At 67.0% G+C, this 55,468-nt stretch carries 56 protein-coding genes (2 of these 56 only partly in view); 31 read left to right on the forward strand and 25 right to left on the reverse strand.

The genetic code is table 11. The features are described from left to right. From BFL28_RS06380 to BFL28_RS06420, 9 genes are all read left to right on the forward strand, one after another. Positions 1-848, forward strand: the 3' portion of a protein-coding gene (locus BFL28_RS06380; protein WP_079246969.1) for an outer membrane protein assembly factor BamD. 16 nt of this gene lie to the left of the window's left edge; 848 of the gene's 864 nt are visible here — the last part of the coding sequence; the start codon falls outside the window, past its left edge; it ends in the stop codon at positions 846-848. A gap of 59 nt (positions 849-907) precedes the next feature. Beyond that, complete coding sequence (gene recN / locus BFL28_RS06385; RefSeq protein WP_069319751.1) at positions 908-2,569, forward strand: DNA repair protein RecN; 1,662 nt, start codon at positions 908-910, stop codon at positions 2,567-2,569. A gap of 46 nt (positions 2,570-2,615) precedes the next feature. Then, a complete protein-coding gene (locus BFL28_RS06390; RefSeq protein WP_069319752.1) occupies positions 2,616-4,364 on the forward strand; it encodes a DUF885 domain-containing protein in 1,749 nt (582 codons plus the stop codon). A 62-nt stretch (positions 4,365-4,426) separates the two neighbouring features. After that, on the forward strand, positions 4,427-5,170 hold the full coding sequence (locus tag BFL28_RS06395; RefSeq protein WP_069319753.1) for a hypothetical protein: 744 nt from the start codon (positions 4,427-4,429) through the stop codon (positions 5,168-5,170). A gap of 124 nt (positions 5,171-5,294) precedes the next feature. Next, on the forward strand, positions 5,295-5,675 hold the full coding sequence (gene crcB / locus BFL28_RS06400) for a fluoride efflux transporter CrcB (RefSeq protein WP_069319754.1): 381 nt from the start codon (positions 5,295-5,297) through the stop codon (positions 5,673-5,675). Beyond that, complete coding sequence (locus BFL28_RS06405) at positions 5,672-6,808, forward strand: RluA family pseudouridine synthase (RefSeq protein ID WP_069319755.1); 1,137 nt, start codon at positions 5,672-5,674, stop codon at positions 6,806-6,808. The genes crcB and BFL28_RS06405 overlap by 4 nt, the downstream gene beginning before the upstream one ends. Beyond that, on the forward strand, positions 6,805-7,464 hold the full coding sequence (locus tag BFL28_RS06410; RefSeq protein WP_069319756.1) for an HAD-IA family hydrolase: 660 nt from the start codon (positions 6,805-6,807) through the stop codon (positions 7,462-7,464). The genes BFL28_RS06405 and BFL28_RS06410 overlap by 4 nt, the downstream gene beginning before the upstream one ends. Continuing rightward, positions 7,461-7,676, forward strand: coding sequence for a hypothetical protein (locus tag BFL28_RS06415; protein ID WP_069319757.1), 216 nt, complete (start codon positions 7,461-7,463; stop codon positions 7,674-7,676). The genes BFL28_RS06410 and BFL28_RS06415 overlap by 4 nt, the downstream gene beginning before the upstream one ends. A gap of 3 nt (positions 7,677-7,679) precedes the next feature. Further along, positions 7,680-8,369, forward strand: coding sequence for an ATP12 family chaperone protein (locus tag BFL28_RS06420; protein ID WP_069319758.1), 690 nt, complete (start codon positions 7,680-7,682; stop codon positions 8,367-8,369). Here BFL28_RS06420 and BFL28_RS06425 read toward each other — a convergent pair. From BFL28_RS06425 to BFL28_RS06440, 4 genes are all read right to left on the reverse strand, one after another. Next, positions 8,364-8,933 carry a hypothetical protein gene (locus tag BFL28_RS06425; RefSeq protein WP_069319759.1) on the reverse strand — a complete coding sequence of 190 codons (570 nt, stop codon included), beginning with the start codon at positions 8,931-8,933 and terminating at the stop codon, positions 8,364-8,366. The two genes, BFL28_RS06420 and BFL28_RS06425, sit on opposite strands and share 6 nt — an antisense overlap. Positions 8,934-9,186: 253 nt before the next feature. Further along, positions 9,187-10,122 (reverse strand): L-threonylcarbamoyladenylate synthase, encoded by a 936-nt coding sequence (locus tag BFL28_RS06430; RefSeq protein WP_069319760.1) that lies wholly within the window; start codon positions 10,120-10,122, stop codon positions 9,187-9,189. A gap of 198 nt (positions 10,123-10,320) precedes the next feature. Continuing rightward, positions 10,321-10,677, reverse strand: a complete 357-nt coding sequence (locus tag BFL28_RS06435; protein ID WP_069319761.1) for a GntR family transcriptional regulator — start codon at positions 10,675-10,677, stop codon at positions 10,321-10,323. 74 nt (positions 10,678-10,751) lie between these two features. After that, positions 10,752-11,339, reverse strand: coding sequence for a nitroreductase family protein (locus BFL28_RS06440; protein ID WP_069319762.1), 588 nt, complete (start codon positions 11,337-11,339; stop codon positions 10,752-10,754). A gap of 260 nt (positions 11,340-11,599) precedes the next feature. On the opposite strand from BFL28_RS06440, the gene BFL28_RS06445 reads away from it, so the two are divergent. After that, positions 11,600-13,186, forward strand: a complete 1,587-nt coding sequence (locus BFL28_RS06445) for a peptide MFS transporter (protein ID WP_069319763.1) — start codon at positions 11,600-11,602, stop codon at positions 13,184-13,186. Here the strand turns inward: BFL28_RS06445 and BFL28_RS06450 are convergent, their stop codons facing one another. The 4 genes from BFL28_RS06450 to phhA all read right to left on the reverse strand — a co-directional run bounded on the left by BFL28_RS06450 (position 13,187) and on the right by phhA (position 17,190). Then, positions 13,187-13,597: a DUF1622 domain-containing protein gene (locus BFL28_RS06450; RefSeq protein WP_069319764.1), complete on the reverse strand. Its 411-nt coding sequence runs from the start codon at positions 13,595-13,597 to the stop codon at positions 13,187-13,189. A 42-nt stretch (positions 13,598-13,639) separates the two neighbouring features. After that, positions 13,640-14,077: a DUF3291 domain-containing protein gene (locus tag BFL28_RS06455; protein ID WP_069319765.1), complete on the reverse strand. Its 438-nt coding sequence runs from the start codon at positions 14,075-14,077 to the stop codon at positions 13,640-13,642. A 66-nt stretch (positions 14,078-14,143) separates the two neighbouring features. Further along, entirely contained in the window at positions 14,144-16,186 is a 2,043-nt protein-coding gene (locus tag BFL28_RS06460) for a M13 family metallopeptidase (protein ID WP_069319766.1), read from the reverse strand. Positions 16,187-16,290: 104 nt separating this feature from the next. Beyond that, positions 16,291-17,190 (reverse strand): phenylalanine 4-monooxygenase, encoded by a 900-nt coding sequence (gene phhA / locus BFL28_RS06465; RefSeq protein WP_069319841.1) that lies wholly within the window; start codon positions 17,188-17,190, stop codon positions 16,291-16,293. Positions 17,191-17,300: 110 nt separating this feature from the next. On the opposite strand from phhA, the gene BFL28_RS06470 reads away from it, so the two are divergent. Then, the gene (locus tag BFL28_RS06470; protein ID WP_241527236.1) at positions 17,301-18,011 is read left to right on the forward strand and encodes an esterase/lipase family protein; all 711 of its coding nucleotides are present in this window, start codon (positions 17,301-17,303) and stop codon (positions 18,009-18,011) included. A 96-nt stretch (positions 18,012-18,107) separates the two neighbouring features. Here the strand turns inward: BFL28_RS06470 and BFL28_RS06475 are convergent, their stop codons facing one another. Together BFL28_RS06475 and BFL28_RS06480 are read right to left on the reverse strand one after the other, a co-directional pair. After that, a complete protein-coding gene (locus BFL28_RS06475) occupies positions 18,108-18,389 on the reverse strand; it encodes a hypothetical protein (RefSeq protein WP_069319767.1) in 282 nt (93 codons plus the stop codon). Between the two features lie 19 nt (positions 18,390-18,408). Then, positions 18,409-19,464, reverse strand: coding sequence for a glycerophosphodiester phosphodiesterase (locus tag BFL28_RS06480; protein ID WP_069319768.1), 1,056 nt, complete (start codon positions 19,462-19,464; stop codon positions 18,409-18,411). A gap of 58 nt (positions 19,465-19,522) precedes the next feature. Between BFL28_RS06480 and BFL28_RS06485 the strand changes: the two genes are divergently transcribed. The 3 genes from BFL28_RS06485 to acs all read left to right on the forward strand — a co-directional run bounded on the left by BFL28_RS06485 (position 19,523) and on the right by acs (position 23,055). Next, a complete protein-coding gene (locus BFL28_RS06485; RefSeq protein WP_069319842.1) occupies positions 19,523-20,443 on the forward strand; it encodes an XdhC family protein in 921 nt (306 codons plus the stop codon). A 2-nt stretch (positions 20,444-20,445) separates the two neighbouring features. Continuing rightward, positions 20,446-21,042, forward strand: a complete 597-nt coding sequence (locus BFL28_RS06490; protein WP_069319769.1) for a nucleotidyltransferase family protein — start codon at positions 20,446-20,448, stop codon at positions 21,040-21,042. 75 nt (positions 21,043-21,117) lie between these two features. Beyond that, entirely contained in the window at positions 21,118-23,055 is a 1,938-nt protein-coding gene (gene acs, locus BFL28_RS06495; protein WP_069319770.1) for an acetate--CoA ligase, read from the forward strand. A gap of 89 nt (positions 23,056-23,144) precedes the next feature. Here acs and BFL28_RS06500 read toward each other — a convergent pair whose 3' ends face one another. Further along, positions 23,145-24,452 carry a hemolysin family protein gene (locus tag BFL28_RS06500; protein ID WP_069319771.1) on the reverse strand — a complete coding sequence of 436 codons (1,308 nt, stop codon included), beginning with the start codon at positions 24,450-24,452 and terminating at the stop codon, positions 23,145-23,147. Positions 24,453-24,582: 130 nt separating this feature from the next. Between BFL28_RS06500 and BFL28_RS06505 the strand changes: the two genes are divergently transcribed. Then, complete coding sequence (locus tag BFL28_RS06505; RefSeq protein ID WP_069319772.1) at positions 24,583-25,260, forward strand: YiaD family glycine zipper/OmpA-like lipoprotein; 678 nt, start codon at positions 24,583-24,585, stop codon at positions 25,258-25,260. Positions 25,261-25,273: 13 nt separating this feature from the next. On the opposite strand, the gene BFL28_RS06510 is transcribed toward BFL28_RS06505, so the two are convergent. Further along, a complete protein-coding gene (locus tag BFL28_RS06510) occupies positions 25,274-25,723 on the reverse strand; it encodes a nucleoside deaminase (protein ID WP_069319773.1) in 450 nt (149 codons plus the stop codon). Between the two features lie 51 nt (positions 25,724-25,774). Further along, positions 25,775-26,050, reverse strand: coding sequence for a hypothetical protein (locus BFL28_RS06515; protein ID WP_069319774.1), 276 nt, complete (start codon positions 26,048-26,050; stop codon positions 25,775-25,777). Between the two features lie 156 nt (positions 26,051-26,206). Between BFL28_RS06515 and rpmB the strand changes: the two genes are divergently transcribed. Next, on the forward strand, positions 26,207-26,497 hold the full coding sequence (gene rpmB / locus BFL28_RS06520) for a 50S ribosomal protein L28 (protein ID WP_069319775.1): 291 nt from the start codon (positions 26,207-26,209) through the stop codon (positions 26,495-26,497). A gap of 65 nt (positions 26,498-26,562) precedes the next feature. Here rpmB and BFL28_RS06525 read toward each other — a convergent pair whose 3' ends face one another. Beyond that, the gene (locus BFL28_RS06525) at positions 26,563-27,540 is read right to left on the reverse strand and encodes an esterase-like activity of phytase family protein (RefSeq protein ID WP_069319776.1); all 978 of its coding nucleotides are present in this window, start codon (positions 27,538-27,540) and stop codon (positions 26,563-26,565) included. A gap of 371 nt (positions 27,541-27,911) precedes the next feature. Between BFL28_RS06525 and BFL28_RS06530 the strand changes: the two genes are divergently transcribed. Further along, the gene (locus BFL28_RS06530; RefSeq protein ID WP_069319777.1) at positions 27,912-28,307 is read left to right on the forward strand and encodes a glycine zipper 2TM domain-containing protein; all 396 of its coding nucleotides are present in this window, start codon (positions 27,912-27,914) and stop codon (positions 28,305-28,307) included. 59 nt (positions 28,308-28,366) lie between these two features. On the opposite strand, the gene BFL28_RS06535 is transcribed toward BFL28_RS06530, so the two are convergent. The 5 genes from BFL28_RS06535 to BFL28_RS06555 all read right to left on the reverse strand — a co-directional run bounded on the left by BFL28_RS06535 (position 28,367) and on the right by BFL28_RS06555 (position 35,461). After that, on the reverse strand, positions 28,367-29,575 hold the full coding sequence (locus BFL28_RS06535; protein ID WP_069319778.1) for an ABC transporter permease: 1,209 nt from the start codon (positions 29,573-29,575) through the stop codon (positions 28,367-28,369). Continuing rightward, positions 29,575-30,300 carry an ABC transporter ATP-binding protein gene (locus tag BFL28_RS06540; protein ID WP_069319779.1) on the reverse strand — a complete coding sequence of 242 codons (726 nt, stop codon included), beginning with the start codon at positions 30,298-30,300 and terminating at the stop codon, positions 29,575-29,577. Before BFL28_RS06540 ends, BFL28_RS06535 begins: the two co-directional genes overlap by 1 nt. Continuing rightward, positions 30,297-31,697 (reverse strand): efflux RND transporter periplasmic adaptor subunit, encoded by a 1,401-nt coding sequence (locus tag BFL28_RS06545; RefSeq protein WP_069319780.1) that lies wholly within the window; start codon positions 31,695-31,697, stop codon positions 30,297-30,299. Before BFL28_RS06545 ends, BFL28_RS06540 begins: the two co-directional genes overlap by 4 nt. Next, positions 31,697-33,178 (reverse strand): efflux transporter outer membrane subunit, encoded by a 1,482-nt coding sequence (locus BFL28_RS06550; protein ID WP_079246971.1) that lies wholly within the window; start codon positions 33,176-33,178, stop codon positions 31,697-31,699. The genes BFL28_RS06545 and BFL28_RS06550 overlap by 1 nt, the downstream gene beginning before the upstream one ends. A gap of 177 nt (positions 33,179-33,355) precedes the next feature. After that, complete coding sequence (locus BFL28_RS06555; protein WP_069319781.1) at positions 33,356-35,461, reverse strand: TonB-dependent siderophore receptor; 2,106 nt, start codon at positions 35,459-35,461, stop codon at positions 33,356-33,358. A 102-nt stretch (positions 35,462-35,563) separates the two neighbouring features. Between BFL28_RS06555 and BFL28_RS06560 the strand changes: the two genes are divergently transcribed. The 4 genes from BFL28_RS06560 (at position 35,564) to BFL28_RS06575 (ending at position 39,113) form a co-directional block, all read left to right on the forward strand. Beyond that, the gene (locus BFL28_RS06560) at positions 35,564-35,887 is read left to right on the forward strand and encodes a hypothetical protein (RefSeq protein ID WP_069319782.1); all 324 of its coding nucleotides are present in this window, start codon (positions 35,564-35,566) and stop codon (positions 35,885-35,887) included. Then, a complete protein-coding gene (locus BFL28_RS06565) occupies positions 35,884-37,476 on the forward strand; it encodes a PepSY-associated TM helix domain-containing protein (RefSeq protein ID WP_069319783.1) in 1,593 nt (530 codons plus the stop codon). The genes BFL28_RS06560 and BFL28_RS06565 overlap by 4 nt, the downstream gene beginning before the upstream one ends. Before the next feature lie 2 nt (positions 37,477-37,478). Next, a complete protein-coding gene (locus BFL28_RS06570) occupies positions 37,479-37,751 on the forward strand; it encodes a hypothetical protein (RefSeq protein WP_069319784.1) in 273 nt (90 codons plus the stop codon). A gap of 84 nt (positions 37,752-37,835) precedes the next feature. Then, complete coding sequence (locus BFL28_RS06575; protein WP_069319785.1) at positions 37,836-39,113, forward strand: glycerate kinase type-2 family protein; 1,278 nt, start codon at positions 37,836-37,838, stop codon at positions 39,111-39,113. On the opposite strand, the gene BFL28_RS06580 is transcribed toward BFL28_RS06575, so the two are convergent. Continuing rightward, positions 39,110-40,189, reverse strand: coding sequence for a LacI family DNA-binding transcriptional regulator (locus tag BFL28_RS06580; RefSeq protein WP_079246972.1), 1,080 nt, complete (start codon positions 40,187-40,189; stop codon positions 39,110-39,112). The two genes, BFL28_RS06575 and BFL28_RS06580, sit on opposite strands and share 4 nt — an antisense overlap. Positions 40,190-40,343: 154 nt before the next feature. Between BFL28_RS06580 and BFL28_RS06585 the strand changes: the two genes are divergently transcribed. From BFL28_RS06585 to BFL28_RS06605, 5 genes are read left to right on the forward strand one after another with little or no spacing between them, the layout of a single operon-like run. Then, positions 40,344-41,912 carry an aldehyde dehydrogenase (NADP(+)) gene (locus BFL28_RS06585; protein ID WP_069319786.1) on the forward strand — a complete coding sequence of 523 codons (1,569 nt, stop codon included), beginning with the start codon at positions 40,344-40,346 and terminating at the stop codon, positions 41,910-41,912. Beyond that, positions 41,909-43,045, forward strand: a complete 1,137-nt coding sequence (locus tag BFL28_RS06590; RefSeq protein ID WP_119184557.1) for a fumarylacetoacetate hydrolase family protein — start codon at positions 41,909-41,911, stop codon at positions 43,043-43,045. Before BFL28_RS06585 ends, BFL28_RS06590 begins: the two co-directional genes overlap by 4 nt. Then, positions 43,042-43,818 (forward strand): D-xylose 1-dehydrogenase, encoded by a 777-nt coding sequence (gene xylB, locus BFL28_RS06595; protein ID WP_069319787.1) that lies wholly within the window; start codon positions 43,042-43,044, stop codon positions 43,816-43,818. The genes BFL28_RS06590 and xylB overlap by 4 nt, the downstream gene beginning before the upstream one ends. Then, positions 43,815-44,705: an SMP-30/gluconolactonase/LRE family protein gene (locus tag BFL28_RS06600; protein ID WP_069319788.1), complete on the forward strand. Its 891-nt coding sequence runs from the start codon at positions 43,815-43,817 to the stop codon at positions 44,703-44,705. Before xylB ends, BFL28_RS06600 begins: the two co-directional genes overlap by 4 nt. Next, positions 44,702-45,535 carry an aldose 1-epimerase gene (locus BFL28_RS06605; RefSeq protein ID WP_241527237.1) on the forward strand — a complete coding sequence of 278 codons (834 nt, stop codon included), beginning with the start codon at positions 44,702-44,704 and terminating at the stop codon, positions 45,533-45,535. The genes BFL28_RS06600 and BFL28_RS06605 overlap by 4 nt, the downstream gene beginning before the upstream one ends. 26 nt (positions 45,536-45,561) lie before the next feature. On the opposite strand, the gene BFL28_RS06610 is transcribed toward BFL28_RS06605, so the two are convergent. Both BFL28_RS06610 and BFL28_RS06615 read right to left on the reverse strand, forming a co-directional pair. Beyond that, positions 45,562-47,340: an IlvD/Edd family dehydratase gene (locus tag BFL28_RS06610; RefSeq protein WP_069319789.1), complete on the reverse strand. Its 1,779-nt coding sequence runs from the start codon at positions 47,338-47,340 to the stop codon at positions 45,562-45,564. 1 nt (position 47,341) lies between these two features. Beyond that, positions 47,342-48,748 (reverse strand): sugar porter family MFS transporter, encoded by a 1,407-nt coding sequence (locus tag BFL28_RS06615; protein WP_069319790.1) that lies wholly within the window; start codon positions 48,746-48,748, stop codon positions 47,342-47,344. Between the two features lie 117 nt (positions 48,749-48,865). Here BFL28_RS06615 and BFL28_RS06620 point away from each other — a divergent pair, with 117 nt between their 5' ends. Further along, a complete protein-coding gene (locus BFL28_RS06620; protein WP_338152242.1) occupies positions 48,866-49,519 on the forward strand; it encodes a retropepsin-like aspartic protease family protein in 654 nt (217 codons plus the stop codon). Continuing rightward, positions 49,506-50,228 carry a dienelactone hydrolase family protein gene (locus BFL28_RS06625; RefSeq protein ID WP_069319792.1) on the forward strand — a complete coding sequence of 241 codons (723 nt, stop codon included), beginning with the start codon at positions 49,506-49,508 and terminating at the stop codon, positions 50,226-50,228. The genes BFL28_RS06620 and BFL28_RS06625 overlap by 14 nt, the downstream gene beginning before the upstream one ends. 72 nt (positions 50,229-50,300) lie before the next feature. Here BFL28_RS06625 and BFL28_RS06630 read toward each other — a convergent pair whose 3' ends face one another. The 3 genes from BFL28_RS06630 to BFL28_RS06640 all read right to left on the reverse strand — a co-directional run bounded on the left by BFL28_RS06630 (position 50,301) and on the right by BFL28_RS06640 (position 52,060). Further along, positions 50,301-50,516: a hypothetical protein gene (locus tag BFL28_RS06630; RefSeq protein WP_069319793.1), complete on the reverse strand. Its 216-nt coding sequence runs from the start codon at positions 50,514-50,516 to the stop codon at positions 50,301-50,303. 375 nt (positions 50,517-50,891) lie between these two features. Further along, positions 50,892-51,734 (reverse strand): ImmA/IrrE family metallo-endopeptidase, encoded by an 843-nt coding sequence (locus BFL28_RS06635; protein WP_069319794.1) that lies wholly within the window; start codon positions 51,732-51,734, stop codon positions 50,892-50,894. Then, positions 51,731-52,060, reverse strand: a complete 330-nt coding sequence (locus BFL28_RS06640) for a helix-turn-helix domain-containing protein (protein ID WP_069319795.1) — start codon at positions 52,058-52,060, stop codon at positions 51,731-51,733. The genes BFL28_RS06635 and BFL28_RS06640 overlap by 4 nt, the downstream gene beginning before the upstream one ends. A gap of 106 nt (positions 52,061-52,166) precedes the next feature. On the opposite strand from BFL28_RS06640, the gene BFL28_RS06645 reads away from it, so the two are divergent. From BFL28_RS06645 to BFL28_RS06660, 3 genes are all read left to right on the forward strand, one after another. Next, on the forward strand, positions 52,167-53,495 hold the full coding sequence (locus BFL28_RS06645; protein ID WP_241527238.1) for a site-specific DNA-methyltransferase: 1,329 nt from the start codon (positions 52,167-52,169) through the stop codon (positions 53,493-53,495). Then, positions 53,492-54,289 carry a DUF5681 domain-containing protein gene (locus tag BFL28_RS06650; RefSeq protein ID WP_069319796.1) on the forward strand — a complete coding sequence of 266 codons (798 nt, stop codon included), beginning with the start codon at positions 53,492-53,494 and terminating at the stop codon, positions 54,287-54,289. Before BFL28_RS06645 ends, BFL28_RS06650 begins: the two co-directional genes overlap by 4 nt. Before the next feature lie 110 nt (positions 54,290-54,399). Then, positions 54,400-55,468, forward strand: a protein-coding gene (locus tag BFL28_RS06660; protein ID WP_119184558.1) for an IS3 family transposase whose coding sequence is annotated in 2 segments (ribosomal slippage) — positions 54,400-54,652 and positions 54,652-55,468 — 1,128 coding nt in all (it continues 58 nt past the right edge of the window). Because the reading frame shifts where the segments join, the coding sequence is not laid out codon by codon here.

The raw sequence follows: 55,468 nt of genomic DNA on the forward strand, positions 1-55,468 counted from the left end.
CCCGTCCGCTCGCACTCGTTCTGGTCGCGTCGCTCGCCCTTCCGCTGGCCGCCTGTAACCGCGGCGGCGGCACCCGCGCCGACCTGCCTTATGTCGCGCGGGACGTCGGCACGCTCTACACTGCGGCGAAGGACAGGCTCGACACCGGCCAGTACAAGCTTGCCGCTGCGCTGTTCGACGAGGTGGAGCGCCAGCATCCCTATTCGATCTGGGCGCGGCGCGCGCAGCTGATGGGCGCTTTCGCTTATTATCTGGACAAGAACTACACGCAGTCGATCCAGTCGGCGCAGCGCTTTCTGGCGGTGCACCCGGGCAATCGCGATGCGCCCTATGCCTATTACCTGATCGCACTAAGCTACTACGAGCAGATCAGCGACGTGACGCGCGATCAGAAGATCACGCAGCAGGCGCTGGATGCACTGGGCGAACTCAATCGCCGCTATCCCAACACCCGCTACGCCGCCGACGCCCGGCTCAAGATCGACCTGGTGCGCGACCATCTCGCGGGCAAGGAGATGGAGATCGGCCGCTATTACCAGACCAAGGGCCAGTGGCTCGCCTCGGTCATCCGTTTCCGCAACGTGATCGACACATACGAGACCACGACCCACACGCCCGAGGCGCTGATGCGGCTCACCGAAAGCTATCTGGCGCTTGGCGTGAAGGACGAAGCGAAGAAGGCCGCCGCCGTCCTGGGAGCGAACTATCCCGGCACGCAGTGGTATGAACGCGCCTATGAGCTGGTTCAGAAGCATGGCGAGCCGGTCCCAGTGCCTGTGGCGACCGAGCCGACGCCGGCGCCAGCCGCCACGCCGGCTCCGGCGGCCACCCCCAGCCCGGCGACCTGAACGCTGGCGCTGACCATTCGCCCCTCCCAAGGCGGAACAAAACAGGGTAACAGCGCGCGATGCTGACCGCGCTATCCATCCGCGACGTGGTGCTGATCGAGGCGCTGGACCTTGAGTTCCGCGCCGGTCTTGGCGTGCTGACGGGCGAAACCGGCGCCGGCAAATCGATCCTGCTCGATTCGCTCGGTCTCGCCCTGGGCGCGCGCGCCGACAGCGGGCTGGTGCGTCAGGGAGCCGTGCAGGCAGTCGTCACGGCAAGCTTCGAGCTGGCCGACCCGCCCGCCGTGGCCGGATTGCTTGCCCATAGTGGTCTTGATTTCGACCGTTCCGAACCGCTCACGATCCGTCGCATCGTCAAGGCCGATGGCGGCAGCCGCGCGTTCGTCAACGATCAGCCGGCGTCGGCCGGGCTGTTGCGCGAACTGGGGCCGCACCTGGTCGAGATCCATGGCCAGCATGACGACCGCGGCCTGCTCAACCCCCGTGGGCACCGCACGCTGCTCGACAGCTTCGGGAAGCTGGATATTGCCGCCGCCGCGGCCGCCCATCGCGCGTTTCGCGATGCAGAAGCCGCGCTGGCCGAAGCCCGGGCGACCCAGGAAACCGCCGTGCGCGATCGCGAATGGCTGGAGCATGCCGTCGCCGAACTGACCGCGCTCGCGCCGGTCGCGGGCGAAGAAGCGCAACTTGCCGAGCGGCGCGCGGGCATGCAGCGTGGCGAGAAGATCGCGTCCGAGCTTCAGGCCATCGCCGACCTGCTCGATGGCGGCGACGGGGCGCTCACGCGGCTGCGCCAGGCGGCCCGCGTGCTCGATCGAGTTGCCGAGGGGCATCCCGCGCTCGCCGAGGCGCTTGCCGCGCTCGACCGCGCGCTGATCGAGGCCGATGGCGCGCAGGACAAGGTCGGCGAAGCTGCCGAAGCGCTCACGTTCGACCCCGCCCAACTCGAAGCGGACGAGGCACGCCTGTTCGAGCTTCGCGGAATCGCCCGCAAACATCGTGTCCAGCCCGACGATCTGGCCGAACTTGCCGAAACGCTCGCCAGCCGCCTGGCTACGATCGAAGGTGGCGAAGGCGCGATCACCCGGCTCGAAGCCGCGCTGGCGACCGCCGAAGCGGGCTATATCGCCGCCGCCGAGGCGCTGTCGGCAACGCGCGTCGCGGCGGCCGCCCGCCTCGACGCCGCGGTGGCCGCAGAACTGGCGCCCTTGAAGCTTGACGCCGCGCGGTTCCGCACCGTGGTCGAACCGCTGCCACGCGATCAATGGGCCGCCGCCGGGCGCGACCGGGTCGAGTTCGAAGTGTCGACCAACCCGGGCGCACCGTTCGCGCCGCTGATCAAGATCGCATCGGGCGGCGAGTTGTCGCGCTTCATCCTGGCACTCAAGGTCGCGCTTGCGGAAGAAGGTGGCGCACGAACGCTGATCTTCGACGAGATCGATCGTGGCGTGGGCGGCGCGGTGGCGAGTGCGATTGGCGAACGCCTTGCCCGCTTGTCCGAAAGCGCGCAGCTTCTGGTGGTCACGCACAGCCCGCAAGTCGCGGCACGCGGCGGCCAGCATCTGTTGATCGCCAAGCGCCATGACGGGCTGGTCACACGTACCGGCGTACGCATGTTGAGCGATTCGGAGCGCCGCGAAGAGATCGCGCGGATGCTGTCGGGTGCGCAGATCACGGACGAAGCGCGCGCGCAGGCCGAACGGCTGCTGGAAGCGGCGTAACCGCCGACTGCTTGCCAAGCGCAATCCACTCTGCTCACTTCGGCGGATGCGCATCCATCTCAGCCTCGCCGCCGCCCTGCTCCTCACGACGTTGCCCGCCTCGGCCGGACCGGCCGAGGACTTCAAGGCATTGCTCGACGAGCATTGGGAATGGTCGATGCGGGAAAACCCGCTCACCGCCTCGTCGGTCGGCGATCGGCGCTACGACGCCGAACTCGGCGACTTCAGTCTGGAGGCTGCCGATCGCCGCGCAAAGCAGTCCGCCGCCTTGCTCAAGAAGCTGGAAGCCATTCCCGATGGCGGCCTGTCGACCCAGGACCGGACGAGCAAGGCGATCCTGCGCCGCATGCTGCGCGAAGACATCGAGGAAGCTGGCTTCGGCCAGCGGATGATCACCTTCTCAAGCTACTCCTCCCCTTGGCAGTGGGTAGCCGGGCTTGGGGAATCGACACCCTTCCGCACGCGCGTCGATTACGAAAGTTATCTGAGCCGGCTCGAGAAATTCCCCGCCGCCAACGATACCGTGCTCGCCATCACGGCGCGCGGCGTGAAGGAGGGCTATGTCCAGCCTTGCGTCGCGGTATCGGGGATCGAGGGGGCGATCCGCGGCGTCATCGCTGCCGATCCGGCGAAATCGCGCTTTTACGCGCCGTTCGCCGCCGCCCGGCCGGCGGCGGTTACTGAGGCCGAATGGTCGACGCTGCAAACCCGCGCGCAAACCGTCATCACCGCTCGCCTGAACCCGGCCTATGCCAAGGCGGCGGATTACATGGTGCGCGACTATCTGCCCAAATGCGCCAAGGCAGTCGGTGTTTCGAACCAGCCGCGCGGTCGCGATTACTACGCGCTTCAGATCCGGCGGCAGACCACGACCGACCTCAGCGCCGAGCAGATCCATCAGATCGGGCTTTCTGAAGTCGCGCGCATTCGGGCCGAAATGGACGGCGTCGCGAAGTCCGCCGGCTTTCCCGACCGCGGCGCCTTCGTGAACGACCTGCGCACCAACCCCAAATATTATGCGGCCACACCCGAAGCGCTGATGCAGGCAGCGGCGCGCATCGCCAAGACGATCGACGGCAAGATGCCGGGGCTGTTCGTCCGCCTGCCTCGCCTGCCTTATGGCACCAAGGAGATCCCGGCCGAGATCGCCGAAGGGACGACCACAGCCTATTACATGCCCGGCAGCCCGGCGAACGGCATTGCCGGATTCTACTTCGTGAATACCTCGAAGCTGGACCAGCGCCCGCTGTACGAGCTGCCTGCGCTCACCGTGCATGAGGCGGTGCCGGGCCATCATCACCAGATCGCGCTGCAGCAGGAACTCGACCTGCCGCTGTTCCGTCGGCACCTCACCGGCTTTACCGCCTATGTCGAAGGCTGGGGCCTGTATGCCGAGCGGCTGGGGATCGAGATGGGGCTGTACGATACGCCCGACAAGCAGATGGGGCGGCTGTCGTACGAGATGTGGCGCGCATCCCGGCTGGTGGTCGACACCGGCATCCATGCCAAGGGCTGGACGAAGGAACAGGCGGCCCGGTTCATGCTGGACAACACCGCACTGTCGGCCGCGAACATCGATGCCGAAGTGAACCGATATATCAGCTGGCCGGGCCAGGCGCTGGGCTACAAGCTGGGCGAGCTGAAGATCCGCGAGTTGCGGACGCGGGCCGAACAGGCGCTGGGTGCGAAGTTCGACCTGCGGCAGTTCCACGATGCGGTGCTGGATCAGGGCGCGGTGCCGCTCGATGTGCTGGACGCGCAGATCGAGGCGTGGATCGCGGCGCAGAACAAGTAGAACGCTTCTTTAACCGAAAATCTGTCATCACGCGTTCGGAATTGGAGCGTGATGACAGCGTGATGACCGGGCGCAAGATCAAGACCTTTGCCGTTCTCCTGCCCCTCGCGCTGACCGCGTGCGGCGGCGGGGACACGCAGCAGAATATCGCAGCGCTCGACAACGAGATCGGCGTGAACGGCGCCGACCCGGCGCTGATGAGCGCGCTGGGCGATCAGATCATGGTCGATCCACAGCTTGCCGCCCAATCGAACAAGGACGCGATCCGCCCCCCCAGCCAGCCCTATTCGGCGCAGCTGCCAGCCGAGACGGTTGCCGCCGGCAAGGCCGCGATGCCCAAGGACGGCGAGCTGATGAAGGCGCCTGCGCCTACCAAGGCCAGCAGCCAGGCCTTTGCCGCGCAGGAACAGGCGATCACGCTGGGCGGCATGGCCGCGCGGCAGAAGAACCCGCGCACCGCCGGTTGCGCTGCCAAGCTCGGCTATTCCGCCGGCTGGGCCGCACGGATGCCGGCCGATATGCCGCTTCACCCGCAAGCCCGCGTGGTCGAGGCCGCGGGCACGCAGGCCGATGGCTGCTCGCTCCGCGCCGTCAGCTTCTCGACCCCGCAGCCGCTGCAGACGATGATCGACTGGTATTACACGCGCGCGATGAAGGGCGGCTATTCGGCCGAACATCAGCTGAAGGACGGCCAGCATCTGCTGGGCGGCACGCGCGGGCGCGACGGGGCGGCGTTCGTCGCCTTCCTTTCGGCGCGCGACGATGGCGGCACCGATATCGACCTGATTGCCGACGGCGCGAAATAATCACGAGCTCTCCCGGGGGGCGGGGCTGAACACTCCGTCCCCAACTCGAGCATGGCCGCGGCCCGACACTTCACATCGGTAACGCCGCTTTGCCCTTCATGCCGAACCGCGCTAGGGCAGCGCGATGCAGCATCTCCTTTTCGTCATGCTCGGCGGCGCGGCTGGCGCCGGTGCGCGGCACCTGACCGGTCGCGCGGCTTCAGGGCTGCTGGGTCCAACGTTCCCGTGGGGGACGCTGGTGGTCAATTTGCTGGGCGGTTTCGCCATGGGCGCGCTGGTCGCGTGGCTGGGGGCGCGCACGAGCGGCAGCAACGAGGCACTGCGCTACCTGCTCGGCGTCGGGGTGCTGGGCGGCTTCACGACCTTTTCGGCATTCTCGCTCGATGCGGTGCAAATGCTTGAGCGGGGCGACCATGGCCTGGCGCTGGCATACATCCTCGCCTCCGTCGTCGGATCGATCGCCGCGCTGTTCGCCGGCCTCCAGCTTTCGCGAGCCTTTGCATGACCGCCGAACAGAATGTCCGCCAGTTCACCGTCGCGATCGACGATGACGGCATCCGGCTGGACCGCTGGTTCAAGCGGCATCTGCCCGACGCCAGCTTCAACATCGTCTCGCGCTGGGCCCGCACCGGACAGCTGCGAATCGATGGCGCCCGCGCCACGCCGGGCGATCGCATCCAGGCGGGACAAGTCATCCGGGTCCCCCCGGCGGACGCCATGCCGCCGCCGGCCGCCAAGGCCAAAAAGGCGCGTGTCCAGCTGACGCCCGAGCAGATCGAATTCGCCGAATCGATGGTGATCCATCGCGACGACCAGGCCATCGTGCTGAACAAGCCACCGGGCCTGGCGACGCAGGGCGGCACCAAGACGCACGACCATGTCGATCAGCTGCTCGACGGCCTGTATTTCGACCTCGATATGCGGCCCAAGCTGGTCCACCGGCTGGACAAGGACACGTCGGGTGCGCTCGTCCTTGCCCGGACCGCGCGGGCGGCGGCGTTCTTCTCCAAGAGCTTTTCCGGCCGCACCGCGCGAAAAACCTATTGGGCGATCATCATGGACGTGCCCAGCATCGAGGACGGCTATATCGACCTGCCGCTGGGCAAGCAGCCGGGCACCGGTGGCGAGAAGATGCAGGTCGATGAGAAGGACGGCCAGCCTGCCCGCACCCGCTATCGCGTGATCGACCGTGCGGGCAACCGCGCCGCGTGGGTGGAGTTGCAACCGCATACCGGCCGTACCCACCAGCTGCGCGTGCATATGGCGGCGATCGGCCACCCAATCGTCGGCGATGGCAAGTACGGCATGGCCGACGCGTTCCTGTCGGGCAGCATCAGCCGCAAGATGCACCTGCACGCCCGCCGCATCCGCATCGACCATCCCGATGGCGGCAAGCTGGACGTCACGGCCGAGGTGCCGCAGCACTTTGCCGACACGCTGAAGCAGCTGGGATTTGACATTGCCAAGGGTGACAACATGCCGCCCGACGAGCGTGGACCGCTGACCAAGGAGCAGGAAAAGGCGAAGGCCAAGGCGCACGCCAAGACCTATCGCAAGGAGCGCCGCGGCGAACGGCGGGGACGCGGCGAGAAGGCGGCTGCGAAGCCTGCCAAACCGGGCAAGCCCAGGCAGAAATGACGCGGCTCGCCGTCTTCGACTGCGACGGGACGCTGGTCGATTCGCAGGCCAATATCTGCCGCGCGATGGAGGCGTGCTTTGCCGAGCATCGGCTGGAGCCACCGGGCCGAGAGGCGATCCGGCGCATTGTCGGCCTGAGCCTGGTTCCGGCCATCGCGCAGTTGCTGCCCGACGCCGAAGCCGGTCAGCATGCGGCGATGGCGGACGCCTATAAGCAGGCGTTCTGGCGGATGCGCAGTGACCGCAGCCTGGACCCCGAGCCGCTGTTCGACGGCGTGGCCGAGGCGATCGAGACGCTGTACGCCGCCGGCTGGCAATTGGGCGTGGCGACGGGCAAGTCGGATCGCGGCCTCAGCCACATCCTGGAGCACCATGGGCTGACGCATCGCTTCGTCACTTTGCAGACCGCGGACCGGCATCCGTCCAAGCCACACCCCGCCATGCTGGATGCCGCCATCGCCGAGGCAGGTGCCTCGCCCGAGACCACGGCGATGATCGGCGACACCAGCTTCGACATCGAGATGGCGGTCGCCGCGGGGGCGCATCCGATCGGGGTGGCATGGGGCTATCATGAGGCGGCGGAGCTGCATGCGGCGGGCGCGCGCGGCGTGCTGACCCATGCCCGCGACCTGCCCGCGCTGCTGGAGGCACTATGACCGAGGATCCGGCACGCAACCGCTATTTCGCGATGGTCGGAACTCAGCTGGTCGCGGTGATCGGCGCGGTGTTCGGCCTGGTGCTGATGGGCCGCGCGGCCGACTGGTACGTCATGATCCTGGGCGGGGCGATCCTGCTGGCAAGCCTGTATATGATGGCCGTGGTGCCGCGCGCGATGGCGCGCAAGTGGCGCACCCCACCGGAAGCGTAGGCGATGAGAAGGTTCTGGAAAAACGTTGCCGTGGTCGCTGCAGCGGGCGGGCATGACGTGCATCTTGACGGCCGTCCGGTGCGCACGCCGGGGCGCGCGCCGCTGACGCTGCCCACCCCCGCCCTTGCCGAGGCGGTGGCGGAAGAGTGGCACGCGGTCGGCGAGACGATCGATCCGCGCGCGATGCCGCTGACCGGCCTTGCCAATGCGGCGATCGATCGAGTCGCTGCCGATCCTGCGGCCTTTGCCGCCGGCCTTGCCAAATATGGCGAGAGCGACCTGCTCTGCTATCGCGCCGACCACCCCCTTGAGCTGAAGCTTCGGCAGGAGGCAGCATGGGACCCGCTGCTTGGCTGGGCCGCGACGCGCTATGCCGCGCCGCTGGAGACGGTGACGGGGATCGTTCATCGCGCTCAGCCGGCGGACAGCCTCGCCGCGTTGGGCCAAGCGGTGGCGACGCGTTCGCCGTTCGAGCTTGCCGCACTCTCGCCGCTGGTGACCGTGACCGGATCGCTGGTCGCGGCGCTCGCGCTGCTGGAGGGTGCAGCAAGCGCCGACGACATCTGGTCAGCGGTCAATCTGGACGAGGATTGGCAGGTCGAGCATTGGGGCGAAGACGACCTCGCCCGACAGGCCCGCACGGCGCGCCACGCCGATTTCGACGCGGCCGTGCGGTTCCTCAGCCTGTTATAAGGCAGGCCGCGCGGCGCTGGCCGGGCCGGGCAGCAGCTTGGCGATGACCGCGCCGGCCGCGAGCCATCCGGTCACCTCGCTGATCCAAAGATAGACATAATAGCCGGTCGGGGCATGGTTGAAGATCGGCTGGCCCAACTGGCTGTACGCGGTGAAGGCGACCGCCAGCACCGCGACCAGCCGCATGCGCCGTGCGAAGGTCGCCTCCGACGCCGCCATTCGCAGCGCCAGCGCCAGCAGCAGCGCACAGACGATGCCGAGGATCAGCCCGCCGACCAGCGCACCCATATCGGGATTGGCGAAACCGTTGGCGTTGAACAGGACGAGTGCGATCGGTCCCTGGCCATAGGCCGTGGTGCCAGCCGGCGTACCCGGCCAGGGGATCGGATAGGCACCGGTGCCGCCCGCGCCGAGATTTTGCGCCAACGCCGCCTGAACCGCCGCGCTCTGCATGTCGCCGGCATTGCTGAGCGCCAGCATGCTGAGCGGCGTGCCCCAGAAGATGAAGCCGACGATCCACATGGCGATCCCGCCGAGCAAACCGCCCAAAATCACGCGTGGCATCGGCGTTGTCCCCTGTGTTTTTCGATCGACCGATCAACGCGGGTATAGCCGATTGGGTGCGTGTAGGAAAATGAGGTCACTAAACCGCTGAGGTCGTTTGGTTTTTTAAGATGGCGCGATCATCCGGACAAGGTTCAGACGGCGGCGCTGGCGGATGGCGGATCCAACGAAGTGCGACGATGGCGACCAACTTCGTATGATGCGTCGATCCGGGTACGTTGCGGCGGCGGCGGGAAATGTCGACGAGCGACACTCAGCGATGCGCGGCGCGCTTGAGCCTGTCGTTGATCGCGACGCCGATTTCGGCGTCGGGGACCGGTGCGATGGCGATTGCGCTGGCGGGCGACGCATCGGCGCAATGCAGCGCGTCGAACAGGCGCGCCGCCGCCTCGACCAGATCGCCGGACGCAGAGAGCGTGTCGTCACCGGCGATGCTGCCGAAGCCGATCAGCCATTCGCCCGGCCGGCGATCGACCGCATTCAGGCGAAGCGGCTTGCGCGGCGCATAGTGGCTGGCGAGTTGGCCCGGCGCTTCGATGCTGCCGCCCGTGCCCTGGCCCAGTGGTCGGCCCAGTACCGCCTCGATCCGATCGGGCGTGATCGGGCCGGGGCGTAGCACGCGCGGTGCCTGTCCGAGCGCGACGATGGTGGATTCGATGCCGCCGCTGGTCGCGCCGTCATCGATGATGAGGGGGATGCGGCCGGCAAGACTGGCCGCGACATGGGCGGCGCGGGTCGGGCTGATCGAACCGCTGGCATTGGCCGATGGGGCTGCCAGCGGCTTGCCGCACGCGGCGAGCAGCGCCTGCATCGCGCGATGATGCGGCACGCGGATGGCGATGGTGTCGAGTCCGGCAGTGACCAATCCGGCAATCGCGGCTTCGCGATGCAGCGGCAGGACCAGCGTGAGCGGGCCGGGCCAGAAGGCGGCGGCGAGCGCGCGGGCGCCGGCGTCGAACTGCGCGACCCGCTCGGCGGCCGCGAGGTCGGCAACGTGGACGATCAGCGGGTTGAACGAGGGCCGGCCCTTGGCGGCGTAGATGCCGGCGACTGCGGCCGAATTGGTGGCGTCGGCAGCGAGGCCATAGACGGTTTCGGTCGGCACCGCGACGCAGCCGCCCGCCGCGATGACAGCCGCGGCCTGCGCGATGGCGGCGTTGGAATGGGGCAGGATGCGAGTGTCGGTCATGCGCCTGCGTGCGCTATCGCGCCGGGATGCGACCGGCAAGGGCGTGGGACGGGCTTGCAGGCGTGACTCTCGAAGCTGCGGTCGCCCTCACCCCCCCTACGCCGCCATTCCAACGACGCTGCGCGCCGCCGGAACCTTGGGCGGCTCCGCCCACCGCTGCGCGGCGGGCCCCTCCCCCTCCCGGTGGGAGAGGGTCTTTCAGGCCGTTTCGCGTTCGAGCAGGTCGCGGACGTTGAGGCCGAGCAGGGCGATGTGTTCGCGCACCTTCGGCCAGTGGCCGGTCAGGAAGCGATCGCGTTCAGCAACCTTCAACCGCTCGACCGCGCCGGGCAGGACGAACATGCCGACGCCGCGCCGCACCTCGACATAGCCGTCGTCCTGAAAGCTTTGATACGCCTTTGCCACCGTCAGCGGGTTCGCGCCGTGTTCGGCGGCGAGCGCGCGCACCGAGGGCAGCTGATCCCCCGCCCGGTATTCGCCGCGCAGGATCGCCGAGGCGATGCTGGCGCGCAGCTTGAGGTAAACCGGGCTGTCCTGGTGTTCGAGCGCTGTCATGCTGATCTAATACAGCAACTGGCAGACAAGTTCCAGCGTCAATGAAGTTGCAGGCGATACCATCGGTCCTGAAATCAGACGGCGCCGGTCCAAGTCGAGACGACCCGATCGAGGTCGGGCCGGGGCCGCTCCTCAAGTTCCCGGGACGGCGTACCGATGAAGACGAAGCCGGCGATACGTTCGGACGCGGCGCCGAACAGGTCGCGGACCGCGTCGCTGAACGCCGCCCAGCCGGTGAGCCAGCACGCGGCATAGCCCATGGCGTGCGCGGCATGCTCGAGGTTCATCGTTGCCGCACCGACCGACAATTCCTGCTCCCAGAGCGGGATCTTGCTGGCCAGTTTTGGCGAGGCGAGCACGACGACGAGCGTCGGGGCGTAGCGCGAGAACTGGTCCATGGTATCCAGTTCCATTCGCCCCGCCCCCGGCTTTTCGGCGCGATAAGCCTCGACGAGCGCCGCGGCGAGCGCGTCGCGCGCGTCCTGCGGCACGACCACGAAACGCCATGGGGCGAGCTTGCCGTGATCGGGCGTGCGCGTCGCGATTTCGAGCATCTGGCGCAGTTCGGCCTCGTCCGGGCCGGGCGCGACGAGGTCGCGCGCCTTGGCCGAGCGGCGCGTGGCGAGCAGCGAGAGCGGGGTCGTGCGGTCGTTGAAGGTCATGGATGGGCGTTAATCGATGCCGGTGGGCCGGGCAACGTGGCTGGTCGCCCTCACCCCTCCCGCCTCTTTCGGTGGGAGCGGATTCTTGCGGTCGCCATCCTGTCGCCCGAGCGGAAAGCCCGCGCCCGCCGCGCCTCCCACCCGCAGCGGTCCAGTTACGAGCGACACAATATTACTTCACACGCCAAGTTTCGCCGCTAGTCTCGCGCCACCATGGCCCCTGGGCCGGAAAAGAGACAATGTCAGGGAGTTTGACGCCGATGGCGCCCACCACTGCCGCCGACCCGCGGGCCGAGCGCACCTTTCTAGGCCATCCGCTCGGCCTGTTCATCCTGTTCTTCGCCGAGATGTGGGAGCGGTTCTCCTACTATGGCATGCGGGCGCTGCTGATCTTCTATCTGACGCAGCACTGGCTGTTCTCCGACGAGAAATCGGGCGTCATCTATGGCGCGTACACCGCGCTGGTCTATATCACGCCGGTGCTGGGCGGCTACCTTGCCGACCGCTATCTGGGACAGCGCAAGGCGGTGCTGTATGGCGCGGTGCTGCTGACCTTCGGCCATTTCCTGATGGGGTTCGAGGGCGACGGCGGGACCGACAGCGGTGCGCTCAACATCTTCTGGCTGGCGCTGTCGTTCATCATCGTGGGTTCCGGCTTCCTCAAGGCCAATATCTCGGTGATCGTCGGCCAGCTGTATCCGCGCACCGACGTGCGGCGCGACGGCGCGTACACGATCTTCTACATGGGTATTAACCTGGGCGCATTCCTCGGTTCGCTGCTGTGCGGGTATCTCGGCCAGACCTATGGCTGGAGCTATGGCTTTGGCGCGGCCGGCGTCGGCATGCTGCTGGGCCTGATCGTGTTCGTGATCGGCAAGCCGTTGCTGATGGGCAAGGGCGAGGCACCCGATGCCGCCGCGCTGCGCCGCCCGGTGGTGGGCATCAAGCTGGAATGGCTGCTCTATCTGATCGGCATCGTCGCCGTGATCGGCATCTGGCAGCTGATCCAGTATCAGGATGTCGTCGGCTGGCTGCTGATGGTCGCAGGCGCGATCCTGGTCGGCTATGTCCTGCTGACGGCGGTCACTAAGCTCGACCGCGAGGCGCGCGACCGCATCTTTGCCGCGATGTTCCTGATCCTCGGCTCGATCCTGTTCTGGGCGCTGTTCGAACAGGCCGGGTCGTCGCTGAACCTGTTCACCGACCGCTATGTCGACCGGGCGGGCGTGCCGGCGTCGATGTTCCAGTCGATCAACGCGATGTACATCGTGCTGCTGGCGCCGGTGTTCGCTGCAGTGTGGACACTGCTCGGCCGCCGCGGGCTGGAGCCTTCGGCGCCGGCGAAGTTCGGGCTTGCGATGCTTCAGCTGGGCCTGGGCTTCCTCGTCCTCGTCTGGGGTTCGCAGGCAGCAGGCATGGAGAACCTGACCCCGGTCCTGTTCATCTTCCTGATCTATCTGCTGCACACGACCGGCGAGCTGTGCCTGTCACCGGTCGGCCTCAGCGCCATGAACCGGTTGGCCCCGGCGCATATGGCGAGCCTCATCATGGGCACCTGGTTCTTCGCATCGGCCACGGGCAACTTTGCCGCCGGCCTGATCGCGGCGGCGACGGGGTCGGAGGCGGCAGCCGGCGAAGGCGCGAACAAGGCAGTCGTGCTCGACGTCTATTCGACGGTCGGCTGGGTCGCGATCGGCTTTGGCGTCGCGGTCCTGGTGATCTCGCCGATCATCAAGAAGCTGATGCACCTCGACACGCTGAAGGACGACGAACTGGCGGGTCAGGCCGAACTGGCCGAGAACCAGGGCGCGGGCATGCGGCCGGATTTGGAGACCAAGCCGAACTGATCAGCCGATCGGTTCCCCTGCATCGACAGCCCCTCGCCGACCGCGTCGGCGGGGGGCTTTTTCATGGAGCGCGCGACGCTGCCAGGGCCAGCAGCCTTCGATCTCGGTTTCGAGCGAGAAGCTGAGGAAGGTGCGGATCATCACGACGATGCCGAGCAGGCCGACCGACTGGAAGGGGAGCGGCGCCGTGATCGTGCCGATGATGTCGGCACCGACCAGCAGTTCGAGCCCGAGCAGGATGCCGCGGCCGAGATTGGCGCGATAGCTTTGGTACGCATCGGCCCAGCCTGAGCGGCTGCCGTCGCGCAGGAACCAGGCGGTGGCGAGGACCACGCCAAGCAGGATGATCGCGACGCCGGCGACTTCCAGCGCATGGGCGAGGATCTCGATATAGCCGTGGAGGCGCTGCATCAGGCGTGAAAGCCGGTGCGGGCGGTTCGTTCCCGCGCGGCGCTAAGTGGCCGTGTGCGGCCTGAGCGGAACGGCGCCGGCGGTGCGCGGCGCGTCATAGGCGAGCGTCGGATGGTGCGGGCCGGGATGGCGGACCTTCGATGCGCGGCCTTGCTTGCGCATGCGGGTGTCGGCTTCCTGCCAGTCGGGAAGCCGGGCATCGGGCGTTTCCCAATGGACGATGCTGGCTTCGTCGCACCAGTGAAGCAGTTTCGGCATCGCCTTCAAGTGCGCGCCGCTGGTCATATAGGCGCGCATCGCGGCGGCGTCGCGCCACAGGGTCATCGTCCAGTAGGTATGCTTGCGGTCGGCGAGCAAGGCGCCATCGAGAAAGCCGTCGGCGCGGCAGACTTGCCGCTGCGTGCGGATCGTGTGGAAGAAGAAGGCGGGCATGAAGCGCAGTGAGCGGACGCGCAGCCGGGTGATGCTGATGAAGGCCAAGACCGCTCCCCTGCCCAGTCGATGGAAAAAGGGCCGATCCCTTGCGGACCGGCCCTCCTGTTCAGCTTACCAGATCTTCACGCGCTGTTCGGGCGGGAGATACAGCTTGTCGCCGGGCTTGATGTCGAACGCCGTGTACCAGGCGTCGACGTTGCGGACGGTGCCGTTGGCGCGATACTTGTCCGGGCTGTGCGTGTCGGTGAGCAGGCGCGAGCGTTCGGCATCCTCGCGGACCTTGCTCCGCCACGCCTGGGCATAGGCGAGGAAGAAGCGCTGGTCGCCGGTAAGGCCGCCGATGACCGGGGCCTTGCCATGCTTGGCCTGGTAACGCTGATAGGCGCCATAGGCCATTTCGATGCCGCCAAGATCGCCGATATTCTCGCCCAGCGTCAGCTTGCCGTTGATCTTGGTACCCGGCACCGGTTCGAACTGATTATACTGTTCGACCAGCATGGCGGTGCGCTTGGTGAATTCGGCCTTGGCTTCGGGAGTCCACCAGTTGGCGAACTTGCCGTCCGGGCCGAACTGGCTGCCCTGATCGTCGAAGCCGTGGCCGATCTCGTGCCCGATGACCGCGCCGATCGCGCCGTAATTGACCGCCGGATCCGCCTTCGGGTCGAAGAACGGCGCTTGCAGGAACGCCGCCGGGAAGGTGATCTGGTTAGTCTGCGGATTGTAATAGGCGTTCACCGTCTGCGGCGTCATGCCCCAGAGCGTGCGATCGACCGGCTTGCCGAGCAGCGAAAGCTGATAGCGGTGCGCCCATTCACGCGAGGCCATCAGGTTCCCGAGCAGGTCGGCGCGCGACACCTTCATGCTCGAATAGTCGATATATTTGTCGGGATGGCCGACGCGGGGGTCGAATGCGGCGAGCTTGGCCAGCGCCTTTTCCTTGGTCGTCGCGTCCATCCATTGATTGGCCTTCAGCCGCTCGTCCAGGCTGGCGCGCAGGTCGGCGATCAGCTCGTTCATCTTGGCCGAGCTTTCCGGCGGATAGTGGCGGGCGACATAGATTTCGCCGACCGCTTCGCCGAGCGCGCCGTTGACCAGCTGAACGCCGCGCTTCCACCGCGCACGCTTCTCCTGCGTGCCCGAGAGCGTCTTCTGGTAGAAACCGAACGAGGCGTCGTCGAATGCGCGCGGCAGATAGGCGGCGTTGGATGAGATGAAGTGGAAGCTCAGCCAGTCCTGCCAGTCGGACACGGGCACCGACGCGAACTGCTTGCCCAGCGCAGCGAGCGCGGTGTCGTTGCCCATGATCATCTTGGGCATCGAGGCGAGGCCGGCGGTCTGCATCATGCCCGCCCAGTCGAACTCGGGCGCGAGCTTGGCCATGCCGGCGCGATCCATCGGCTTGTACAAAGCCATGATGTTGCGGTTCTGCTCGGGCGACCAGTGAACCTTGGCCATCGCGGTTTCGAGCGCGACGATGCGGTCCGCCTTTGCCGCCGCATCGGTGATGCCGGCCAGCGTCAGCACCTGCTGCACATAGGCGCGATAGGCGGTGCGATAGCCGTCGAACTTCGCGCCTTCGTTCAGATAATAGTCGCGCGGCATGCCGAGCGTGCCCTGACTGGCAAAGGCGGTATATTGAGTCGGATCGGCCAGGTCGGGGATGACGCCGACATCGACCGGCGAGGCATAGCCGGGCTGCATGAACAGCGACTGGAGCTTGGCACGGTCGCTGGCGGCGGCGATCCGCGCAAGATAGGGCTTGAGCGGCGCGGTGCCGCGCTGCTCGACCCCGGCCTCGTCCATCCAGCTGGCGTAGAGATCGCCGATCTGCTTGCCCTTGGCACCGAATTGCGCGGGGTTCTTTGCCATGTCGTCGAGGATCGCACGCACCGATTGTTCGGCATCGTCGACCAGCTTGACCCACACGCCGGCCGAGGCGCGGTCCGGGCTGATTTCGGTGGACGTGTTCCAGCTGCCGTTGACATAGGTCCAGAAATCATCGCCCGGCCTCACGCTCTTGTCCTGCGCGGCGAGGTCGACGCCGAAGGTGCCGTAGCGCGGCGCGCCCTGAGGCGCGGTCTGCGAGACGGCCGGCGCAGTCAGCGCAACCGCCGCGACGCCAAGCGCCAGGCGAGTCAACATATTGATCTTCATTCGGAAAACCCCCGGTTCAGCGTGTATTAGCATTGCGTAACGCTGCATTGCGGGCCCGGCAATGGAAGCCTGCCGCGAACCGAAAGAAGCGCACTCGGTTCGTCTCAATTCCCGTCGGGATTCCAGCCGCGTTCGCGCGCATAAGCCTGGGTGCCGCGCGTGACGATGCGGTCGCCCGGCTCGATCGCCGCGATGGGAATGTCGGGCCGGGACAGGATGTCGGCATAGAGCGGGGCGAAATCGGTTTCGACCGTGACACGCAGCAATTCGTCGAAGCTGGGGATCACGAAATAGTTCTGCTGGAAATCGTCGATCCGGTATTCGGTGCGCATCACGCGCTTGAGATCGAAGCCGATGCGATTGGGGCTGTCGCTTTCGAGCGCGAAGCGGCTTTCGGCGAAGCTGGAGACGATGCCGGAGCCATAGATGCGCAGGCCGTCGCCCTCCTCGATCAACCCGAACTCGACCGTATACCAGTAGAGCCGCGAGAGGTTCTTGAGCGCGCCCAGCTCCATCGCGCGCCGCCCGCCCCGGCCATAGGCCGCCATGTAATCGGCAAAGACCGGGTCGGCGAGCATCGGGACATGGCCGAACACGTCATGGAACACGTCGGGTTCCTGAAGATAGTCGAGCTGGTCCGGGCGGCGGATGAAATTGCCGGCGACGAAGCGGCGATTGGCCATATGGTCGAAGAACACCTCGTCCGGCACGAGGCCGGGCACGGCGACGACCTGCCAGCCGGTCAGCTTCATCAGCCGTTCCGATAGTTCCTCGAAATTGGGGATGCCGGCGTCGGACAGCTTGAGCTGTTCGAGCCCGCGCAGATAGGCCTGGCTGGCGCGGCCGGGCAGCAGCGCCATCTGCCGCGCATAGAGCGTGTCCCAGACGCCATGTTCCTGCGCCGTGAACGCTTCCCAGTTCTGGGGGATCGTCCAGTCGGCGGCAGCGCCTTCGGGCGGGGTATCGAGGACGTGGGTGTCGTTTGCCGGGCTGTCGCTGATCATCATGGCGGCATAGCATGGCGCGGGCCCACGCGGGAACGGTTGCAGACGTTACTTTTTCTTGCGCGCTGGAAGCTCGCGATTTTCCCCCCATCTCGGCAAAAGGAGGAACGATGGCGCTGAACCTGCAAGCCAAGGCCCCGCCCCGGGCCGCGATGATCAGCGAATGGCCACGCGCGGCGGTGCAGCTCGGCCAGCTGCCCTTTGCCTGGCGCGCGCTGCTGACCGCGCCGCGCGGCGACGGGCGGCCGGTGCTGGCGCTGCCGGGCCTCGTCAATGGCGACAATTCCAACCTGGTGCTGCGCCGCTACCTCAACGCGCTCGGCTATCGGGCTTATCCCTGGGGTCTGGGCCGCAATTTCGGGCTGCGCGCGATCGGCGCGGAGGGCGAGCGGCTGATCGAGCGGATCGCCGCGATCCATGACGAGACGGGCGAGAAGGTGACGCTGGTCGGCGTGAGCCTGGGCGGAATCATGGCGCGGTGGGCGGCGCATCGCGCGCCCGACCTGGTGCGCGAAGTGGTGACCGTCTGCTCGCCCTTTGCCGGCCTGCCGCGTGCGACCAATGTCTGGCGCGTGTTCGAGCTGGCATCGGGACAGCGCGCCGACGATCCGGCGGTCCGCGCGCTGCTGGAGGAAGCGTCCGAGCCGCTGCCGGTGCCGGCGACCGCGATCTGGAGTCGCAGCGACGGGCTGGTCAATGGCGAGTGCTGCCGCGAAGCCGAGTGCGATAGCGCGCGGTCGATCGAGGTGAGCAACGGGCATTTGCTGGCGCAGATGTCGCCGGAGGTGCTGCGCGCGGTGGCGGAAACGCTGGGGGGTTGAGGATCACTCGATGAAAGCCGCGGGTATCGTGCGACTCCTGGGCTGCGCTCTCGCCTGAGATCCCGGCTTTCGCCGGATGACGAGCGATAGCTGCGATCAGTCCGGGTCGCCGGCGCGGTAGCCGGTATAGGGTCCGCAATCGTCCGGGTTCTTTTTGCAGGCTTGCGCATGAGCCTTTCGCTCCCGGCCCTCGCGCGCTTCCTGCTTGCGCAGCTTGCGCCCGGCATTGCGGTCGGCTTCATCCTGGCTGGTGGTCGCCCAGTCGGCCGCCTGCCCCGCCGCCTTGACCGGCAGGGTGACGATGTCGAACGCGGTCTTGGCGACGCAGCCGCCCGCCACGATCGGCAGCATGGCAATCAGAATCAACGACTTGCGCATGGCGCTCACTCCCTGACGATCAGCGCTTATACTGGTCGCGTGCTTGCGCGCCGATGTACGGGAAATCGGTGAAAAAGCCATCCACGCCGGCGGCGATGTGGCGCGAAATCTCGTCCGCCAGCCGCCCGTGGCCGGCCGGATTGATCCCCTTTCGCAAGCCAGCGGGCAGGAAGAAGTTTTCGGCGCGGAACGTCCAGGGATGGACCTGCAGGCCGGCGGCGTGCGCATCGGCAACCAGCGGGGTTACCGTGCCGTCATTCGTCACCACCAGCGACTTGTGCGGGCCGATCCCGGTGGCATAGGCGGCCACCGCCTTCAGCCCATCAGGCGTGAGCATCGCGGCATAGCTGGGTTGCGCGCCATCGGCCGGTCCGCCTTGCGCGTCGAGCAGCTGGATCAGGCGGACGTTGGTCAGCCGCTGCAATGCCTTCAGATTGTCGACCTCGAACGACTGGATGAACACCGGCGCGTCGGCGCTGTCCCAGCCGGCGGCTTTCAGCTCGGCGACCAGCAGCGCCTCCATCGGCAGGCCGATCGATGCGAGATAGCTGGGGTGCTTGGTTTCGGGATAGATGCCGATGGTGCGCCCGGTCCGCTCGCTCGCCGCCTTGGCCAGCGCGATGATCTCACCCAGCGTCGGAATATCGAACTGGCCGTCATAAGCCTTGTTGCCCGAGCGGAGCAGCGGCAGGCGCTCGCGCGCGCGCAGCGTCTTCAACTCGGCAAGGGTGAAATCCTCGGTAAACCAGCCGCTGACCTTGCGCCCGTCGATCGTTTTCGTCGTCTTGCGGTCGCGAAATTCGGGATGCGCGGCGATGTCGGTCGTCTCGGATATCTCGTTCTCGTGCCGCGCGACGAAGCGGCCGTCCCGAGTCATTACCAGATCGGGCTCGATGAAGTCCGCGCCATGTTCGATCGCGAGTTGATAAGCGGCGAGCGTGTGTTCGGGGCGCTCGCCGCTGGCGCCGCGATGCGCGATGAGGATGGGCTTGGCGGCAGGCATGGCAGGATCCTTGGCGGCAGCTGGGGCGGCGACGATAAACAGCGCGAGCGCGGCTCGCCACAGGCGCGACATGTCCCTATCTCCTTCGATGAGCGGGCTAGGCGAATCGCATGACAGGAATGAGGCAGGCTTGGCCGACAATTCGAGCGTGATCGCGGCGGCGCGCGAATGGTGCGGTAGCCGCATGGCGCTGGCGACCGTCACCTCGACCTGGGGATCGGCCCCGCGCCCTCGGGGATCGCACCTGCTGATCCACGAGGACGGCCGGTTCGAAGGGTCGGTGTCGGGCGGCTGCGTCGAGGCGGACATCATGGCAGTGGCCGCCGAGGTGATCGCCGGCGCGGGCTTTGCGCGGCGGCGGTATGGCGTGGCGGACGCGGCGGCGTGGGAAGTCGGCCTGCCGTGCGGCGGCGAGATCGAGGTGATGGTTCAGCCGGTGGTCGTAGGCGGGTTCGACCCGGCGCTTTTCGATGCGATCGCGACGGCGCGCGACGAGGGCCGGGCGATGGAGGTTTTCACCGATCTGGCGACCGGCGCGAGCACGCTGGCGGCTGGCGCGGGCGAGACGTTCGTCAACCGTTACGAGCCGCCACGCCGGCTGCTGATCGTCGGCGCGGTGCAGATCGCGCAGGTGCTGGCAGGCCTAGCGCGCGAAATGGGGGTGACCACGGTGGTGATCGACCCGCGCGGGCGTTTCCTGACCGCCGAGCGCTTTCCCGGCACGACGCTGGACGACCGCTGGCCGGACGAGGCGGTGGCGGCATTCCGCCCCGACGGCGCGACGGCGGTGGTCACGCTGAGCCACGATCCGAAGATCGACGACCCCGCGCTGGTCGAGGCGCTGAAGGCCGGCGCTGGCTATGTCGCGGCGCTGGGGTCACGGCGCAGCCACGCCGCGCGTCGCGAACGGCTGGCGGCGGCGGGACTGTCACCCGCGCAGATCAATCGAGTCGAAGGTCCGGCGGGGATCGATATCGGGGCGGTCGGGCCGGCTGAGATCGCGCTGTCGATCGCGGCCGGCATGGTAAGGGCGCTGCATGATCGAGGCTGACGATGATTGAACCCGAGCGCGTTGCGTTGCTGTTGCTGGCGGCGGGGCATTCGCACCGCTTCGGCGCGCAGGACAAGCTGATGGCGCCGTATCTTGGCCGCCCGCTGGGCCTGCATGTCGTTGTCGCGCTGGAGGCGGTGCCGTTCGCCGCGCGAGTCGCGGTGACCGACGGCACGGCGCTCGACCTGCCGTCGTGCGGCTATACGATCGTGCACAATGACGATCCGGCGGCGGGCATGGGCCGGTCGCTGCGGCTGGGCATGGAAGCGGTGGCGGCCATGGACGTCGACGCGGTGCTGATCGCGCTGGCCGACATGCCCAAGGTCACCGCGACGCACATCTATCGCCTGCTCGACCGGGCCGAGGGGGCGGACACCATCATCGCGTCGAGCGACGGCGTCGATCCGCGCCCCCCGGCGCTGTTCGGGCGCGACTATTTCGCGACGTTGCTGGCCAGCAAGGGCGACATGGGCGCGCGCGAGCTGGTGCGGCGCGGCCACCACATCGTGACCTCTCCCGCCGAGCTGGCCGACGTGGACACGCCCGAGGAGCTGGCGGCGCTGATCGCATGGCGGCCGGGCGTTCCAGATTCAACATAGACATACGATATTCAACTTTGTGGCTCTTGCGCCGGACGCGCCGGGGGGTAAGAGCAAGGTGCGAGAGGAGACACCATGCCCGACGAGCTTTATCCAGTCCCGGCCGAATGGGCGCGTTCGGCACGCTATGACGCGGCAGGGTATGAGAAGCTCTATGGTCGCTCGCTCGCCGATCCGGGCAGTTTCTGGTTGGAACAGGCCAAGCGGATCGACTGGATCAAGCGGCCCGAGATCGCGGGCGACTGGTCGTTCGACGAGGCCGACTTTCACATCGAATGGTTCGCCGACGGCAAGCTGAACGTCGCGGCGAACTGCATCGACCGACACCTCGCCGGCCGGGGCGATCAGGTTGCGATCATCTGGGAGCCGGACGACCCCAGCGAGGACGCGCGCCGCTTCACCTATCGCGAGCTGCACGCCGAGGTCTGCCGCTTTGCCAATGTGCTGAAAAGCCAGGGCGTGAAGCGCGGCGACCGCGTGACGATCTATCTGCCGATGATCCCGGAGGCGGCGTTCGCGGTGCTCGCCTGCGCGCGGATCGGCGCGATCCATTCAGTGGTGTTCGGCGGCTTTTCGCCCGAGGCGCTGGCCGGACGCATCACCGATTGCGACAGCGCCGTGGTCGTGACGGCCGACGAAGGGCGCCGCGGCGGCAAGCGCGTGCCGCTGAAGGCCAATGTCGATGCCGCGGCCGACCGCGCGCCGGCGCTCAAGACCGTGATCGTCGTCAAGGCGACGGGCGGCGAGGTCGCGATGCAGAACGGGCGCGACGTGTGGTATCACGACGCTGCGGCAGGCGTCGCTGCCGACTGCCCGGTCGAGGCGATGAATGCCGAAGATCCGCTGTTCATCCTCTATACCTCGGGGTCCACCGGCAAGCCCAAGGGCGTGCTGCATTCCAGCGGCGGCTATCTGCTGTGGGCGAGCCTGACGCACGAACTGTGCTTCGACTATCGGCCGGGCGACGTGTGGTGGTGCGCGGCCGATATCGGCTGGGTCACCGGGCACAGCTATATCCTGTATGGCCCGCTGGCGAACGGTGCGACGACGCTGATGTACGAGGGGCTGCCCAACTGGCCCGATGCGAGCCGGATCTGGCAGGTGGTGGACCGGCATCGCGTCCATACCGTCTTCACCGCGCCCACCGCGCTGCGCGCCCTGATGAAGGATGGCGACGCGTTCGTTGCCAGAACATCGCGCAAGTCGCTGAAGCTGTTGGGCACGGTCGGCGAGCCGATCAACCCGGAGGCATGGCGCTGGTATCACGAAGTGGTCGGCGAAGGGCGCTGCCCGATCATCGACACCTGGTGGCAGACCGAGACCGGCGGGGCGATGATCGCCCCCCTGCCCGGCGCGACCGACCTGAAGCCAGGCTCGGCCACCAAGCCGATGCCGGGCGTCGATCCGCAGCTGGTCGACGAGAAGGGCACTGTCCTGCACGGCGCGACCGAGGGGAACCTGATCATCACGCGCAGCTGGCCGGGGCAGATGCGCACGGTCTGGGGCGACCATGCGCGCTTCTTCCAGACCTATTTCACCACCTATCCCGGCAATTACTTCACCGGCGACGGCGCGCGTCGCGACGAAGACGGTTACTGGTGGATCACCGGGCGCGTCGATGACGTCATCAACGTGTCGGGCCATCGCATGGGCACGGCCGAGGTCGAAAGCGCGCTCGTCCTGCATCCCATGGTCGCCGAAGCCGCCGTGGTCGGCATGCCGCACGAGGTGAAGGGACAGGGCATCTATGCCTATGTGACGCTGAACGCCGGCGTTACGGCGGACGACGCGCTCCGCGCCGAGCTGGTGAAGTGGGTGCGCAGCGAAATCGGGCCGATCGCCACGCCGGACGCCGTGCAATTCGCGCCGGGCCTGCCCAAGACGCGGTCGGGCAAGATCATGCGCCGCATCCTGCGCAAGATCGCGGAAGGCGATGTGTCGTCGCTGGGCGATACATCGACGCTGGCCGATCCGGCGGTGGTGGACGATCTGGTCGCGAATCGGGTGGGGTAGCGGCGTAGGGCGGTGGGTGATGGGTCGCCCTCACCCTTCCGCGCCTTTGGCGCTCCCTCCCTCTCCCGGTGGGAGAGGGAATAAGTAGATCAGGCTTCGGCTTCGCTGACGAGCAGCTTGTCGATCTTGTGCCCGTCCATGTCCACGATCTCGAACCGCCAGCCTTGTTCGACGAAGCTTTCGCCTTCTTCCGGCAGGCGTTTGAGAACCGCTAGCGCCAGGCCGGCGACAGTGGCGAAATCGCGGTCGTCGGGCAGGTCGATGCCGATCCGCTCGGCCAGTGCGTCGGCGCCGAGCTGACCCGAGACGAGCAGCGAGCCATCGTCGCGCACGGTGATCGCCGGGTGCTCGCCACCAGCGGCGTCGGACGCGAACTCACCGGCGATCGCGGCAAGCAAGTCGGCCGGGGTCACGATTCCTTCGAAATGCCCATATTCGTCGTGGACGAAGCCCATCGGCACCGCGGCGCGGCGAAGCGCGCCGAGCGCGTCCATCGCGTCGACCTGATCGGGCAGCACCGGTGCGGTATGCGCCAGCGCGCGCAGGTCGAGCGCCTCGCCCCGGATGAGCGCGACGACCACGTCGCGCGCCTGGACCACGCCAATCACCTGATCGACCGAGCCGTTGGCGACAGGCAGGCGGGTATGCGGCGTCCGGCTGAGCGCGGCGCGGATGCCGGCTTCGTCGAGATTGGCGTCGAGCCAGTCGACATCGGTGCGCGGCGTCATAACCTCTCGCACCGGACGGTCGGCCAGGCGCACGACGCCCGAGATGATCGAGCGTTCATGCTCCTCGATCACGCCCGAGCTTTGCGCCTCGGCCACGATCATGTGCAATTCCTCGGCCGTGACGCGATTTTCGGATTCGCGGTTCATGCCGAGCAGGCGGAAGATCGCGGAGCTGCTCTGGTCGAGCAACCACACCAGCGGCGCGGTCACCTTGGCCAGCAGCTTCATCGGGCCGGCGACGAGCACCGCGATCGGCTCTGGCGAGCGCAGCGCGAACTGCTTGGGCACCAGCTCGCCGACGATCAGCGAGGCATAGGTGGTGAGCGCGATGACGATCGCGAAGCCGGCGGTCTGGGCGGTTTCGCGCGCCACCCCCAGCAGCTCGATCCGCGCCGCGGTCGGCGTGCCGAGGCTGGCGCCCGAATAGGCGCCGGCGATGATGCCGATCAGCGTGATGCCGATCTGAACGGTCGAGAGGAACTTGCCCGGATCGGCGGCGAGGTCGATCGCGGTCTGGGCGCCGCGCTTGCCGGCACGCGCCAGCCCCTCGAGCCGCGCCTTGCGCGCCGAGACGATGGCAAGTTCGGACATGGCGAAAACGCCGTTCAGGGCAACGAGCGCGAGGATGATCGCGACGTCGATCCAGGGAAAAGGGGGAAGCGGGTCCATTGGCCTGAGGGACCCTTAGCCTCATTCAGCTTCGTTTCACAACGGCCTTTGCATGGAGCGGTCGGTGCGCAGGCGGAACAAGGGCGATGCCCGGTCCGTTGGCGCACGAGGTTCAAGATGGGAGTAGATCATGCGTTTATCCGCCAAATGGCCCCTGGTTCCGGCGATTGCCGCCCTTACCCTCACCAGCGCCTGCGTCACCGACCCGGTGACCGGTGAGCAGCGCATTTCGAAGGCGGGCATTGGCGCGCTGGGCGGCGCGGTAGGCGGCTATCTGCTGGGCGACCTGGTCGGCGGACGGCGCGACCGGACCGAGAAGATCGTCGGCGCGGGCATCGGTGCGGTCGCCGGGGCCGGCATCGGCGCGTATATGGACCGGCAGGAGCGCGAGATCCGCGAGCGGACCGCGGGCACCGATGTCGAGGTGATTCGGCGCGGCGACGACCTGATCCTGCAGATGCCCGCCGGCATCACCTTTGCCACCGACAGCGCGAACGTCCAGCCGCAGTTCCGCCCGACGCTGGACCAGGTGGCCGATGTGCTCGACCGCTACAACCAGACCTTTGTCGACGTGTACGGCCACACCGATTCGACCGGATCGGCGCAATATAACCAGACGCTTTCGGAACGACGCGCCGCGGCGGTCGCCGATTACCTGACGTCGCGGGGCGTCGAGAGCGCGCGGCTGGCGACGCGCGGCTTTGGGCTGACCCAGCCGATCGCATCGAACGATACGCCCGAAGGCCGCGCCGAAAACCGCCGAGTCGAGATCAAGGTCGTGCCGGTGCGCGAGAGCGACCTGCGATAACGGCCTGAACCCGTCACCGCCGCGCGGCGAAGAAGTCCCTGAGCAGCGCGCCCGCCTCGCCCTCGCCGATGCCGGAATAAATTTCCGGGCGGTGGTGGCAGGTGGGCTGCGCGAAGAAGCGCGGCCCGTGCTCGACCGCTCCGCCCTTGGCATCGCTCGCGCCGTAATAGAGGCGCGTGATGCGGGCGTGGGCGATGGCGCCGGCACACATCGCGCAGGGTTCAAGCGTCACCCACAAGTCGCAATCGTCGAGCCGGTCGCTCCCGAGGGTCGCGGCGGCGGCGCGGATTGCCAGCATTTCGGCATGCGCAGTCGGGTCGCACAGCGCGCGCGGCGCGTTGGCGGCGGTGGCGATCACCTTTCCCGCATGCAGGATCACTGCGCCGACGGGAACTTCGCCGGCCCGCGCGGCATCGCGGGCAGCGGCAAGCGCACGGGCCATCGGGTCGGGCAGCGGGAACATGGCCGCGCTATGCCCTGCCCGGTGCGACGAGGCTAGGGTCCTGACCCTAGGTCAGTTCGCCTCGACGGGCTGACGCGCCTTCTCGACCTCGACGCGCGGCACCTGGATCGTCTTGTTCTCCATCACCACGGTCGGCACCTGGATCGTCTTGTTGGTATAGCCCATGTCGACCTTGCCGACATCGGCCTGCACCGCCGGAGCCTTGCCGCCCTCGACCTTCACCTCGGGCAGGGCGCCGGAACGCAGGTTGAGATTGATCATGCCGAGCCAGGCCATGGCCAGTATGACAATCACGGCAAGGCCGATAATGGCCAGGATTGCGCGCATCGGTGCGTCTCCCCATCGGTTCGTTTGCGAAATAACGCGCCGATCCTGATCGAGGTTGCATCGGCGGCGTTCGAGGTTGACGAAAAGGCACCGTCCGGTTAGTTGCGCACGCTTTCCGGGGCTTCCGGAACAGGCATGAACCTTAGGATTTAAGCGATGTCGCGCATTTGCGAGCTGACCGGCAAGGGCCGGCAGGTGGGTCACAACGTTTCCCACGCCAACAACAAGACCAAGCGCACTTTTCTGCCCAACCTGCAGAATGTGACGCTGATGTCGGAGGCGCTGGAGCGCTCGATCCGTCTGCGCGTGTCGACGCATGGCCTGCGTTCGGTCGAGCATAATGGCGGCCTCGACAACTGGCTGCTGAAGACCGGCGACGACAAGCTGTCGCTGCGCGCGCGTCGCCTGAAGCGCGAGATCGTGAAGAAGGCTGTCGTCGCAGCCTGATTCGCGGCTGACGCGATGACGTTCGACGACCGGCCCGCTCCCTATGGGATGCGGGCCGTTCGGCGTTAGGGTGGTGCGTCGAGCCTGAACTTGAGCAGCAGCGAGCGCTGAAACCACAGCGCATTGTCATCCGAGGCGATCCACAGGATGGTATCGCGCCCCTCCCGGCTCACCGCCAGCGCCTCGAAATTGTCGTGCAGCACCGGGGCGGCGAAGCGCGCGACCTCTTGTCCAGTCACGATCGCGCCGGGGCGAATCGCGGCGCGATCGATCAGGGTCAACGACGCGGTGAAGCCAGCCTGAAGCGAAGCGCGGCGGTTGAGGATGGCAATGCGGCCATCGGGCAGCTCGGCCGCGTCGGTCGGCTGGAAACGAGCCGGCGGGCGATAGGCGAAGCGGAAGCCGCGGTCCGGGACGCGGAGCGGATCGCCGGCGAACCAGATTGCTTCGCGCGTGCCCTTTGCCCCCGCAACCTTGTGCTCGGAAATGGCGATGAAGCTGCCGTCGCGCAAGCGTACGAGCGATTCGGCCCCACCATTGAGCGACCATTTCGCCATTGCGCGCGGCGCCACGCCCCGGCCGTGGCGAAGGTCGGGATCATAGCGCCAGATCTGGTTGGCGCGTTCAAAGCCGACCCATAGCGTGCCGGTCGCGGGATCGCGGGTCAGCGATTCGCTGTCACGCTCGAGCTTGCGCCAGCCGGGGCCTGGGCCATCGACCAGCGCGCCGCTCACCATGTCCGACACGCGCCAGTCGGCCCCCATGCGGAAGCGCACGAAATTGCCGCCGTCGCCGAGCAGCGTGAAGCGGTCGCCATCCACGGTCATCGCCGAGAAGCCGCCAAAGCCATACACCGCGCTCGTCAACTGCACGCCGCCCAGATAGGTGAGCTGTCCCAGCTGCTTGCGCGAAGGATCGCGCCAATCGAGATCGACGGGTGTCGCTTCGATGCCGAAGTGGCTGGGCCACAGCGTCAGCCGCTCTTCGCCCGAATAGCTGGGCAGGAAGGCGAACAGCAGCAGGACGGAAAGGAAGATGCGCATCGGCGCCTGCTTTAACGCGCAGTTGAGCGGGGCAAAGCTGAACGTTGGATAACAGCCATGTTCAGGAACGCGTCAACCACGACGCGGCATGTGCGGGCAGGACGAGCGCGCGCCTGCGCCTCGCATCGAACAGCCGGTGCGCCACTGCGCCCTGCCCGCTTTCCCGCGTTGCGTATCGGGAGCGGGCGCCCCCTTCCCCTTGCAGCGTGTGCACCGGCTCCGTTCATCCGTGCGACGTGCGACGTGCGACGTGAACGCAGCTGAACGGGGGATAACCAGCACATTCAGCATCGGTTCGCGGCGAATGTGCGAATCCATTGTCCAACGTGATGACGGCGGTTCGCCGCATTGCCAGGAAAAGGAGACGACCGATGTTCAAGAAGCTTTCCCTGATCGGCGCGGCGCTGGCGATGACCGGCACCGCCATCGTTCCCGCCAGCCAGGCGGCGGCGCAGAGCCGGTACGAATATCGCGACGGGCGCGGCTATAATGGCGACCGTGGCTATCGCCAGTATAACCGTGGCGACCGCCGCTATGACAATCGCCGCTATGACAATCGCCGCTACAACTATCGGGGCCGCGACGAGCGCTGCGATTCGAGCCAGGGCACGATCATCGGCGCGATCGCCGGCGGCCTGCTGGGCAACGGCGTGGCGGGGCGCGGCGACCGCACCATGGGTGCCATCGTCGGCGGCGCGGTCGGCGCGCTGGCCGGCCGTGAGATCGACCGTTCGGGCCAGCCGGGCTATTGCGCCCGCCGTCGCTGATCCGACCCACTGAACAGCGAAAGGCCGGTCCCTGACGGGGCCGGCCTTTTTGCGTCACGCTATTCGTGCCGCAATGCGTCGATCGGATTGAGGCTGGCGGCGCGGCGTGCGGGGAAGAAGCCGAACACCACGCCGATCACGGCCGAGATGGCGAAGGCGATGATGTTGATCTGAAGATCGAACATCCACGGCACCTGCATGAGCGGCGTGATGATCGCGATGGCCAGCTGCGCGAGCAACAGGCCCATGGCACCGCCCAGCAGCGAGAGCACGATCGCCTCGACCAGGAACTGCATGAGCACTTCGCTGGCGATCGCGCCGATGGCGAGGCGGATGCCGATCTCGCGCGTTCGCTCGGTCACCGACACGAGCATGATGTTCATGATGCCGATGCCGCCGACGATCAGGCTGATGCCCGCGACGGCGGCGACGATGCTGGTCAGCAACTGCGTGCTGCCGGTCAGCGCCGCGCTGATCTGGGCAGTGTCGAAGATGTTGAAATTGTCCTCCGCCCCCGCATCGATCCGCCGCCGTTCGCGCAGCAGGTCGGACAAGGAGGCTTGGACCTGCGCGCTGTCATAGGCAGCGTCGACGCCGACCAGCATCAGGCGAATGTCGCGATTGCCGGTGAAGCGACGCTGCACTGCCTTGATCGGCATGATGACGGTATCGTCCTGATCGCCGCCGAAGCCCGCCTGACCGCGCCGCGACAGCACGCCGATCACGTCGCACGAGACGCCGCCAATGCGGAACCGCTGACCGACCGCATTGCCGCCGCGAAACAGGTTCTGCTGCACCGTCGCGCCGATGATGCAGACGGCCTTCCCCGCCGCCTCTTCAGCCGGGGAGAAGATGCGGCCGGCGGTGAGCGGCCAGGGCTGGACGGTGAAGAAGGCGCCGGTGGTGCCGTTGATCGTGGTCGACCAGTTGGCGCCTTCATGGATCGCGGTCGCGGTGGATTGTGCCTGCGGGGCGACGGCGGTGACCCCGGCGACCTGTTCGCGCACCGCCTCGACATCGGCTTCGTCGAAATCGGGCGGACGCGGCCCGCCGCCGCCGCGGCCGAAGCCCTGACCGGGGCGGACCTGAAGGATATTGGTGCCGAGGCTGGCGATCTGTTGCTGCACCGCCGCGGTCGTCGCCTTGCCCAGCGTGACCATCGCGACGACGGCGGCGACGCCGATGATGATGCCGAGCGTGGTCAGAAACGAGCGCAGCTTGTGCCGCAGGATCGAACGGATCGCGAGCGTGAAGGTGGTGCCGAGCATCAGGCCGGCGCTTTTTCGCTTTGGCCCGCGCCCTGCCCCGCCTCGATCCGTTCGACCAGCCCGTCCTTGAAGTGGACGATGGTGTGCGCGAAGGCCGCCATGTCGGGTTCGTGCGTGACCATCAGCACGGTGATGCCGCTTTCCTGGTTGAGCCGCGTCAACAGCTTCATGATCTCGACCGAGCGTTCGCTGTCGAGGTTGCCGGTCGGCTCGTCAGCGAGCAGCACGTCGGGGTTGGTGACGATCGCGCGGGCGATGGCGACGCGCTGCTGCTGGCCGCCGGACAATTCGGCGGGAGTGTGGTCCCACCATCTGTCGAGGCCGACCTTTTCCAGCGCGGCCATGCCCATGTCGCGCCGCGTCTTCTTGTCCTCGCCGCGATAAAGCAGGGGCAGCTCGACATTTTCGAGCGCGCTGGTGCGGCTCAAGAGATTGAACCCCTGGAACACGAAGCCGAGATATTTGCGGCGCAGCAGCGCGCGCTGGTCGCGACTCAGCGTTTCGATATGCACACCCTTGAACACGAACTCGCCGCCGCTCGGCATGTCGAGACAGCCCAGGATGTTCATCGTGGTCGACTTGCCCGAGCCGGAGGGGCCCATCACCGCGACGAAATCGCCGCCGGTGATGTCGAGATCGACGCCCTTCAGCGCCTGAAACGCCGTCGGGCCTTCGCCATAGGTCTTGGTAACGCCCCGCAGGCGGATGATCGGTTCGGCCATCAGCCGCCCTGCCTGCCGCCGCCGCCACCGCCGCCCTTGCGCTGCCCGCCGCCCTTGCGCTGGCCGCCGCCGGATTGCTCGCCGGCATATTGCCCGGTGATGACCTCCATCCCCGCCTTAAGCTCGCCCGAGAGGATTTCGGTCACCTGCCCGTTGGTGTCGCCGGTGGTCACCTCGATTCCGCGCGGCTGGCCGTCCTCCCCCTTCACATAGACGGTCTGGCGGGCGCCGCGGCCAAGCGCCGCGGCCTTTTCCGCGCCGCCACGCCGCCTTCCGCCCCGCGGGACGAGCGCGCCGGTGACGCCGCCGGCCTTTTGCTGGCTGTCGCCGGCGCTGGGGGTGAAGCGCAGCGCGGCATTGGGGACGAGCAGGACGTTCTTCTTTTCCAGCGTCACGATCTCGGCCGTGGCGGTCATGCCCGGCCGAAGCTGCTGGTCGGGATTGGCGACAGACAGGATCGCGCCATAGGACACGACCTGCCCGGTGGTGCCGGTCGCGCTGGTGGCCGTGGACGACGCGCTGCTCTGCGCCGACAGGTTGGAGCCGACATCCACGCGCTGGATCACCGCGGGGAAGGTCCGGCCGGGGAAGGCGTCGACGGTGAAATTCGCCTTCTGCCCATCCTTCACCTGCCCGACATCAGCTTCGTCGATCGCGACTTGAAGCTCCATCGCGGTCAGATCCTCGGCGATCACGAACAGCGTCGGCGTGTTGAACGAGGCGGCGACCGTCTGGCCCGGATCGACCTGGCGCGAGAGCACCACGCCGTTGACGGGCGAGCGGATGATAGCGCGGTTGCGCTGAGTGACGTTGGAGCGCAGCTGCGCCTGCTGCGCGGTGACCTGTGCCTGGCTGGCCCGGACGGTGGCGACTGCCCGGGCGACGGCGGCACGGGCATTGTCGAGTTCGGTCTTCGCCGGCACGCGGCCTCCCGACAGCCGGCTCACCTCCTCGAACCGCGACAGCTGCGCGCGCGCTTCAGTGAGCGTCGCCTGATTCTGGGCAACCGTCGCCTGCGCGGCGGCGACGCCGGCCTGGCCCTGTGCGATCTGGTCATCGAGAATCTCGGGGTCGATCAGCGCGAGCGGCTGACCGGCGGTGACGCGGTCATTCACATCGACCAGCACGCGCGTGATCTTGCCTGAGAGTTCCGAGCCGACCTGTACCTGATTGGTCGGTGCGAGCTTGCCCGTCGCCGAGACGGAGACGGTGAGCGCGCCCCGCTCCACCGGCCGAGTCGCATAACCGGCCTGTTCGCTGCTGCCGAGGAACTTCCAGGCCGTGAGGATCAGGACGAGGACCAGCAGCGCCACCGCAATCCACTTGGCATAGCGTTTCCAGACCGGCGTGACCTTGCCGCCGAGGAATTCGTCGACATTGGGCGTGGTGGGTTCGGCCATCAGTTCGCTTCCATGGCGGGTGTGGTGGGCAGGTCGGCGGGCGCGGGCACGCGGGTCGCGTCCCAGCCGCCGCCGAGCGCGAGGTAGAGCTGGATCAGCGCGGACGATCGATCCGCGCGCGCCTGGACCAGCCCGTTGCGGGCCGAGATCAGCGAGGCTTCGGCCTGGCTCAAGGTCAGGAAATCGGCGAGCCCGGCGCGGTATGAACTGCGCGAGAGGATCGCGCTGTTTCGCGCCGCATCGAGCGCGATGGCGAACTCACGCTCGCGCGCCTGCGCCGCCTGGAGCGCAACGACGGCGTTCTCGACCTCTTCGAGCGCGATCAGCACGGTCTGTTTGTAGGCAAGGAAGGCGCCGTCCGCCGCCGCCTGCGACGCGCGCACCTGCGACCGGGTGCGGCCGGCGTCGAAGATCGTCTGCGCGATGCTGGCGAACAGGCGCCCGGTGATGACGTCGAAGACGCTGCCGAGGTTCGACGCGCCGCCATCGATGCTGCCGCCCAGCGACAGCTGCGGATAAAGCTGCGCCTCCGCCACCCCGATCCGCGCGACGGCGGCGGCGAGGCCGCGCTCCGCGCTGCGGATATCGGGCCGCTGGCGCAGCGTATCGGCGGGGATGCCGACCGCAACGCTGGCCGGCCCCTGCGGGATCGGTCGGGTGGCCGCCATCTCGCCCTTCAGCGCGCCGGGCGCCTGGCCGGTGAGCACGGCGAGGCGCGAAACCGCGCTGTTGTAATTCGCCTCGATCGACGGGATCGATGCGGCGGTCTGCGCCCGGCTGGCACGGGCCTGTTCCTGGTCGAGCGAGGAGACGAGCCCGGCCTGGACGCGGAAGCCGGCGATTTCGAGATTGTCGTCCTGTATCGCCAGGCTCTCACGCGCATTGACGAGTTGCGCCTGCGCGGCGCGGGCGAGGATATAGTTGCGTGCGATCTCGCCCTGAACCGAGACGAGCACGGCGGCATAGTCATAGCCCGACGCCTCGAGCTCGGCACGCCCGGCCTGCACGCCGCGCCGGATCCCGCCGAACAGATCGGCCTGATAGTTGACGTCGCCGCCCAACGAGAAGCTGGTGTTGCCGCCCTGCGAGAAGCTGGTGACGGTGCCGTCGGGCAAGGTGACCTGCGTGCTCTGCCCGCGGAGCGGCTCGCTGCGCGATGCGCTGCCGCCCGCGCTGATCGAGGGAAAGAGGGATGCGCGCTGCTGGACCAGTGCTTCACGCGCCTGGCGAAGCCGCGTGACGGCCAGCGCCACGTCGAGATTCTGGCTCGCGGCCTGTTCGACCAGGCGAGCGAGCAAGGGATCGTCGAAGGTCGTCCACCAGCGCTGCAGATCCGCCTGCGCGGTTTGTTGCGCGGCGACCGAATAGGTCTGTGGCACGCCAAGCTGGGCCGCGCTGTTCGGCCGATATTCGGGCCCGACTGTGCAGCCGGCGAGCGGCACGGCGATGAGCGCCAGGATTGCAATCGGACGGTTCATCATCCCCCTTCGAATGGGCCAGTCGCCCGCGCGGCGTCCATCGAAACAATGTCGCAAATTGTCGCGCCGGGTCGAAACGCACACGAAACGGGTGAGTTGCATGGAGCATGAGCCCATACGGAAAAACCCCAGCCTCATGGGTGGAGGCTGGGGTTTCGACCTGGCATCGGGGACAGGGAATCAGAAGCGGAAGCCGACGCTCGCCATGACGTTGCGCGGGGCAGCCATGAAGCAGTCGCCGCGCGCGAGGCACGAGGCGAAGGCCTGTTCATTCAGCAGGTTCGTCGCATTGATCGCGAAGCGCCACTTGTCCCAGGTGAGTTCGGCCAGCGCATCGATCGTGGTGCGCGCGGGCGTGACGATGGTGTAGAGCGTGCCCGGTGCAATCGTCGGGTTGCGGCCATAGGGATCGAGCGGGCCGGTCGACTTGCTTTCGCCGCTATAGACCACGCCCGCGCCGAGCCGAAGCTGAGCGCCGCCGACATTGCCGAACGTCTTGGTCGACCAGGCCGAGGCGGTGTGGCGCGGCATATAGTCGAGGCTGGTATTCACCTCGGACTCAAGTTCGCTGTAGCCGTAGTTGAGCAGCAGCTCGAACTCGCCGGGCAGCGTGTGGCTCGCCTCGAACTCGACGCCCCTGGTCGTGAGCTCGCCCCACTGGGTCGTGACATTGTTGGCGAGGTAGAGGACGCGGTTGCGTTCCTTGATGTGGAAGCCGGTGAGCGTGACCAGCGTTGCCGGGCTGGGCTGCCACTTGACGCCGGCCTCGTACTGCGTGCCGGTCTGCGGAATGAACGGCGTGGTCGGCACGCCGCCCGGGCCCGTCAGCCGACCGGCGATCGGCAGGAAGCTCTCGGTATAGCTGAAGAAGGGCGAGAAGCCGGCGCCGACCTCGCCGATGATGCCCGCGCGGAAGGTGGTGGCGTTGTCCTCCTGCCCCGACGAGTTCGTCACATGGTCGCGGCGTGCGCCGACGATGATCGAGACCCGGTCGAACAGGCGGACCTGATCCTGGACATAGACGCCGAGCTGCTTTTGCGAATCATAGGCGAACGGACCGGCCGGTTGGGGCGTCGCCAGCGCAGCGTAATCGATGTCGTAGAGATCGACCACTTCGAGGCCGGGCGCGGCGTAGCGCTTGCCGACCTTGTTCCAGCTATAGTCCAGACCGACGAGCAGCGTGTGTTCGATATTGGCGCCGGTGTTGAACTTGAACTCGACATTGTTGTCGGTCGAGAAGACGTTCATCCGCGCGTCGCTTGCATCCGAATACAGCCCGATGGTGCGCCCGTTGGTGCCGTAGACCGCGAACGGATTGACCGGATCGGTGTAGCTGTCGGCATAGTGCGTGAAATATTGAAGATCGCTGTCGATGTAGCGCGCCTTGAGGCTCAACCGCACCTTGTCCGAAAAGCGATGGACGATCGATCCGCCGCCCTGCAGCGAGCGGCCGTCATAGCGGTCCCATCCCGCCTTGCCGACGAAGGTATAGGGGTCGAGCTGAAGCGCCGGGTCCACGGGATTGGGGCGGAAGGTGCCGGCGATCGGCAGGAATTGCGAGGTCGAGCCGGTGTCGTCCTCCTGATACAGGCCGGTCAGGATCACGTCGGTGGCGGGCGTCGGCTGCCAGCGGATCGACGGCGCGAACATCACGCGGTCGTCGGGCACATGATCGACATAGGTGTCGGCGTCGCGCACGCGGGCGACAGCACGGATCGCGAGGTTACCGGTGAGCGCGAGATTGACGTCGCCCAGCGCTTCCTTGCGGTCATAGCTGCCATAGACGAGGTTCAGTTCGCCGCGCGTCTCGAAATCGGGCGTCTTGGAGACGAGGTTCACGAGGCCACCGATCGAACCCTGGCCGAACAGGACCGAGGCCGGGCCGCGCACGATCTCGACCCGCGAGAAGTTATACGGGTCCGAGGTGATGCTGGCATAATAGGAGAAGATGTCGCGCATGCCGTCGCGGAACTGAAGCGCGTTGATGCCACGCACGTTGAACCCGTCGACGCGCGTATCGCGGCCATAGGGATTGGCGAGCACGCCGGCGGCGTATTTGACCGTGTCGCTGATGTTGATCGCGCCCTGCGACAGATAGGTGTCGGCCGAAATGATCGTCAGCGGCTGGGGCAGTTCGATCAGCGGCGTTTCGGTCTTGGTGCCCGCGTTCGCGCCGGTGACGACGATTTCGTCTTCCTGCCCGGCTATTGGCGCCGGTTCCTCGGCGCGTGCCGCCTGGCTCAGCAGCACGCCGGCGATTCCTGCGGCAACGATCAACTTGCTCATACCCACCCTTTTGCGTTCTTCAGTCTCAGTCGCAGCGCCTCCTAACTTTTTGCGAGCAATTATCAATAGCATTTCTGCTTGCCTTGCTCGGGCGGGGTTTTTATGCCTGAAGCCATCCAAGCCGCTGCGCTGCCTCGCACCCGCCGCTGGGCGCGCGTCCTGCTTGCCGGGCCCGGCGCGATCGTGGTGACGCTGGCGCTGCTGGCGGGGATGCCGCTGTGGCTGCCGGGCGGCGCGGCGGGGATCGACAACCTTGCCGTTCCGCTGGTGCTGGCGCCGCTGATCTGGGCGGCGCTGTTCTTTCATGCGTGCCTCGACCGCAATCTGGCGCGCGTCGCGCTGGTCGCAGGCGCGCTGTTCGTGGTGCATGGCGCGCTGGTCGCATCGCGGTTGACGGCGACGCCGGCGGTGGAGGCAGCGAAATGATCCATCTGAAGAAGGACGAGACCAAGGCGATGGTCGCGGTGCACGGCTGGTCCGGCATCCTGCTCGGCCTGCTGCTGTATGCCGTGGTCCTGACCGGCACAGCCGCCGTCTTCGCGCACGAGATCGGTGCCTGGTCGGCCGGGCATGTCGCCACCCGATCGGTGTTCGAAAAGCCGGTCGACGCGACGATCCGGCGGCTCGCGGCGCAGACGCCCGCGGCCTATCACGACGACGTGAACCTGTGGGAGACGGGCGATCACGGCCTTGGCGTGTTCTTTCACCGTCACGAAACCGGTGCCGAGGGCGTGCCGACCGAGGCAGGCTATTTCTATCAACTGGACCATGACGGACGCGTGCTGAACACGACCAAGGGCACGATCGACGACCTGTTCGGCCCGCGCAACGACGATGCGCTCGCGACCTTCCTGGTCGACACGCATGTGCGGCTGCATGTGCCCAATCCCTGGGGCCTGCTGCTGACCGGGATCCTCGGCCTTGCCATGCTGGTTGCGGCGATTTCGGGCGTGCTGATCCACCGCCATCTGTTCAAGGACATCTTCACGCTGCGTCGCCGCGCCAGTTCGGTGCTGGTCAATCGCGACAAGCATAGCGTGGCGGGCACGTGGAGCCTGCCCTTTGCCTTCGTGCTGGCGTTCACTGGCAGCTTCTTCTCCTTCTATGGCACGATCGGCGTGCCGGTCGTCGCGATGGCGGCGTTCGGCGGCGACGTGGAGGCTTTGAGCGAAGCCGTGTACGGCACGCCGGGCACGCCCGACCCCCGCCCCGTCCCGGTCGGCAACATCGACCGCATCACCGGCGATGCGATCGCCCGCGCCGGCGGCGTGCCGACCTTCATCGCGATCGAGAAGTTCGGCCGCGCGGATTCGGTCGTCACCAGCTATCACGACCCGAAGGCCGGCGATGTCGAACCGGTCGCGCTGCTCTATAGCGGCGCAAGCGCGCAGTTCGTGCGCGAGAAGGCGGTGGTCGGCGCGCAGCCGTCCACCGGCGGCACGCTGGTCGGCATCATGGGGCCGCTGCATTTCGGCAATTTCGCGGGCATGTTGTCCAAGGCGATCTGGTTCGGGCTGGGCTTTGCCATGTGCTATGTCACCTATACCGGCATGCGGCTGTGGGTGGTGAAGCGGCGAGGCGAGGCACGCTCGCTTGCCTGGCTCGAGCGGACGCTGAGCGTGGTGGGCTTTGGCCTGCCGCTGGGCCTGGCGGTCGCCGCGGCTGCCTTTCTGGTCACGATGCCGCTCGGTACCGCGGTGTACTGGACGACCGCCGCGTTCCTGATCGCGTCGGCGCTGGCAATCCTGGCCGGCGCGCTGGCGCCGAGCAACGCGGCGCTGACGAAGCTGCTCAAGGGCGCGACGGGCGTGACCATGCTGGCTTTGCCACTGCTGCGCCTGTTCGTCGCCGGTGGGCCTGGCTGGGGCGAGACGGTAGCGGCCGGTCAACCGGTCATCGCCGCGCTTGACCTTGCCTTCGCCATCGCGGGCCTGTGGCTGGTGCGCCAGAGCTGGCTGACGGCGCGTAGCGCCGAACCGCTTGCCGCGCCGGCGCTGCAAGCCGCCCGGACATGAGCATGATCGCGCTCGCGCTGGTCGCCTTGATGCTCTCTGCAATCCCGCTCGCCCTGCTGTGCATCGGCGATCCCAAGCGTCGGCGCGCTGTCGGCGTGACGGAGGGAACCCCCACCGCCACGCGCCGGCTGCTTGCCGCCGCGGCGTGCGCGCCGGGGATCGGCTGCGCGCTGCTGGGCGATGCAGCGGCGCTGATGATGTGGCTGGGCGGGTGCGCCCTGATTGGCTGGGCTGCGGCGGCGGTTTCGGCGCATCGCGCAAGGCCGGTGCAGTAAGCGCATTCGCCGGACCGAAAGATGCTGGGCAGACGCGGCGGGCAGCGGCTAAGCCGCAGGCCTTTATCGACCGGGACGAACGAGATGGATATCGCGCCACTGTGGGACGATCGCGCCGCGCGCACCTTGCTGCGGGCCATGTTCGATGCCGCGGTCGGGGCTGCGGACCCGCTGACCGTGCTGGCCGATCACCTGCCCGACAAGCCCAAGGGGCGTTGCGTCGTTGTGGGCGCTGGCAAGGCATCGGCGACGATGGCGCTGGCGGTCGAGCGCGCATGGCCCGATGTGCAACTGAGCGGCGCGGTCGTCGTCCCCTATGGCCATGGCTGCGCCACATCGCGCATCGCGGTGCGCGAGGCGGCGCATCCAGTTCCCGACGCCAATAGCGAAGCGGCAGCGCGCGAGATGCTGGGCCTGGTCGCGGGCCTTGGCGCCGACGATCTCGTGCTGGCGCTGATCTCGGGGGGCGGATCGTCGGTAATGGCGCTGCCCGCCGTCGGGATCACGCTGGCCGAGAAGCAGGCGGTCAACCGCGCGCTGCTCGCCTCGGGGCTGGACATTCGCACGATGAACGCGGTGCGCCGGCGGCTGTCGGGGATCAAGGGCGGGAAGCTTGCCGCTGCGGCCGGGTCCGCGCGCGTCGTGACCCTGACGATCAGCGACATTCCCGGCGACGACGCAGCGGCGATCGCGTCGGGACCGACGCTGCCCGACCCCGATGCCGCCCGCGACCTGTCCGACCTGGCGGCACAGCTAAAACCACAGGTGAGCGAAGCGGTCCACGCGCTGCTGGTTGCGCCGGTCGTCTCGTCTTCGGTGCAGCCGGTCGCCGACGTGCGGATAATCGCGACGCCGCAGCGCAGCCTGGAGGCGGCAGCCGCCGTCGCCCGGGCCGCCGGGGTCGCGGTGGAGATGCTGGGCGACGACCTGGAAGGCGAAAGCCGCGAGCTTGCCGGCGGCATGGCGCGCGCGATCGGCGAAGGGCGCAGCGGCGGACCGCGCGTGCTGCTGTCCGGCGGAGAGACCACGGTTACGCTGACCGGCGCGCGCGGCGGGCGCGGTGGGCGTAACACCGAATTCGCGCTCGCCCTTGCGCTGGCGATGGATGGCAGGCCGGGCGTATGGTGTATCGCTGCCGACACCGATGGCGAGGATGGCGCGAGCGGCGGCGGCGCCGGCGCGATCGTCACGCCCGACACGCTGGCGCGGGCCCATGCAATGGCGATCGATCCACGCCGGAGCCTGGACGATCATGACAGCGGCACGCTGTTCGAGGCGCTGGGCGATCTGATCGTCACCGGCCCGACCCGCACCAACGTCAACGATTTTCGCGCGATCCTGGTCGCGGGGAGCGCGGCCTAGTCCTGCGTCGGGCGACGGCGCGGCACGGCGTCGGACTGGCGGCGGATCAACGCGTAATCGAGCCGGCGGTGTGGCTGGCCGGCGTCGCCACTGCGCCCTCGGCGCAGGCTGTGCACCAGCATCTCAACCGCGCGCTGCGCCATGTCGGCGATCGGCTGACGGATGGTGGTGAGCTCCGGCCAGATCGCCGTCGCGAGCGACGTATCGTCGAACCCACATACGGTGAGGTCGCCCGGCACGTCGATCCGGTAGCGATGCGCCACGGCCACCGCCGCAGCGGCCATGTCGTCGTTCGAGCAGAAGATCGCGGTTGGGCGATCGTCGAGCTCAAGCAGCCGCTCGGCCGCGGCGAGGCCGGAGCGGTAGGTGAACAGCCCAGACGCCACGAGCGTTTCGTCGGCCGCCAGCCCCGCCTCGTCCAGCGCGGCGCGATACCCGTCGAGCCGCAGCGCGCTGGCCGACAGCGCAGGGTCGCCGGTGACGAAGCCGATGCGGCGATGGCCCAGCGCCAGCAAGTGGCGCATCATCGTCATCGCCGCCGCGCGATCATCGATCCGCACCGACATGGCGGTCGCCGGTTGCCGGCCGCTCGCTACCGCGACGGCGGGAATCCCGTTTTGGGCGAGGAAGGCGAGCAGCGTGTCGGATTCGCACAGCGGCGGCGGCAGCACGACGCCGTCCACGCCGGCCGCGATCAGCCGCTGCGCGACGTCGACCTCAGCTTCGTCCGCTTCGCACTTTTCGACCGCGATGTGCAGATCGGCGCTGCCATCGCCAGCCAGGCTGCCGAGCAGGAATTCGCTGAGGAACCCGGCGCTAGGGTTGCTGTAAAGCAGGCCGATGCGCAGCGGCGCGATGCCGGCCAGCGTGCGCGCGGCGCGGTTGGGCGCATAATTCAGCGCCGCGATCGCCGCCTGTACCGCCTCCCGCTTCGATTCCCGCACATTGGCTTCGGCGTTGATGACGCGCGAGACGGTCATGGCCGACACGCCGGCGAGCCGCGCGACATCTGCGATCGTCGGCGCGCCCATCGAACGCTTGCGGCGTGACGCAGGATCGCTGGCATGGCCGGTCATTGCGCTTGCGATAGCGCAAGCGTCTGTCGCCGCATAGCGGCATGATCCGGTTGCGGCGTAGCGGACCAGCATCTATGGTAGCGCTATCTTTGCGTCCGCCGGGCGCGTCACACGAGCCGGCGGCGAGCTTCGCGCCGGGCTATGGGAGATCGCAATGCTGAAGGGCGAATTGTTCATCGCCGGCGAACGTCGCGCGTCGAGCGACCGGTTCCAGGGACAGGATCCCGCCACCGGCGCCGCCATCGAGGATGTGAGCTTCGCCGGCGCGAGCGAGGCCGACGTCGCCGACGCCTGCGCCGCGGCCGAAGCGGCGTTCGCCCCCTATTCCACGCTGCCGCTGGAACAGCGCGCGCAGTTCCTCGAGGCGATCGCGACCGAGATCGAGGCGCTGGGCGATGCGTTGGTCGAACGCGCCTGCCGCGAAACCGGCCTGCCGCCCGCGCGCATCACCGGCGAGCGTGGCCGCACCGCGGGCCAGCTGCGCCTGTTCGCCGCCGAGGTGCGCGATGGGCGATGGCAGCGCGTGCGCATCGATCATGCCGACCCTGCGCGCATCCCGCCCAAGCCCGACCTGCGGCTGCGAATGATCCCGCTCGGTCCAGTCGCGGTGTTCGGCGCTTCCAACTTCCCCCTCGCCTTTTCGGTCGCGGGCGGTGACACGGCGTCCGCGCTCGCCGCCGGCTGCCCGGTGGTGGTGAAGGGCCATCGCGCGCATCCCGGTACCGCCGAGCTGGTCGCCGGCGCGATCACCCGCGCCGCGGCGAGCACGGGCATGCCGGCCGGCGTGTTCAGCCTGGTCAACGGCACCTCGCGCCGCGTCGGCGAGGCGCTGGTCGCCGATCCGCGCATCCAGGCGGTCGGCTTCACCGGGTCGCGCGCCGGGGGTGAGGCGCTGATGCGCATCGCCGCCGCGCGCCCCCGCCCGATCCCCATCTATGCCGAAATGTCGGCGGTCAATCCGGTCATCATCCTGCCGCATGCACTGGCCGCGCGCGGCACGGCGCTGGGCGCGGCGTTCGTCGCCAGCCTGGCCATGGGCGCGGGCCAGTTCTGCACCAACCCCGGGCTGGTCCTGGCGGTGGATGGTCCCGATCTCGACGCCTTCATCGATGCCGCCGGCACGGCGCTGACCGGACAGCCGGCGCAGACCATGCTGACCCAGGGCATCTGGGAAGCATTCGAACAGGGCAAGGCAAAGCTCGGGGCGAGCGCGCATGTGACGGCAGTGACGCAGGGCGCCGAAGGCACCGGTCCGAACCAGGGCCGCGCCGCGCTGTTCAGCGTGAAAGGCAGCGACCTGCTGGCCGATCCGGTACACTTGCACGAAGTGTTCGGCGTTTCGTCGGTCGTGGTGCGCTGTGCCGACATGGACGAGCTGATCGCAACAGTCGGCCAGCTGGAAGGTCAGCTGACCGCGACGCTCCAAGTCGATGCGGCGGATCATCCCGCCGGCGCCCGCCTCCTGCCGGTGCTGGAACGGACGGTGGGCCGGATCATCGCCAATGGCTGGCCCACCGGCGTGGAAGTCGGCCATGCGATGGTGCATGGCGGCCCCTATCCGGCGACTTCCGACTCGCGCAGCACCTCGGTCGGATCGATGGCGATCGACCGTTTCCTGCGGCCGGTGAGCTATCAGGACATGCCGGCGGAATTGCTGCCGCCAGTGCTGAACGACGGCGCGCAGGACAATATTGGTGCACGGATCGACGGACGGTGGGCATGATGAAGTTCGACCTCAACGCGCTTCCCACAGACACAGCGCGCGCCACGCTGGCGGGCCGCCTGATGCTGGCCGATGGGCCGGTGCCGGTGCTGGTCCGCGACGGCGTGGTGTATGACGTCTCGCGCGTGGCACCTACCAGCGCCGACTGGTTCGACCTGCCCGATCCCGCCGCGCTGACCGGCGAGCGGCTGTGCGACGTTGCGGAGCTGACCATCGGCGGCGGCACGTTCGAGCTGTTGGCGCCGATCGATCTGCAATGCGTGAAGGCGTGCGGCGTGACCTTTGCCGTGTCGGCGCTGGAACGCGTCATCGAGGAACGCGCGCGGGGCGACGCCGACCAGGCGGCCGCCATTCGCGGCGACCTTGAGGGCAAGATCGGCGGCGGGATCCGCAGCGTGGTGCCGGGCAGCGAGGAGGCCGCGAAGCTGAAGGCCGCGCTGATCGAGGCGGGCATGTGGTCGCAATATCTAGAAGTGGCGATCGGCCCGGATGCCGAAGTATTCACCAAGGCGCCGGTACTCTCCTCGCTCGGCTGGGGCGCGGACCTGGGCTTCCGGTCGGATTCGACCTGGAACAACCCGGAGCCCGAGGTGGTGCTGGTGGTGAACGCCGCGGGCAAGGTCGTCGGCGCGACGCTGGGCAACGACGTCAATCTGCGCGATTTCGAGGGGCGCAGCGCACTGCTGCTCGGCAAGGCGAAGGACAATAACGCTGCCTGCGCGATCGGGCCGTTCGTGCGCCTGTTCGACGATGGCTTCGGGATCGACGACGTGCGCAACGCCGAACTCGACCTGGTGATCGACGGGCCGGAGGGCTATCGCCTCGAAGGGCATAGCTCGATGAACCAGATCAGCCGCGATCCGCTCGACCTGGTGCGCCAGACGCTGTCCGAACATCAATATCCCGACGGCTTCGTGCTGTTCCTGGGCACGTTGTTCGCGCCGGTGCAGGACCGCGACGAACCGGGACGCGGCTTTACCCACAAGGTCGGCGACACCGTGCGCATCCATTCGCCCGCGCTGGGCACGCTGACCAACCGCATGACGACGTCGAAGCAAGCCGCGCCCTGGACGTTCGGCATTCGCCATTTGTACCGCACGATGGCCGCGCGTGACGCGGCGGTGCGCATATGACGGCAGCGCCCGTGTCGCAGGGCGCGCGCTATCCCAGCCTGGCCGGCAAGCGCGTACTGGTGACCGGCGGCGGATCGGGCATCGGTGCGGGCATCGTCGCGGGGTTTGCGGCACAGGGCGCCGACGTCACCTTCTTCGACATCGCGCAGGACGATTCGCTCGCATTGGCCGAGCAGCTGACGCAGGCGGGCGGGACGGTGCGGTTCGAGCATGTCGACTTGAAGGACATCGCCGCGCTTCAGGCCATGATCGCCGCGCTGACCGAGCAAGCCGGCGGGTTCGACGTGCTGGTCAACAATGCCGCCAACGACGACCGCCATTCGATCGACGAGGTGACTGAAGCCTATTGGGACGACCGGCTGAGCGTGAACCTCAAGCACATGTTCTTCTGCGCGCAGGCGGTGATCCCGGCGATGCGCGAGAAGGGCGGCGGGGCGATCGTCAACCTGGGGTCGATCTCGTGGCATCTCGGCCTCAACGACCTGATCCTCTACCAGACGTGCAAGGCGGCGATCGAGGGCATGACGCGCAGCCTGGCGCGCGATTTGGGGCGCGACAATATCCGTGCGACCTGCGTCATTCCGGGCAATGTACGCACGCCGCGCCAGCTGAAATGGTACACCCCTGAGGGCGAGGCGGAAATCATCGCGGCGCAATGCCTGGACGGGCGGCTGATGCCGCAGGACGTGGCGGCGATGGTTATGTTCCTGGCGTCGGATGATGCCAAGCTGGTCACCGGGCACAGCTATTTCGTCGACGCGGGCTGGCGGTGACGAGCGTCGTCCACGCCGCACCAGCGCCGGTGTGGGCGCTGGACGGCCCGCTGCTGGAAGGTCCCGTCTGGGTCGAGCGTGACGCCGCCTTGTGGTTCGTCGACATCAAGTCACATCGGATTCATCGCTTTCGCCCCAACGACGGCGAGCGGCAAAGCTGGGCCGCGCCGGCGCAGATCGGCTTCTGCCTGCCCGCCGCCGACGGGCGGTTCGTCGCGGGATTGCAGACCGGGCTTGTGCTGTTCGATCCGGCGGACGGAAGCTTTACGCCGCTGCTCGACCCCGAACCGGATCTTCCCGGCAACCGGCTGAACGACGCGGCGGTCGATCCTTCCGGGCGACTGTGGTTCGGCACCATGGACGATGCGGAGGAAGCATCAACAGGGCGGATCTGGCGGCTGGATGAGGATCGGCGCTGCGCTGCCGTGAGCGAGCCGGTCGCGATCTCGAACGGGCCGGCGTTCAGCCCGGACGGACGGACGATCTATCATGTCGATACGCTGGGCGGCACGATCTATGCCGCGAGTGTGGCGGCGGACGGAACGCTGACCGACACGCGCATCTTTGCCCGGATCGCACCGGCTGACGGTTATCCGGACGGCCCCACGGTGGACGCCGAGGGGTGCGTGTGGATCGGGCTGTACAATGGCCATGCGGTGCGCCGCTATTCGCCGGCGGGCGAGTTGCTGGAAAGCATCGCCTTTCCGGTCAGCGCGATCACCAAGGTGGCGTTCGGCGGCCCGGATCTGCGCACGCTCTATGCCACCACCGCAGCCAAGCATCTCGACGCGGCGGGGCGCACGCGCGAGCCGCTGGCGGGGGCGCTGTTCGCCTGCCCGGTCGATGTGCCCGGCCTGCCCGCGCCGACCGTCACGGTGGGCCTGTGAAGCTCGCCGCGCATGGCTGGCGGCTCGATCTGCAGCCCGAGCTTGGCGCGTCGATCGCGGCGCTGGACCATGAGGGGCGCACCGTGCTGCGCCATGCGGGCGACACGCCGGCCGACCCGCTCGACAGCGGCTGCTTTCCGCTGATCCCCTATGCCAACCGGATCGCGCATGGCCGCTTCGGCTGGGATGGCACGACGCATCGATTGCCGCTCAATTTCGCCGACCATCCGCATAGCCTGCACGGCATTGGCTGGCAGCGGCGCTGGACGGTGGCGCAGCACGATGCCGGGCGCGTGGCACTAACGCTCGACCATGATGGCGGCGAGGGCTGGCCGTGGCGGTTCCGCGCGGTGCAGGCCGTGACGCTGTCGCCCGGCGTGGCGACGATCGAGCTGTCGGTCGCCAATTGCGAGGCAGCGCGAGTGCCGGCGGGCCTTGGCCTCCACCCCTATTTCCCGTGCGACGCCGCGACCCGGCTGAAGGCGCGCGCGCGCGAAGCATGGCTCAGTGACGAGACTCTGCTTCCGCTGGAGCCCGTTCCGGCATCGACCTTTGGCGAGTGGGCGCAGGGCGCGGCAGTGCAGGGCGACACGCTGATCGACCATGCGCATGATGGCTGGGACGGCACGGCGCGGATCGAGCAGGCAGACCATGTGCTGACGCTTCGGGCACAAGGCGCCAGCGCATTTCACCTCTACCGCCCGCCCGGCATGGATTTCTTCTGCTTCGAGCCGGTCGATCACCTGCCCGACGCCATCAACCGCGGCGGCATGAAGCGGCTCGCGCCCGGCGAGACGCGAACGCTGACGCTTGCGCTTGCCATCGACTGACCCCGCCGCGTGGAAGCGGCCGGGGTTCAGTGATTGTGACGCGGCGGCGTTGCCGAGGTGCCGCGATACTTGACCGCGAATTCGAGCACCCCGCCCTCGCCCAGCTGCCCCGTCTTTTCGCGATACAGCTCTTCCCAGGGCGTCTGGCTGGCCGGGAACGGCGGCGGCGGCTCGCCGCGACGGCGCGCGATCTCCCCTTCGTCCACCAGCGCGTCGCAGCGGCCGGTGTTCAAGTCGATGCGGATCGTGTCGCCGGTGCGCAGCCAGGCCAGCCCGCCGCCTGCCGCGCTCTCGGGCGAGGCGTTGAGGATCGAGGGGCTGTCCGACGTGCCAGACTGCCGCCCGTCGCCCAGCGTCGGCAAGCTGGTGATGCCGCGCCTCAGCAGCGCATCGGGCGGCTGCATGTTGACGACTTCCGCCGAGCCGGGCCAGCCGAGCGGGCCCGCCCCTCGAATGACCAGGATGCAGTGTTCGTCGATGTCGAGCGCGGGGTCGTTGATGCGGTGGTGATAATCGTCCGACCCGTCGAACACGATTGCGCGCCCTTCGAACACGCCTTCATGGCCCGGGCGCGTCAGGTAGCGGGTGCGGAACTCCTCGGAAACCACGCTGGTCTTCATGATCGCGAAGTCGAACAGATTGCCCTTGAGCACCAGGAAGCCCGCTGCCGGCTTCAACGGCGCGGCATAGGGGAAGATCACGTCGCGGTCGCTGGCGACCCTGCCCGCGACATTCTCGGCCAGGCTCCGCCCGGTCACGGTCAGCGCCGATCCATCGACGACGCCAGCCTCGATCAACTCGGTCAGCACTGCCGGAACGCCGCCCGCACGGTGGAAACGCTCGCCCAGATATTTGCCCGCTGGCTGCATGTTGACCAGTAGCGGGAGGTCGTACGCCGCCATCCAGTCCTCGGCCGTCACTTCGACCCCGGCATGGCGCGCCATTGCGACGACATGCGGCTGGGCATTCGACGATCCGCCGATCGCGGTGGTGAGCGCGATCGCGTTGCGGAAGGCGGTGCGGGTGAGGATCTTCGACGGGCGCAGGTCCTCATACGCCATTTCAACCGCGCGGCGTCCGGTCTCATAGGCGATCTGCCCACGCTCGCGATATGGCGCGGGGATCGCGGCGCAACCGGGCAGCGACAGGCCCAGCCCCTCGGCGATGGCGTTCATCGTCGATGCGGTGCCCATCGTGTTGCAATGCCCGGCCGAAGGAGCGGACGAGGTCGCCATGTCGAGGAACTCGTCCTCGGTAATCTCGCCCGCGCCGAGCTTGCGCCGCGCACGCCAGATGACCGTGCCCGATCCGACCAGCTCGCCTTCGTGCCAACCGTCCAGCATCGGCCCGCCAGACAGCACGATTGCCGGGATATCGACGGTGGAAGCGGCCATCACCTGCGCCGGCGTGGTCTTGTCGCAACCGGTGGTCAGCACGACCGCGTCGATCGGATAGCCGTTCAGCAGTTCGACCAGCCCCAGATAGGCCAGGTTGCGGTCGAGCGCCGCGGTCGGCCGCCGGCAATTCTCGAAGATCGGGTGGAGCGGGAATTCCATCGGAATGCCACCCGCGTCGCGGATGCCGTCACGCACCCGCTTCGCCAGGTCGACATGGATGCGGTTGCAGGGCGAGAGGTCCGACCCCGATTGCGCGATGCCGATGATCGGCTTGCCGCACCGCAGTTCGTCCGGCGTCAGGCCATAGTTCATGAACCGCTCCAGATAGAGCGCGGTCATGTCGCTGCGGCCGGGCGCTGCGAACCACTCGCGCGACCGGAAGGGACGGACCGGGGTACGCATCGTCATGTCAGCCCTGCATTTCCTCGAGTTCCTTGCCCTTCGTCTCGTGGATGAACTTCTGCACCAGGAAGAAGCTGATGAGCGCCGAGACGGCATAGAAGCTGTAGCTGACCGCAAGGCCCAGGCCCGCCGCCATGATCGGGAAGCTTTGCGCGATCAGATAGTTGGAGAACCATTGCGCAAAGCCGCAGACCGCCAGCGCGGAGCCGCGGATCTGGTTGGGGAACATCTCGCCCAGCATGACCCACATGATCGGGCCCCAGCTGATGTTGAAGAAGATCACATAGAGATTGGCTGCGATCAGCGCGACGGTGCCGAGCCGGGCGCTCAGCTGAAGCTGACCGGCGGCATCGAACGTCCCGTTGGCGAAGACGAACACCATGGCGAACAAGGTGACCGCCATGCCCGCCGATCCGATGAGCAGCAGCGGCTTGCGCCCGATCTTGTCCACCAGCGCAACGGTGACGAAACAGGCCGCGATCGACACGACGCCCGACACGATGTTGATCTGAAGCGACTGATCCTCGGTAAAGCCGGCGAGCTGCCACAGCGTCGCGCCGTAATAGAAGATGACGTTGATGCCGACGAGTTGCTGGAACACGGCGAGGAGCAGGCCCGCCCACACGACCGGCCGCACCCCGCCCTTCACCGGATCGAGAATGTCGCGCAGCGCCGGGCGATGGCCGGCAAAGCTTGCCTTGATCTCGACCAGCTTGCGCGCCGCCTCGTCCGCGCCGAACAGCGATGTCAGCACGGCCGATGCCTCGGCATCGCGGCCCTTGGACACCAGGAAGCGCGGGCTTTCGGGAATGAAGAACAAGGCGATCAGGAACACGGTCGCCGGGATCGCCTGCATCCAGTACATCCAGCGCCACGCTTCATAGCCGCCCCAGAAGGGCTCGGTCGACGCACCGGCACTGGCCGCGAGATAATAGTTCACCACGAATGCAGCCGTAAGCCCCGTGATGATCATGATCTGTTGCACCGTCGTCATGCGGCCGCGAATGTCGGCGGGTGCGACTTCCGAGATATAGGCAGGCGAAAGGACGCTGGCCGCACCGACGGCGATGCCGCCCATGATGCGCGCGGCGACGAACAGCCATTGGTCGTGACTGAAACCCTGGATCAGCGCGCCGATCAGGAACAGGATCGCGGTCAGGATCATCACGTTGCGCCGCCCGATCAGGTCGGCCAGCCGCCCCGCCAGAAACGCGCCGATGAAACAGCCGATCAGCAACGAACCGACGGTGAATCCAAGCCCCCCCTCGCTCAGCGCGAAGGTCGTCTTGAGACCGTCCTGCGTTCCGTTGACCGCGCCGCTGTCATAGCCGAACAGCAGACCACCGATCGTGGCCACCGCAACGATCGCGGTGATCAGGCCCAGATTGGCCGAACTGGTTGCCCCACCCTTCACATCTCTCTCCCCAAGCACCCTGCGGCATGTTGTTAGCGCTATCAGCGTAGGATCGGCGCACTTGCCGGTCAAGCAAGTCGCGTAACGGAGATCGGCGATTTGCGGGGATCGAACCGCGTGGCGCGCCGTTCCTTCTCCATGCCGATCGCGCTCAATCCGGAATGGCCACAACTTGCACTCTACGCAATAGGGGCGGCGTTCGTGCTGATGCTGCTGTTTCGCCTGCCCTATGTCGGACGGGCGCTGCGGGCACTGTTCTCGCTCGCCATGCTCGCGCTTTGCCTGCTCATGGTCGCGCAATATGTGCCATTCGATCCGACGCTCTCGAGCCTTGCCAACCGGGCCGGGTTCAGCGGCCAGCAGGTTGCGGGGGAGGAAGTGCGGATCCGCATGGCGCGGGACGGGCATTTCTGGGTCAACGCGCGGATCAACGGGGTCGAGCGCCGCCTGCTCGTGGACAGCGGCGCGACCATCACTGCATTGTCGCAAGCGACGGTCGCACAGGCGGGCGTGAAGCGCGACGCGACGCTGGTGCCGGTCATCCTCCAGACCGCGAATGGCGCGGTGCGTGCACAGGCGGGGACGGTCGAGCGGCTCGAACTGGGCGGGATCGTTGCCCGCGATCTCAAGGTCGTGACCTCGCCTAACCTCGGCCAAGTCAACGTGCTCGGCATGAACTTCCTTTCTCAGCTGGCATCGTGGCGGGTCGAGGGGCGCACGCTGATCCTCACGCCGAAACCGACGACAGGAGCGACGAATGACGCAGGCTGAACCTTGGCGCTATCGCGACGGCGAGCTCGAGCTTCGCGGCGAGCGATACGCTCCCACCGCACGGCCCAACGGCGCGGCGGTGATCGTGGTGCATGAGGCCGATGGCATTGGCGGCAATGTGCGCCGCCACTGCGCGCGACTGGCCGAATTGGGCTATCTTGCGCTTGCGGCCGACATGCACGGCGGCGGTCGGGTGCTTTCGGGGGAAGCGATGACGAGCGCGCTCGACACATTTCGCGCCGACCCTCCACTGCTTCGCCGCCGGGTTGGCGCGGCGCTCGATGCGCTGAGCCGGGACGAGGGGATCGCGCCCGAACGAATCGCGGCGATCGGCTTCTGCTTCGGCGGGTTTGCCGTGCTGGAACTGGCGCGAAGCGGCGCGGCGCTGGCTGCCGTCGCGAGTTTCCACGGCCTGCTCACCACCCGCGCGCCAGCCACGCCCGGCGCGGTTCAAGCACGGGTTCTGGCCGCGACCGGCGCGCGCGACCCGCTGGTGCCACCGGAAGATGTCGATGCGTTCCGCGACGAGATGACGCGGGCGGAGGCAGACTGGCATTTGCTGGTGCATGGCCGCGCGCTGCACAGCTATACCAACGAGACGGTGGGGGAACTCGGTGATCCGCGAATGGGCTATGATCGTCTGGCCCATCATCTGTCATGGACCGCGCTGACCGGATTTCTGGCCGAAACGTTCGCGCAGCCGGCCTAGCGTCAGGACTGAGGCGTCCGAAACAGGCATTGCCGGCCGTTCGCTCAGCGGCGGAACGGCCGGCGCTGATCCTCATTCCGCCAGATCGTCACTCTCGCCATCCTCGTCCACCAACAGCGCGTCTTCCTCATCGGCGTCGAGCTGTTCCTGTACCGCCTCGACGATCAGGTCGAGTTGCTCATAGCTTGCCACCATTTCCGTCGACTCGCCGTCCTCGTCTTCCAGGTTCAGCAGGTAATCGCCGTTGCCGGTCGGTGTGATCGCGAACTGAGTCAGTGTCTTGGCCATACGCCTTCTCCCAATGGTCGAGCCGCTAACCCGCGCCCGCGCATTTGGTTTCAGCGGGCGCGTGCCGATTGAGCACAGGCGCTTGTCGTTAGAGCGATGCTGGCAGGAACGTGCGCCACGCAGTCTGGAGCGAACGGGTCTCCACTGTAAATTCCCTGTTATCAGGGAATTTACAGGGAAAATGCAGTTTTTAGGAGCTTGCCGACACACCTCGGACGCTGAACCCCGCAGTTTTCTGCGGCTCAGCGCGCCAGATTCCCTGCGCCAGAAACAGGGAATTCAATTCTCGCTATCAGGGAATGATATTCGCGGTAACGGGGATCACGGAGCTACCGATCAGGGACCGAATACTTCAGCAATGAGCAGCTGCGCGCGTTACTCCGCTTCATCCTCGTCGATCAGTTCTGCATGTAGCAGGAGCATCGCGAACCCGTTTTGCTGGCCCAGCAGCTGTTCGGTAAGGACATCGACGCGTCGCGCGTCACGCTCGTTGAACCAGACATCGGGCTCGCACTCTTCGGCGTCGGTCAGTTCTGCAACCTTCACTTGATGCGCGTGGGCGATCGAGCCGTCGGGCACGGTGTGACCGATGCGCGGCGCAAGCCACGGGAAGTTTGCCTGATCGCGATACATGCGCTGGATTCGACCGTGCTGTAGAATGACAACCGCAATCGGCTCGCGATGCGCCTCGACATAGGCGCGCGCCATCGCTTCCTTGCTGACATCGAACTCTCCCGCCATGCGCGCGATCTCGCCGAGGCTTGGGCGCCGCGACGCCGTGCTGGCCCAGATACGGTGCTTGGGCATGAGCAGCGCTGCGGCAAATCGGTTAGCCTCCGCCTCAATACGCTTGCGTCGATCCTGCTCGCGAGGATCGAGCAGATGGAAATCATCGAGCGAGCATTCGAACCCATGGCCAGGCCGCGGCATATGGGTCGGGATCAGGAAATGACCCAGCTCGTGGCCGATTGAATAGCGGCGGCGCTGTCGGGTGCGACCGGCGGCGACCAGGATGCCGCCCGCCGCCTTGTTCGCGTCCATGACCAGCGCCGCCTCGAACCCGCTGGTCTGAATCTCATCGATGGACGCGATGTCGAGATCGCGACACAGCTCTTCCAACGGCACCGCCATCGGCATGTCTTGCATGAGCGCGTGGATGCGCGCTGCGATGGCGACCGGTGAGCCAAGTCCATCAAGGTCTAGGCGACTGATCGTCACGGATCATCTTTGGCGCGACGCTGCATCTGCTCCATCAGCATGCGGATGGTCTCGCGGTCGCGATCGTCCAGCTTCTTGAGGTCGCGGAACATGGCAACGACCTCGGCGGGCTCCTCTTCGCTTTCAGGGTTTTCGCCGACAAGGTCGGCGACGCGAACACGGAACAGCTCTGCGAGCTTGACCACCAAATCCATCGACGGGTTGCCGGTGATGCCCTTTTCGAGGTTCCAGACATGGGCCTTCGATATCTCAACTGCGTTCGCCACGTCCTGAAGGGACAGGCGCTGCGCGATGCGCAGATCGTGAAGCTTGCGCGCGAAGCTCATGAGGAATCCGTTCAATCTGGAATGCCGGGATCATATGCCAAGGATTGACAGAAGCAACCGTTCAATTCAGTAGTACGCTATTGGCCACCGAATTGGAGCGCTCCGAATGATGGGTACTGGACTGATTGAACGTGATGTCGCGGCGCTGCGCTCGTACCCGGGCAATTCGCGTACGCATTCGAAGAAGCAGATCAAGCAGATCGCGGCGTCGATCGAGCGGTTCGGGTTCACCAATCCCGTGCTGGTATCGGACGCGGGGGAAATCATCGCCGGGCATGGCCGGGTCGAGGCGGCGAAGCTGCTGGGTCACAAAATGGTGCCGACGCTGGCGCTCTCGCATTTGTCCCCGGCTGAGCGGCGGGCGTACGTGCTTGCAGATAACAAGCTGGCGCTCAACGCCGGGTGGGATCGCGAGATCCTGGCGATCGAACTGCAGGCGCTGGTTGATCTTGAATTTGATGTGGAGCTCACCGGGTTCAGCCTGGCCGAGATCGACCTGGTGCTGGACGAAGCGGGCGATGCCGATCCGGACAGGCCGGAAGCGCCGGAAGATGTTGTCCCAGTCGTTGTTGGCGAGCCGGTAACGCGCATGGGCGATCTATGGCAGTTGGGCCGGCACCGGCTGCTCTGTGGCGACACGCGCAGTCCGACCGACATCGATCGGCTGATCGATGGTGAGCGCGCGGACCTGGTGTTCACCGACCCGCCGTACAACGTCGCGATCGACGGCAATGTCTGTGGGCTTGGCTCAGTCAAACACCGTGAGTTTGCATTTGCCAGCGGCGAGATGAGCCAGGCGCAGTTTACCGCCTTCCTGACCGAGACTCTGGGCAACATCGCCGGCGTCATGCGCGATGGCGCAATCGCGTTCGTGTGCATGGACTGGCGCCATATGGGAGAGCTGCTTACTGCCGGCGGCGCGGTGTTCACTGAGCTCAAGAACCTGGTGGTCTGGAACAAGAGCAATGGCGGCATGGGCGCGTTTTATCGCTCGAAGCACGAGCTGATCTTCGTGTTCAAGCAGGGGACGGCTGAGCACACCAACAGCTTTGGCCTTGGCGAGACTGGGCGATACCGCACTAACGTGTGGGACTATGCCGGGATCAGTTCGATCAGCGCGGATCGCTCTGCCGAACTGGCGATGCACCCAACGGTAAAACCAGTGGCGCTGATCGCCGATGCAATCCGCGATTGTTCGCGTCGAGGTGAGATCGTCCTTGATGGCTTTGGCGGATCGGGATCGACGCTGATCGCCGCAGAGAAGACCGGGCGCTCTGCGCGCCTCATCGAATATGATTCGCTTTACTGCGATACGATTGTTCGCCGCTGGGAGGCCGTTACTGGTAAGCGCGCCATGCTGGTCGAGACCGGGCAGCGGTTTGAGGATGTCGCCGAGATGCGTGCGCTGCGGCCTGATCCGGACATTGCCGCATGAGCGGCCGGGCTGCCGACCGCTCGCGGAACAGCCTGGTGGGATATGCCCGCCCGCCCGCTGAGCACCGGTTCCGCAAGGGCGTCTCCGGAAATCCCAACGGTCGACCGAAGGGGGCGAAGGCCAAACCCAAAGCTCAATATGACCCGGCGATGCGACCGACCGATCAGCTTGTGCTGGAGGAGGCCTATCGCCCAGTGACAATCCGGGAAGGCGACACGGTCATCGAACTTCCAGCAATCCAGGCTGCCATGCGCGCGCTTGCCATCTCGGCGATGAAGGGCAACCGTTTGTCACAAAAGGCGCTCGCTGAGATCACCAGCACGGCAGAAGCACGGGCGTCCGAAGAGCGGCTGACGATGATGGAAAACGCGCTAGAGTATAAGCAGAAATGGACCGCTGAGATCGAGCGATGCCGTCGCCTGTCGATCGACATTCCCTCGCCGCTTCCTCACCCTGACGATATCCATATCGATATGCGCAGCGGCAAAGTTCGCACTGAGGGTCCGCTAGACGAAAGCGAGAAGCGCGACTGGGACAAGCGCCTCGCACGGCGTGACGATGCGCAGGCCGAGATCAACGATTATGCGCGTCGGATAAAGTGCGCAAAGTCGGATCGCATGCGCGAGCTCTACCAGGCGATGTGGATTTCCGAGCAGTATATCTTCGATCTCATCAACGACGGCATGCCCGACCGGTACAAGCTTAAACTGGAAAACAGGTCATGGCACGCCGACGCATCCCGTGAAGGCAAGGCCGCAGAAATGTACAAGAAGCTGCGTGCAGGACGGTCCTGAAGGAACGCGACCTTGTTAGTCGCAGCAGCCGCGACTCCCGCACGAACAGTGACCTGTTCCCCTGAAACTCCGCCAGTCTGAACTAGAGTCCTTCATGAAGGAGGACGACGATGAAGCGCAGCAGGTTTACCGAGGAGCAGATTATCGGGATCTTGCGGGAGCAGGAGGCCGGGTCGAAGACGGCGGACGTGTGCCGCAAGCACGGTGTGAGCAGTGCGACGTTCTACAAGTGGAAGGCGGCGTATGGCGGCATGGACGTGTCGCAGGCGCGTAAGCTGAAAGTGCTTGAGGACGAGAACGCACGGCTGAAGCGGCTGCTCGCTGATGCCATGCTCGACAATGCGGTGCTGAAGGAGGTTGCCTCAAAAAACTGGTGAGGCCTGCCGCTCGTCGAAGGGCTGTCGAGGATGTCCGGCAGCTCTTCGATATCAGCGAGCGTCGGGCCTGTGCCATCCTTGGCGTTGATCGATCGTCGATGCGCTATGCGCATCGGCGTGGTGATGATGGCGACCTGCGGTCGCGTCTTCGCGAGATCGCGCTTGAACGTCGCCGGTTCGGCTACCGGCGGCTGGGGATCATGCTGGCCCGCGAGGGCATCGTGATGAACCACAAGAAGCTGCTGCGGCTATATCGCGAGGAGAACTTGCGTGTCCGGCGCCGGCGGGGCCGCAAGCGAGCGATGGGCACAAGGGCACCGATGACGTTGCCGCAAGGGCCGAACCAGCGCTGGAGCCTGGACTTTGTGAGCGACACGCTGGTGTGCAGCAGGCGTATCCGCATCCTTGCCGTGGTGGACGACTTCACGCGGGAGAACCTCGCGCTGGTGGTCGATACGTCGCTGTCGGGTGCTCGTGTGGCGCGCGAGCTCGATGCGATTATCGCGGTTCGCGGCAAGCCGCTGATGATCGTCAGCGACAACGGGACCGAGCTGACCAGTCTGGCAATCCTGCGCTGGTCGAAGGACCGGCAGATCGAATGGCATTACATCGCGCCGGGCAAGCCGCAGCAGAACGGCTACGTCGAGAGCTTTAATGGTCGCTTGCGCGACGAATGCCTGAACGAGACGCTGTTCGCGTCCCTCAGCCATGCGCGGTCGGTGCTACGTGCATGGCGCGACGACTACAACCACGTGCGGCCGCATAGCGGGATAGGCGGGCTGACGCCCGCCGATGCTGCCAG

The sequence above is a fragment of the Sphingomonas turrisvirgatae genome, assembly GCF_001721295.1.
Lineage (GTDB): Bacteria > Pseudomonadota > Alphaproteobacteria > Sphingomonadales > Sphingomonadaceae > Sphingomonas > Sphingomonas turrisvirgatae.

Bases quoted from the DNA above. Each gene is read 5' to 3' on its own strand.
- recN (WP_069319751.1), top strand. From the start codon at position 908: ATGCTGACCGCGCTATCCATCCGCGACGTGGTGCTGATCGAGGCGCTG.
- BFL28_RS06390 (WP_069319752.1), top strand. From the start codon at position 2,616: ATGCGCATCCATCTCAGCCTCGCCGCCGCCCTGCTCCTCACGACGTTG.
- BFL28_RS06395 (WP_069319753.1), top strand. From the start codon at position 4,427: ATGACCGGGCGCAAGATCAAGACCTTTGCCGTTCTCCTGCCCCTCGCG.
- crcB (WP_069319754.1), top strand. From the start codon at position 5,295: ATGCAGCATCTCCTTTTCGTCATGCTCGGCGGCGCGGCTGGCGCCGGT.
- BFL28_RS06405 (WP_069319755.1), top strand. From the start codon at position 5,672: ATGACCGCCGAACAGAATGTCCGCCAGTTCACCGTCGCGATCGACGAT.
- BFL28_RS06410 (WP_069319756.1), top strand. From the start codon at position 6,805: ATGACGCGGCTCGCCGTCTTCGACTGCGACGGGACGCTGGTCGATTCG.
- BFL28_RS06415 (WP_069319757.1), top strand. From the start codon at position 7,461: ATGACCGAGGATCCGGCACGCAACCGCTATTTCGCGATGGTCGGAACT.
- BFL28_RS06420 (WP_069319758.1), top strand. From the start codon at position 7,680: ATGAGAAGGTTCTGGAAAAACGTTGCCGTGGTCGCTGCAGCGGGCGGG.
- BFL28_RS06425 (WP_069319759.1), bottom strand. From the start codon at position 8,933: ATGCCACGCGTGATTTTGGGCGGTTTGCTCGGCGGGATCGCCATGTGG.
- BFL28_RS06430 (WP_069319760.1), bottom strand. From the start codon at position 10,122: ATGACCGACACTCGCATCCTGCCCCATTCCAACGCCGCCATCGCGCAG.
- BFL28_RS06435 (WP_069319761.1), bottom strand. From the start codon at position 10,677: ATGACAGCGCTCGAACACCAGGACAGCCCGGTTTACCTCAAGCTGCGC.
- BFL28_RS06440 (WP_069319762.1), bottom strand. From the start codon at position 11,339: ATGACCTTCAACGACCGCACGACCCCGCTCTCGCTGCTCGCCACGCGC.
- BFL28_RS06445 (WP_069319763.1), top strand. From the start codon at position 11,600: ATGGCGCCCACCACTGCCGCCGACCCGCGGGCCGAGCGCACCTTTCTA.
- BFL28_RS06450 (WP_069319764.1), bottom strand. From the start codon at position 13,597: ATGCAGCGCCTCCACGGCTATATCGAGATCCTCGCCCATGCGCTGGAA.
- BFL28_RS06460 (WP_069319766.1), bottom strand. From the start codon at position 16,186: ATGAAGATCAATATGTTGACTCGCCTGGCGCTTGGCGTCGCGGCGGTT.
- phhA (WP_069319841.1), bottom strand. From the start codon at position 17,190: ATGATCAGCGACAGCCCGGCAAACGACACCCACGTCCTCGATACCCCG.
- BFL28_RS06470 (WP_241527236.1), top strand. From the start codon at position 17,301: ATGGCGCTGAACCTGCAAGCCAAGGCCCCGCCCCGGGCCGCGATGATC.
- BFL28_RS06475 (WP_069319767.1), bottom strand. From the start codon at position 18,389: ATGCGCAAGTCGTTGATTCTGATTGCCATGCTGCCGATCGTGGCGGGC.
- BFL28_RS06480 (WP_069319768.1), bottom strand. From the start codon at position 19,464: ATGTCGCGCCTGTGGCGAGCCGCGCTCGCGCTGTTTATCGTCGCCGCC.
- BFL28_RS06490 (WP_069319769.1), top strand. From the start codon at position 20,446: ATGATTGAACCCGAGCGCGTTGCGTTGCTGTTGCTGGCGGCGGGGCAT.
- acs (WP_069319770.1), top strand. From the start codon at position 21,118: ATGCCCGACGAGCTTTATCCAGTCCCGGCCGAATGGGCGCGTTCGGCA.
- BFL28_RS06500 (WP_069319771.1), bottom strand. From the start codon at position 24,452: ATGGACCCGCTTCCCCCTTTTCCCTGGATCGACGTCGCGATCATCCTC.
- BFL28_RS06505 (WP_069319772.1), top strand. From the start codon at position 24,583: ATGCGTTTATCCGCCAAATGGCCCCTGGTTCCGGCGATTGCCGCCCTT.
- BFL28_RS06510 (WP_069319773.1), bottom strand. From the start codon at position 25,723: ATGTTCCCGCTGCCCGACCCGATGGCCCGTGCGCTTGCCGCTGCCCGC.
- BFL28_RS06515 (WP_069319774.1), bottom strand. From the start codon at position 26,050: ATGCGCGCAATCCTGGCCATTATCGGCCTTGCCGTGATTGTCATACTG.
- rpmB (WP_069319775.1), top strand. From the start codon at position 26,207: ATGTCGCGCATTTGCGAGCTGACCGGCAAGGGCCGGCAGGTGGGTCAC.
- BFL28_RS06525 (WP_069319776.1), bottom strand. From the start codon at position 27,540: ATGCGCATCTTCCTTTCCGTCCTGCTGCTGTTCGCCTTCCTGCCCAGC.
- BFL28_RS06530 (WP_069319777.1), top strand. From the start codon at position 27,912: ATGTTCAAGAAGCTTTCCCTGATCGGCGCGGCGCTGGCGATGACCGGC.
- BFL28_RS06535 (WP_069319778.1), bottom strand. From the start codon at position 29,575: ATGCTCGGCACCACCTTCACGCTCGCGATCCGTTCGATCCTGCGGCAC.
- BFL28_RS06545 (WP_069319780.1), bottom strand. From the start codon at position 31,697: ATGGCCGAACCCACCACGCCCAATGTCGACGAATTCCTCGGCGGCAAG.
- BFL28_RS06550 (WP_079246971.1), bottom strand. From the start codon at position 33,178: ATGATGAACCGTCCGATTGCAATCCTGGCGCTCATCGCCGTGCCGCTC.
- BFL28_RS06555 (WP_069319781.1), bottom strand. From the start codon at position 35,461: ATGAGCAAGTTGATCGTTGCCGCAGGAATCGCCGGCGTGCTGCTGAGC.
- BFL28_RS06560 (WP_069319782.1), top strand. From the start codon at position 35,564: ATGCCTGAAGCCATCCAAGCCGCTGCGCTGCCTCGCACCCGCCGCTGG.
- BFL28_RS06565 (WP_069319783.1), top strand. From the start codon at position 35,884: ATGATCCATCTGAAGAAGGACGAGACCAAGGCGATGGTCGCGGTGCAC.
- BFL28_RS06570 (WP_069319784.1), top strand. From the start codon at position 37,479: ATGATCGCGCTCGCGCTGGTCGCCTTGATGCTCTCTGCAATCCCGCTC.
- BFL28_RS06575 (WP_069319785.1), top strand. From the start codon at position 37,836: ATGGATATCGCGCCACTGTGGGACGATCGCGCCGCGCGCACCTTGCTG.
- BFL28_RS06580 (WP_079246972.1), bottom strand. From the start codon at position 40,189: ATGACCGGCCATGCCAGCGATCCTGCGTCACGCCGCAAGCGTTCGATG.
- BFL28_RS06585 (WP_069319786.1), top strand. From the start codon at position 40,344: ATGCTGAAGGGCGAATTGTTCATCGCCGGCGAACGTCGCGCGTCGAGC.
- BFL28_RS06590 (WP_119184557.1), top strand. From the start codon at position 41,909: ATGATGAAGTTCGACCTCAACGCGCTTCCCACAGACACAGCGCGCGCC.
- xylB (WP_069319787.1), top strand. From the start codon at position 43,042: ATGACGGCAGCGCCCGTGTCGCAGGGCGCGCGCTATCCCAGCCTGGCC.
- BFL28_RS06610 (WP_069319789.1), bottom strand. From the start codon at position 47,340: ATGACGATGCGTACCCCGGTCCGTCCCTTCCGGTCGCGCGAGTGGTTC.
- BFL28_RS06625 (WP_069319792.1), top strand. From the start codon at position 49,506: ATGACGCAGGCTGAACCTTGGCGCTATCGCGACGGCGAGCTCGAGCTT.
- BFL28_RS06630 (WP_069319793.1), bottom strand. From the start codon at position 50,516: ATGGCCAAGACACTGACTCAGTTCGCGATCACACCGACCGGCAACGGC.
- BFL28_RS06640 (WP_069319795.1), bottom strand. From the start codon at position 52,060: ATGAGCTTCGCGCGCAAGCTTCACGATCTGCGCATCGCGCAGCGCCTG.
- BFL28_RS06645 (WP_241527238.1), top strand. From the start codon at position 52,167: ATGATGGGTACTGGACTGATTGAACGTGATGTCGCGGCGCTGCGCTCG.
- BFL28_RS06650 (WP_069319796.1), top strand. From the start codon at position 53,492: ATGAGCGGCCGGGCTGCCGACCGCTCGCGGAACAGCCTGGTGGGATAT.